Raw genomic sequence first — 55,280 nt, 5'->3', positions numbered from 1 at the left:
ACCCGGTCCCCTGCCCGAGGCTCGGCAGCGGGATGTTCGGCATCGGCAACGGCGTGCCCTGCGACGGGATCAGCGAGTCGATCGGCGACTGCCGCGACCGCCCGAGGTTGTCGAGCACCGTGCCGAGGTTCAGGTCGAGGTCGATGAACGCGTTGGTGTAGTCGCCCTTGATGCCGTCGACCGCCTCGTCCGGGAACGGGTAGGTCAGCAGCAGCTCCAGCGACTTCGGCAGGTTCTGCCCCGACTCGACCAGCTTGGTCAGCGTCGGCTGCAACGCCTTCAGGTCCGCCACGATGTCGTCACGGCTCCGGTTGATCGTGTCCGTCGCGACGCCGGAGAGCTTGGTCAACGAGTTCAGCAACGTCACGAGCTGCGTGCGCTGCTCGGCCAGCACCTGCAGGCCGGGCTGCAGGTCCGTCAGCGCGACCGCGATCTTGTCCCGCTGCTGCGCCAAGGTCCCGGACAACCGGTTGAGGGAGTCGAGCGCGCGGACGATCTCCGCCTTGTGCTTGTCGAGCTCCCCGACGAACGTGTTGAGGTTGCCCAGCAACGAGCGGATCTCCGCCTCGTTGCCCTCCATCGCCGCGTTGAGCTCCTTGGTGATGTTCTGCAGCTGCGCCACGCCACCGCCGTTGAGCAGCATCGACAACGCGCCGAAGACCTCTTCGACCTCGGGGTTGCGGTTGGTGCGGTCCACCGGGATCACGGCGTTGTCGGCCAACGAGCCGACCGCGTCCTTGGGCTTCCCGAGCTCCACGAACTTCTCGCCCAGCAACGCGGACTGGCGCAGCTTCGCGAACGCGTTGGCCGGCAGCCGGACGTCCCCGTTGACCAGCAACGTCACCTCGGCGGTCCAGCCGTCGGCACCCAGGTCGATCTTCTCGACCCGCCCGACCGGCACGTCGTTGACCTTCACGCCGGCCTGCGGCACGAGGTCGAGCACGTCCTTGAACTGCGCCTTGACCCGGTACGGGTGATCACCGACGTCGGCACCACCCGGCAACGGCAGGTTGTAGACGCCGTCGAAGCCACCGGAACCGCAACCGGCCAGCAGCAACGCGGAAAGGACGACAGCCAGCTTCCTCACTGGGGCACCCCCGCGAGCGGCAGGGGCAACGGCAGCTTGCCCGCGTTGAGGTCGCTGAGGATCTCGGCCGGCGGCTTCAGCGGCACCACACCGGTCAGGATCGGCTCCAGCTGCTTGCACGTCTGCGCCAGCACCGGCGGCACGTTGTTCGGCGTCGCCTGCTGGATCAGCTTGCAGATCAGCACGATCGGCGGCTGGTTCAGCTCGTTGATGTTCGCGCGGGTGTCGAGCGTGCCGGACGCCGCGTTGTAGGAGTTCTGCAGGTTGCCCAGCGCCAGCGGCGCCACGTCCAGCGTCTCCGCCAGCGCTGCCCGCTGGTTCACCAGCACCTGCGTGATTGAGGCGAGCTTGTCCACATTGGACTTGAGCACCTCGCGGTTGTCCTTGATGAACCCCTGCACCATGCCCAGCGCGGTCGCCAGCTCGTTCAACGCCGCCCCCAGGTCACCGCGTTCGTCGGCGAGCATCTTCGACACGTCCGCGAGCTGCTTGTTGAAGTCGCGCACCTGGCTGTCGTTCGCCGCCAGCATCGCGGTGAACTTCTGCAGGTTGTCGACGGTCGCGAACAGGTCCTCCTTGGACCCCGACAACGTCCGGGTGGCCTGGCCGAGGTTCTTCAACGTGTCGTTGAGCGCCTGGCCGTTGCCTTCCAGATTCCGAGCCGCCGAGTTCAGCAGGTCCGCCAACGCCCCGTCCGCGTTCGCACCGTTGGGCCCCAACGCGGTCGTGAGCTTGTCGAGCGACGAGTATAGCTCGTCCAGTTCCACCGGCGTCGCGGTGCGTTCCCGCGGGATCACGGCATCGTCACCCAGCACGGGTCCGCCGGTGTAGGCGGGCGCGAGCTGCACGTACCGGTCGGAGACGACGCTCGGCGAGACCACGACGGCCTGCGCGTTCTCCGGCACCCGCACGTCGCGGTCGACGGTGAACACGACCTTCACGGTCTTGCCCTCGGGCGTCACCTCGTCGATCGTGCCGACCTTCACGCCGAGAACCCGCACGTCACCGCCGGGGTAGACGCCGACGGCCGCCGCGAAGTGCGCGGTGACCCTGCGCCCGTTCATCCCGGCGAAGACCCACCACAACGCCGCCGTCACGACCAGCGCCAGCACGCACGCGATCGCGATGAACCGGCCGACCTTGCTCTGTGCCACGTCAGTCATCGCTGCACCCCCGGCGGCAGGCAGCCTTCCTCGTTGAACCCGACGACGCCGAGGTTCACCGCGGGCGGCAGCAGACCGCAGATGTAGGTGTCGAACCACCGGCCGTTGCCCAGGGTGTTCGCGAACACTCGGTAGAACGGCGCCATCAACGCCAGGCTGCGGTCGAGGTTGTCCTGGTTGCGCTGCAGGATCGTGGTGACCCGGCCGAGCTGCTCCAGCGCGGGCCTGAGCTGGTTCTGGTTGTCCGTCACCAGTCCGCTGAGCTCGCGGGACAGCGAGCGCGTGCCGTCCAGCAAGGCGCTGATCGCCTCACGGCGCTTGCGCAGCTCGCCCAGCAGCAGGTTGCCGTCCGACAGCAGCTTCTCGAACTCGGCGTTGCGGTCGGCCAGCGTCTTGGTCAGCTGCCTGGTGTTGTCCAGGAGCTTCGCCAGCTGCTGGTCGCGCGAGGAGATCGTCTTCGACAACGCGGACAGGCCGTCGAGCGCGCCCCGGACGTGCTCCGGCGAGTTCTTGAAGGTGTCGGACAGGACCGTGAAGCTGTCCGCGAGCTGCTTGGTGTCGATCTGCCCGACGGTCGTCGCGAGCCCGTTGAACGCCTCGTTCACGTCGTACGGCGCGAGCGTGCGCTCCTTCGGGATCGGGTCGCCGGGCGAGAGCGGCTGGGTGCCCTGCGGGTCCAGCGCCACGAACTTCTGCCCCAGCAACGTCTTGATGCGGATCATCGCGGTCGTCCGATCGCCCACCCAGGCGTCCTTGACCTTGAACGTCACCCGCACCCGGTCGCCGTTGAGCTCGACCTTGGTGACCTTGCCGACCTTCACGCCGGCGACGCGGACCTCGTTGCCCGCCACCAGTCCCGCGGCCTCGCTGAAGTCGGCGGCGTACGAGGTGCCGCCGCCGACGATCGGCAGGTCGTCGGAGTAGAAGGCGGCCAGCAGCAGCAGGGCGATCAACGTCAGGCTGATCGCACCCGTCCTGATCGGGTTCGAGGTCTTCATCGGCGGCACCTCTGCTGTGTCACCGGCAACGCCGTGATCGGAATCGGGTTGTTGATGACCGGCGGCACGGCGATCTGGCCGCTGGCCTCGCACAGGTAGAAGTTGAACCACGAGCCGTAGGTCGCGGTCCGGGTGATCGTCTCCAGCTTGTTGGGCAGGCGCTGCAGCATGCGGTCGACGAGCACCTCGTTGTCGCCCAACGTCTTCGAGACGATGCCGAGCTGCGCGATGTCGTTCTTCAACGGCTCGCGGCCCTGCTCCAGCAGCCCGGAGGTGGCCTGCGTCAGGTCGCCGAGCGCGGTGATGGCGTCACCGATCGGCTGACGGTCCTGCGCGAGCCCGGAGACCAGCGTCTGCAACGTGATCACGAGGTTGTTGAAGTCCTCGTCGCGCGAGTTCACGGTCTCCAGCGCGGTGTTGAGGTTGTCGACGACCTCGCCGATCACCTTGTCCTTGCTCGCCAGCGTGCTGGTCAGCGAGGCCGTGTGCTGCAGCAGGCTGTCGATCGTGCTGCCTTCTCCCTGCAGCACCTGGATGATCTCGAACGACAGCTTGTTCACGTCGTCGGGCGACAGCGCCTGGAAGAGCGGCTTGAAGCCGTTGAACAGCACGGTCAGGTCCAGCGCGGCTTTGGTCCGCTCCAACGGGATAGTGCCGCCCTCGGCCAGCACGGCCTTGGTGTCACCGGTACCGGACTCCAGCGCGATGTACCGCTGCCCCACCAGGTTGCGGTACTTGATCGTCGCGGTGACGGCCTCGGGCAGCTTCCGGTCACCGTCGATCGAGAACTCGACCTCGGCGGTCTTGCGGTCGACGACCTTGATCCCGTCCACCTGCCCGACGCGGACGCCGGCGATGCGGATGTCGTCACCCTCGTTGAGCGCGGTGACGTCGGTGAACTGCGCCTTGTACCCGGTGGCGCTGGCCAGGTTCACGTTGGCGATCGTGACCGCGAGCAGCGATGTGGCGAGGATCGTGACCACCGCGAAGGCGATCAGCTTGAGCAGCGGGGCGAGCAGTCCCTTCACTTGACGGTCACCTCCGTCCCGCGGACGAGCGGGCCGAGCAGCAGGCTCGACCAGCCGGGCATGTCCTGCGGGTCGACGCCGATGCGCGGCCCGAAGAGCGCGGCGATCAACCGGGCCTCCTCCGGGGAGTTGGCGAGCCGCAGCACGTCAGCGGACTGCGGCATGGTCGCGCCGGGAGGGATGACGCCGTCGTTCGCGACGCGGGCGGGCGGCGGCGAGCTGGAACCGTCCTGCACCGGCCCCTCCGGCGGGTACTGCGGGAACGGGTCCGGCCGCGGGATCAGGTCGTAGCAGCGGGGTCCGCGCTTGTCCCGGTACTCGGGCTCGTCGAGGTTCGGCTTGTACTTGCCGCGGTTCTGCGTGATCTCCAGCGTGATGTGCAGACCGGGCTCGTTGGTGCCCTCACCGAACGCCTTGCTGATCACCGGCTCGAACTCCGCGAGCCCCTTGAGCAGGCAGGGGTACTCGGGCGCGTACTTCGCGAGCAGTTCCAGCGTCGGACGGCTGGTGTCGGCGAGCGCGATGATGTTGTTCTTGTTGACCGTGACGAAGCTCGTGACGTCCTGCGACGTCGTGGTCAGCGAGCCGTACAGGGACAACAGGTTCTCGCGCTGGTCGACGACGGTCTTGGTCGTCGTGGTCATGTCGTTGAGCGCCTGCAACAGGTCCGGCGCGGCGTCCGAGTAGACGTTCGCGACGTCCGCGAGCTTGGAGATGTTCTCCTTCAGCGCGGGCAGCTGCGGGTTGAGCTCACCGAGGTAGGAGTCGAGCGACACCAGCGTCTCGCCGAGCGGCTTGCCCCGGCCGTCGAGCGCCTGCGACAACGCCGTCAACGTGGTGGCGAGCTTCTCCGGCTGGATCGCCTGCAGCACCGGCATCAGGTTGTCGAGCACGCGTTCGAGCTCGATCGCACTGCTGGTCCGGTCCTGCGAGATGACCGCACCTTGGGTGATGGCCGCGCTCTTCTGCTGCGGCAGCACGAGGTTGACGTACCGCTCACCGAACAACGTCTTGGGCAGCAGCCGCGCGCTGACGTTGGACGGGATCTGCTCGACCTTGTCCGGCAACAGCGCCAGCTCCAGCTCGGCCCCGTCCCCGCTGGTGCGGATGGCCTTCACCGAACCGACGATCAGCCCGCGCACCTTGACGTCACTCGCGGTCTGCAGCTGGTTGCCGATGTGGTCGGTCTTGAGCGTGACCTCCACGTAGTCGCCGAACGCGTCCTTGTAGAGCGCCACGGTGAGCGACAGGAACATGGCGATCGCAAGAAGAAAGGCGATGCCCAGCACGCGTTTCTTCATCCGGCGATCCTCACCGTCGTCGTCGCGCCCCAGATCGCGAGGCTCAGGAAGAAGTCGAGCAGCGCCGTCGTGACGATCGCGGTCCGCACCGCACGCCCGACCGCCACACCAACGCCGGCCGGACCGCCGGACGCGCGGTAGCCGTAGTAGCAGTGGGTCATGATGATCACGACCGCGAAGACCAGCACCTTGCCGAACGACCAGAGCACGTCGATCGGCGGTAGGAACAGGTTGAAGTAGTGGTCGTACGTACCGGCCGACTGCCCGTAGAACTCCACGGTGATCGTGCGAGCGGCCAGATAGCTCGTCAACAACCCGATCACGTACAGCGGGATGATCGCGACGAACCCGGCGATGATCCGCGTCGTCACCAGGAACGGCAGGCTGGGAATCCCCATGACCTCGAGAGCATCGATCTCCTCGGAGATCCGCATGGCCCCGAGCTGAGCCGTGAACCCAGACCCGACGGTCGCCGACAACGCCAGCCCAGCGACCAGCGGCGCGATCTCACGAGTGTTGAAGTAGGCGGAAACGAACCCGGCAAACGCAGACGTGCCGATCTGGTTCAAAGCCGTGAAGCCCTGCAACCCGACCACCGTGCCCGTGAACACGGACAGTCCGACCATCACACCGATCGTGCCGCCGATGACCGCAAGCGCCCCGCTGCCGAAACTGACCTCGGCCAGCAACCGCAGCGTCTCCTTGGAGTACCGCTTGAGCGCACGGGGCGTCCACGCCAGCGCCTTGATGTAGAACGACAGCTGGTCGCCGAACCCGTCGAGGGTGGAGAGCACCTTGTTCGCCATCAGCTCCCCTTCGCTGGCACGACCTGCAGGTAGATCGTGGTGAGGACGAAGTTGACGAAGAACAGCAGCAGGAACGTGATGACCACGGCCTGGTTCACCGCGTCCCCCACACCCTTGGGCCCACCAGCGGGGTTCAACCCCCGATAGGCCGCCACGATCCCGGCGATGAACCCGAAGATCAGCGCCTTCAACTCACTGATCCACAGATCAGGCAACTGCGCCAACGCAGAAAAACTCGCCAGGTACGCACCAGGCGTGCCGTCCTGCATGACCACGTTGAAGAAGTAACCGCCCATCACACCAACGACACTCACCATGCCGTTGAGCAGCACGGACACGAGCATCGCCGCAAGCACCCGAGGCACCACGAGCCGATGGATCGGCGACACCCCGAGCACTTCCATCGCGTCGATCTCTTCGCGGATCTTCCGAGAACCGAGATCCGCACAAATGGCAGACCCGCCTGCTCCAGCGATCAACAACGCCGTCACGATCGGACTGGCCTGCTGGATGATCGCGAGCACACTGGCCGCACCCGTGAACGACTGAGCACCGATCTGCCTGGTGAGGCTCCCGAGCTGCAACGCGATGACAGCACCGAACGGAATCGACACCAGCGCCGTCGGCAACACCGTCACGCTGACGATGAACCAACTCTGCTGGATGAACTCCCGCAGCTGGAACGGCCGCCGAAAAGTGGTGCGCACGACGTCGATCCCGAGCTGACAGAGCTTCCCGGTCTCCCGCAGCGCCCCAGCACCGGGGAACGAGGCCTGAGTGGTCACAGAACACCACCCTGCCGAGGCCAGGGACTGGGCGAAGGCGCCACAGCAGGCACCCCGGCGTGCACGCCGTACCGAACCTGCTCCTCAGCCGAAAGACTCTCGATGATCCCCTGCTGAGCCTGGTGAGGCAGCTGGTGAATGATCGACATGACCCGATCCTTGCGCCGCCGCACAGCGTCCCGGAACGGCAACCCGGGCGTCGGCTCGATCTGCGGAATGATCCCCCGCACATCCTCAGAGGTGGACCCGTCCGAGTGCCCGGCGTCAGCATGAGCCTGCTCAGCGGCCATAGTGGCCGTGTCCTTCTCCTCGGACATCCCGATGGGCCCAAGCCGCCGCCCGTTCAGGAACTGCTCCACAACGGGCTCGTCGCTGGTCAGCAACACCTCACGAGGCCCGAACATGACAAGCTCCCGCCGGAACAACATCCCCAGGTTGTCCGGCACGGTACGAGCAATGTTGATGTTGTGCGTGACGATCAGAATCGTCGCGTCGATCTGAGCGTTGAGATCGATCAACAACTGACTCAGATAGGCAGTGCGAACAGGGTCCAACCCGGAGTCCGGCTCATCGCACAAAATGATCTCGGGATCCAGCACCAGCGCACGAGCAAGACCAGCCCGCTTGCGCATACCACCGGAGATCTCACCGGGCAGCTTCTTCTCAGCCCCGACAAGACCGACCATCTCCATCTTCTCGAGAACGATCCGCCGAACCTCGGCCTCGGTCTTGCGAGTGTGCTCCCGCAACGGAAACGCGATGTTGTCGTACAGGTCCATCGACCCGAACAACGCACCGTCCTGGAACAGCACGCCGAACATCTTCCGAATCTCGTACAACCGGTGCTCAGAACACCGGACGAGATCAGTCCCGTTGATCACGATCTTGCCCTGCTCAGGCTTGAGCAACCCGACCAACGACTTCAGGAACACGCTCTTGCCAGTACCAGAAGGCCCGAGCATCACGCTGACCTCACCCGGCGGCAACGTGAGCGTGACGTCCTGCCAGATGGTCTGTTTGCCGAAGGACTTGGTCAGACCCTCGACGACCACCTCGACGCCCATCCGCACCTCCGCACACGCCCGAGGACGCCGCAGCGATCGGCGTCACACCTGGGCAACGAGTTCGTTCGCGGCAGGTTACTCACCAGTTGGCCTAACGGCGGTTTCGTTCAGATAACGCCACAGAGCGTGACCTCGCAAAACGGTCACCAAGCCCTAGACCACTGCCTGACAACCGGAACTAACGAGACCAATGTGACTCGAAACACACCGGCAACAGCAGCTCTGCGATGCCGCAGGCGAGCCGTCTGGCCATGCGATGCCGCAGGCGAGCCGTCTTTACCAAGCCCGAGGGGCGGTGGGGTCCCATCACGAGTCGCGCCATAGCTCTTGCTGCACCTGAGGGGTGAGGTCAAGTCGACACGCTTTTCGTCGACTTGACCTCACCCCTCAGGTGTGGCCCGCTCTTGGCTCGGCTCGTGATGGGACCCCACCGCCAACGCACACAACTACGCAACCGGCAGCCGCTCAACGCAACAGGCGTGCCATCTACCCGCAGGCAGCGCGGGCCCCCTGATCAGATTGCCGGGGGTCTGGGGGCAGAGCCCCCAGGGGAAGCACGCAACAGCAACCCCGCCAACGCAGCCGGGGAACCCAACCAAACCGAGCGCGCACAAAAAACGGGCGCACACCCCCACAAAGGGATGCACGCCCGTCCAAAGCGCAAAACACCAAGCCCCACCAGGGGGCAAAGATCACTTGACGGTGATCTTGGCGCCCGCAGCCTCGAGCTTCTCCTTGGCGGCGTCGGCAACATCCTTCGCCACGCCCTCGAGGATCGCCTTCGGAGCCGACTCGACGAGCTCCTTGGCCTCCTTCAGACCCAGACCAGAGACGACCTCACGGACGACCTTGATGACCTGGATCTTCTTGTCGCCGGCGGACTCGAGAACGACGTTGAACTCGCTCTGCTCCTCGGCCTCGTCAGCGCCACCCGCGGCGGGGCCGGCAGCGGCGGCAACGGCGACGGGCGCCGCGGCGGTGACCTCGAAGGTCGTCTCGAACTGCTTCACGAACTCGGACAGCTCGAGGAGGGTCATCTCCTTGAACGCGTCGAGCAGCTCTTCGGTGCTGAGCTTCGCCATGATCGGCGGTCCTTTCTAATTTCCCGCGCGAAAGCGTCGGGCGTGTCTTTGGGTGATCAGCTTTCGGCGGGAGCGTCGGCTTCGGCGGCGGGAGCCGCGGCGGCCTTCTTCTCCTGCAGGGCAGCAGCCAGGCGAGCGACCTGGGAAGCCGGGGCGTTGAACAGACCCGCGGCCTTGGCCAGGTTGCCCTTCATCGCGCCCGCGAGCTTCGCGAGCAGCACCTCACGGGTTTCGAGGTCCGCAATGGCGGTGACCTCGTCGACCGAGAGCGGGCGGCCATCCATGTAGCCGCCCTTGATGATCAGGGCCTTGTTGTCCTTCGCGAAGTCGCGGATCGCCTTGGCGGCGTCCACGGGCTCGCCCTCGACGAACGCGATGGCGGTCGGACCGGACAGAAGAGCCTCGAGGCCCTCCACACCGGCGTCCGCAGCAGCGAGCTTGACGAGCGTGTTCTTCGCGACGGTGTACTTGGTGCCCGCGCCGAGAGCGCGACGCAGCGTCGTGAGCTGCGCCATGGAGAGGCCACGGTACTCAGTGACAACCGCTGCCGAGCTGGTGCGGAAGGAATCCGCAAGCTCAGCGACCGCCGTAACCTTCGTGGGCTTCGCCATGATCGCCTCCTCTCTGGGCTGGGTTAGACCGCCGGCCTGGAGAAGGTCCCGAAACAACAAAAACGCCCTCGCGCACAAGCAGCACGGGGCGTCACAAGAACTTGAGCCTCGTCCTCCCTGCGCGGGCCGCCCGTGTTGCAACGGGGCCTTCGATCTCCTCGCGGAGACAACCTGCGGTCTTCGGTAGAACCACGAAAAGACTAGCCGACTGGGTACCGGCCATCCAAATCGGCACAATGTGACGTGTGACCGACGAGCCAGGCAAGGACCTCGCGCCCCGCCAGCCGCAGCCGCCTGTCCAGCCGCCTGCCCCACAGCCGGACCCGGAGCAGCTGCGGCAGTTCCAGGAGTTCCAGCGCTTCCAGGAGTTCCAGCGCTACCAGCAGGCGACGGGCCAGGCGCCGCAGGCTCCGCAGCAGCCTGGCGGCAAGCGCCGGTGGCTCGTCGTGCTCGGCAGCCGCATCTTCTGGCGCGCGCTCTTCTTCCTGCTGGTCGTCTTCAGCACCGTGTGGGCCTACAACCACTTCTTCGGCGTCGACGACCCCGGCGACATCGCGCAGGACAGCGGCGGCGTGACCGGCGCGGCGCAGGGTCTCACCGCACCGGCCGGCCTGCAGGGCACCGTCGGCATGTTCTACAAGCACGTGTCGTTCGCCGACACGACCCGCGCCTGCACGCTCTTCCTGCGCGACGACACGCGTCAGAAGTTCGCGAACGCCTATGGCGCAAGCGATTGCGCCGCTGCGGTCAAGGACCTGAAGACCAAGGTCACCAGCGTCGACAGGTACCAGCAGGTCTTGTTCCCGCCGGACATGCTCAAGACCCCGACCACCACCAAGGTCACCATCGACTCGTGCGCCCTGACCGTCGAGGGCGGCCCGCGGCTGGGCACGTTCGTCGTGGAGAAGGTCGGCGCCGGCTGGGTCATCACCGACTGGTCCGAGAGCACCTGCGGCTAGAACGACTCGACGGCGCGGGCGAAGCTCTCCTCCCCGCGCCCACCCTCGACCTGCCGGTCCACCAACGCCTTCAGCGAGTCCAAAGCCGCGAACGGCACGCCCTGCGCCTGCGCCGCCCGGATCAGGGTGGCCAACCCGGACTGGTTCATGGCGAGGCTCGACTCACCACCGGCGTAGTCGGCCGCGTCGATCTCCCCGGCGAACGTCTCCAACGCCGGCTGGAGATCCGTCAGCCACGACAACAACATCGGCGTGAGCTCACCGGCCTTGATCCCGTTGACCCGAGCCAGCGCCGCCGCGTGCAGGAACCCGCCGAGCAGCCCGTACATCCCGGACAGGATCGCCACGTCGTACCCGGACGCCCTCCCGGCATCGGCACCGAGGAACGTGACCTTCCCCAGCAGCGCCAACGTCTCCCGCCAACGCTCGTGCACGACCGACGACCCGCTGTAGATGATCGACGACGCGTCGGTGCCGATCGTCTGAGGCACCGCGTACACCGCACCGTGCAGGTACTCGGCCCCGCTCTCCGCAGCCCACCCGGCCAGTTCCCGAGCCTCGTCAGGAGTGCCGGAGGTCAGGTTCACCAGCGCCTTCCCGCGCACGTCCACACCACTCAAAACCCGTTGCGCCGCCTGATGATCGAGCAGAGCGACGACCACGAGCCCACCAGCCGCCACCGCCTCCGCCGGGCTGCTCGCGACGGTCGCCGCCAGCCCTGCGGCCTTCGCCTCGGATCGGTTCCAGACCACGACGGACCGGCCGTCCCGCACGAACGCCTCCGCCAGCGCGCGTCCGAGATTTCCCAGCCCCAGCACGGTGATCGCTTCAGATGTCATGCCTCCAGCTTCGCCACGGATGATCATCCCAGCCAGTGACCGGAATGACCCCTTTCGCCAAATTCCTGCCATAGGCTGGCTCGCATGAGCGCTGGATCCGTCGCCCTGGTCGTCCCCGGTGACTTCGGGGTCGCGGACCTCTACGAACTGGGCATCCCGGCGGCAGTCTTCGGCACCCCGCAGCCGGACCTCGCAGACCCCTGGTACGAGTTGTGGTTGTGCAGCACCGGAAACCGCACGCACGACACCACCCCGGGCTTCACCCTGCACAGCACCCACAAGCTCGATGACATCGTGCGCGCGGACACCGTCATCGTGTCGTGGGTGCCAGACGAGGTCATCGAGGACAACGCGCCCGTTCCACCAGAGCTCGTCACGGCCCTACGCGACGCCCACGACAACGGCGCACGAATCGTGTCGGCGTGCGTCGGCGCGTACGCACTCGCCGAAGCCGGCCTGCTGGACGGCAAGCGAGCCACCGCGCACTGGATGCACACCGCCCTGCTGGCCGAGCGCTACCCGAAGGTCCAGGTCGACGACTCACAGCTCTACGTCGACGAGGGTGACGTGCTGACCAGCGCGGGCATGTCCGCGGGTCTCGACGTCTGCCTGCACCTGGTGCGCCGCGACCTGGGCGCTCACGTCGCGAACCAGCTCGCCCGCCGGATGGTGGTGCCGGGACACCGGCCGGGGCACCTCGGGCAGTACGTCGACCTGTCGGTCCCCGCGAGCGACGAGCAGGGCCTGGCCTCGGTGCTCGACTGGGCCCGTGCCCGCCTGGACGAGCCGCTGACGATCGAGGACCTGGCCCGCAAGGCCGCGATGAGCCCGCGAACGTTCTACCGCCGGCTCCACGCCACCACCGGCACGACACCGTTGCAGTGGCTGCTCACCGAACGCATCACCAGGGCGCAGGTGCTGCTGGAGTCCACCGACCTGCCGATGGAGAAGATCGCGGCGCTGAGCGGCATCGGCACGGCCAACAACCTCCGCCACCACTTCCTGAAGCAGGTCGGCAAGTCCCCCACCGACTACCGCAGAGACCGGTCCTGAACAGCAGAAAGGCCCCCGGCGAACCGGGGGCCTTTCTCAGCTTGCGACTAGCCGGGGGAGGCTCAGGCCTCGTCCACCAGCAGGTTGCGGGTGCGGTTCGGGTCGACCGGGATGCCAGGGCCCATCGTCGTGGAGACGGTGACCTTCTTGACGTACCGGCCCTTGGCCGCGGACGGCTTCGCGCGGAGGATCTCGTCCAGCGCGGCGCCGTAGTTCTCGACCAGCTTCTCGGAGTCGAACGAGACCTTGCCGATGACGAAGTGCAGGTTGGCCTGCTTGTCAACGCGGAAGTTGATCTTTCCGCCCTTGATCTCGTTGACGGCCTTGGCGACCTCGGGGGTCACGGTGCCGGTCTTCGGGTTCGGCATCAGGCCACGCGGGCCCAGGATGCGAGCGATGCGACCGACCTTCGCCATCTGGTCGGGGGTCGCGATCGCGGCGTCGAAGTCGAGCCAGCCACCCTGGATGCGCTCGATCAGGTCCTCGGAGCCAACGGCGTCCGCACCGGCGGCCTCGGCCTCAGCGGCCTTGTCGCCGACTGCGAAGACGATCACGCGGGCGGTCTTGCCCGTACCGTGCGGCAGATTCACGGTGCCGCGGACCATCTGGTCGGCCTTGCGGGGGTCGACACCCAGGCAGATCGCGACCTCGACGGTGGCGTCCAGCTTGACCTTCGACGTTTCCTTGGCGAGCTTGGCAGCCTCGAGCGGCGAGTACAGCCGCTCCCGGTCAACCAGCTCTGCGGCGGCCTTGTAGGCCTTGCTGCGCTTCATAACACTGTCCTTCGTGGATCAGGTCGTGGTGAATGAGCCGCGCTCGGCTCTCCCACGCTTGCTAAAAAGAGGGTGTGGTCAGCCTTCGACCGTGATGCCCATGGAACGGGCGGTGCCGGCGATGATCTTCGCGGCCTGGTCGATGTCGTTCGCGTTCAGGTCGACCATCTTGACCTGAGCGATGCTGCGGACCTGCTCCATGGTCACCTTGGCGACCTTGACGCGGTGCGGCTCGCCGCTGCCCTTGTCGACACCAGCGGCGGCGAGGATGAGTCGCGCGGCCGGCGGGGTCTTCAGCTTGAAGTCGAACGAGCGGTCTTCGTACACGGAGATCTCAACCGGCACGACCTGACCGCGCTGCGACTCGGTCGCGGCGTTGTAGGCCTTGCAGAACTCCATGATGTTGACGCCGTGCTGACCCAGCGCGGGACCAACGGGCGGCGCCGGGTTGGCGGCACCAGCCTTGATCTGCAGCTTGATGATCGCTGACAGCTTCTTCTTCTTGGGAGGCATTGTCCGTACTTCCTGTTATTGCGGTGTCCGCGCGTGGCTCTGCCAGCCGCCGCGTGGCCGATCGGTCTCCCTCGCGGGAAACCGCTCAGATCTTGGAGACCTGGCTGAACGACAGCTCGACCGGCGTCTCCCGGCCGAAGATCGACACCAGGACCTTCAGCTTCTGGCCGTCCGCGTTGACCTCGCTGATCGTGGCGGGCAACGTCGCGAACGGGCCGTCCATGACGGTGACCGACTCGCCGACCTCGAAGTCGACCTCGATCGTCGGCTTCGACACGGTGGTGGAAGCGGTCTTCTTGCCCTCGGCCGGCTTCTGCTCTTGCTGCGGGAGCAGGAACTTCAGCACCTCGTCGATCGTGAGGGGCGAGGGCTTCGAGGTGGCTCCGACGAATCCGGTGACGCCCGGCGTGTTGCGGACGGCGCTCCAGGACGCGTCGGTGAGCTCCATGCGGACCAGGATGTAGCCGGGCAGCACCTTGCGCTGCACCAGCTTGCGCTGGCCGTTCTTGATCTCGGTGACCTCTTCGGTCGGCACCTCGACCTGGAAGATGTAGTCCTCCATGTCGAGCGTGTGAATACGAGTCTCGAGGTTCGCCTTGACCTTGTTCTCGTAACCGGCGTACGAGTGCACGACGTACCAGTCGCCGGGCGCGCGGCGCAGGGCCTGGCGCAGCTCCTCGGCGGGGTCCTCGGGCTCTTCGTCGATCGGCGTCTCGTCGATCGCGAGAACGTCGGAGTCCTCTTCGGACTCCTCATCGGTCTCGTCCGCGACGTCGGCGTCGGCCTCGGAGTCCACAGCCTCCGACTCGACCGTCTCGTCCGTCGCGGTGTCCTCGGACACCTCGTCGTCGATGAGGTCGGTCTTCTCCTGGGCGTCAACGCCGTTGTCGGAGCTCACTGTGGATCTCGCTTCCTGGTTGCAGCGGCAGCTGTCCGGCTCAGCCGAACAACTCGAAAACAGCCGCGCCGAAGCCGAGGTCGAGAGCCCACACCAGCGCCACCATGAAGACCACGAACACCAGCACGACGCCGGTGTAGGTGACCAACTGCTTGCGCGTCGGCCAGATCACCTTGCGGAGTTCGCTGACGACCTCGCGGATGTAGCGGAAACCCCGCCCGATCAGCGAAGGCCGCTTCTCCTGCCCGTCACGGGACTTGGTCGGGCGACTCTTCTTCGCGTCCTCGTCCGACTCGTCGGACTTGGCGACGCTCTTCTTCGACTCAGCGCTGCTGCCGTCCTTGCGGGCGGCCGGGCGAGAGGAGGCACGACGTTCACGTCGCGCCGCAGCAGTGGACGGCCGGACAGCGCCTTCGCGCTCCTCCGGCTGGTCCTGCTCGCGGCCCTCGCTCATGCCGTGCCTCCACTCCACCCATGACGCGCTTCGACAGCAGGGGCGACAGGACTTGAACCTGCAACCTGCGGTTTTGGAGACCGCTGCTCTGCCAGTTGAGCTACACCCCTTTGAGATCCCATGAGAGATCCCCTGGCCAAGCAGGAAGTGTACGGGAGCCTGCCCCGTCCATTCCAACCAGACCGCTCAAGCACTTGCCGAGCGGCCTGTCGCACAGCCTACCCACACGCAGGCCGAGAACACGAATCAGGGTCGTGCAACCGAGGCACGGACCTGGCCCGAATCTCGCGTGAGCACCGCAAACACCACCGGACCGCGGTGCCCGGTGGTGTTCTTGATCACAAGATCAGCTCACGCGGACGCGGGCGAAGGCACCCGTCAACACCGACTTGCCGTCAAAAGCCGCGTTGATGTTGACCTTCACAGTTCCATCTTCGAAGTCCTTGGTGACCTTCGCGGTGACCTCGACCAGCGCGCCCTCGTCGTCGTTGGGCACCACGACGGGCCGCCCGAACCGGCAGCCGTACTCGACGATGGCGCCGGGGTCGCCGATCCACTCCGCGACGATCCGCGAGGCCACGGCCATGGTCAGCATGCCGTGCGCGATCACGTCCGGGAGGCCGACCTCCTTGGCCGTCTTCTCGTTCCAGTGGATGGGGTTGAAGTCCAGCGAGGCCCCCGCGTAGCGGACCAGGTCGTCGCGCTTGAGGCGCACGGACAGCGCCGGCAGCTCGGTCCCGACCTCGGTGCTGACTGCTGCGGTCACGCGTCTTCTCCCCTCACGACGAGCATGGACTTGGCGGTGGTGACGGGCTCGCCGCCGACCGTGCTGATCTCGGTCCGCACGACCACCATGTCGTTGCCCATGCGGGACGTGATGGAGTCGATGTGCGCCACGCACACGAGCTGGTCGCCCGCGGTGATGGGGCGGTGGTGGGTGAAGTTCTGGTCGCCGTGCACGACGCGGCTGTAGTCGAGCTCGATCTCCGGGTCGAACATGACCGTCTCGTTGGTCTTCATCGACACGACGATCGCGAACGTCGGCGGCGCGATGACGTCCCTGTGCCCCAACGCCTTCGCGGCTTCGGCGTCGCGGTAGGCCGGGCTGGTCGCGCCGATGGCCTCGGCGAACTCGCGGATCTTCTCGCGGCTCACGTCGTAGGGCTGCGACGGCGGATAACTACGTCCGATGAAAGCGGGGTCGAGAGGCACTTGAGGAGCCTATATGCGACGAGGCCCGCCCCACGTGTGGGACGGGCCTCGGTCGAAAGCTGCTACGCGCTCAGCGGGTTTCCTTGTGCGCGCGGTGCGTCTTGCAGTTCGGGCAGAACTTCTTGATCTCCAGGCGGTCCGGGTCGTTGCGACGGTTCTTCCTGGTGATGTAGTTCCGGTGCTTGCACTCCTCGCACGCGAGGGTGATCTTCGGGCGTACGTCGGTTGCAGCCACGGTCCTTGCCTTCCTGAGAGCACACGTACCCCGACCTCGAAAGAGGCGGCCGGTGCGGGCTTACCGCCCGGCGGGGATGGGCAACAGCTGCCCGGGGGTGTGGGGGCTTGGCCCCCAAAATCATGGCGGAGTGAGGACGGCTGGCGCTTTCCGCCAGCACACCCCACCCACTCACGTAGCGGTGGCCGGACTTGAACCGGCGACACAGCGATTATGAGCCGCTTGCTCTACCAACTGAGCTACACCGCTTTACACAACTCAAGCCGCAGCGCACTGCACTGCGGCCGAGTAGTGGAGCCCCTTTACGGAATCGAACCGTAGACCTTCTCCTTACCATGGAGACGCTCTGCCGACTGAGCTAAAGGGGCTTGCTCTTTCGTTCTTGCCGAGCGAGGACAACTCTACAACACGCCTCAACCAAGAACGAAATCCGGGGGTGCCTCTAGTGCACCAGCGTGAGCACCGTCTCATCGCGAGCACCCCTGACCTGCACGGTTCGTGCCCGCAGCCACGCCTCGAAGCGATCTTCGGAGAGCGGCCGGGAGATCAGGTAGCCCTGGGCCACGTCGCAGCCCATCCCGACGAGCTGGTCGCGAGCGGCGTCGTCCTCCACGCCTTCCGCGACAACGACGAGACCGAGCGAGTGCCCGAGCTCCACGATCGACCGGACCACGGCCATGTCGCCGAGGTCCGTGCCCATCCCGAGCACGAACGACTTGTCGATCTTCACCTCGTCCACCGGCAGCTGGCGCAGGTACGCGAGCGACGAGTAGCCGGTGCCGAAGTCGTCGACCGCCAGCACGACGCCGATCGCGTGCAGGCGCCTGAGCACCGGCAGAGCGCGTTCGGGATCGGCCATGACGCCCGACTCGGTGAGCTCGAAGGTGAGCAGACCCGACGGCACGTCGTGGCGGTGCAGCGCGGCCTCGACGCGGTTCGGGAAGTCCTCGTCGCCGAGTGTCCGCACCGACAGGTTGACCGCGATGGACATCCGCAGCCCGCGGTCGAGCCAGCGGCGGACGCGTTCCAGGGCCCGGTCCATCACGAAGTCCGTCAGCACGTCCACGAGACCGGTGGCCTCGACGGCCGGCACGAACTCGTCCGGGTCGACGCGGCCGAACTCCGGGTGGGTCCAGCGCACCAACGCTTCCGCGCCCACGACCTGACGTGACGGCAGGGCGACCTTCGGCTGGTAGTGCACCGAGATCTGCCCGGTCTCGACGGCCTGGCGGAACTGCGTCACGAGCTGGAAGCGGCGCAGGAACAGGTGGCCCATCGACGGCGCGTAGGCCTTCACCGGCGTGCCCTCGGACGTGGCGCGCACGGCGACGTCCGCCCGCTGCAGCAACACGTCGGGGTCCGGGTCCTCGGTCTCGGAGTCCGCCTTGGAGGCGTAACCGACGACCGCGGAGGCCTCGACGGTCAGCCGGTCGACGGGGTACGGCACGGAAAGCCCGGCTCGCAACCGTTCCGCGGTCTCGCGGGCGGCCTCGGCACGCTCGTCGTCGAGATACGCGGCGAACGCGCCACCCTCCAGGCGTGCGAGCGGCACGTCGGCACCGAGTGCGTCACGCAGCCGGCGTCCGGCGGCGACGACCATCCGGTTTCCCCAGGCCTGGCCCAGCGCGTCGGAGACCGTCGACAGGATGTCGAGGTCGATGCGCAGCACCACTCCCCTCTGGGATTCCCGCAACGACTCCGCGCACGCCTCGCGCAGGCCCGCGCGGTTCAGCAGCCCGGTCAGCGGGTCGTGGTAGGCGTCGTGCCTCAGGCGAGCCAGCAGGCGGCGGTTGTCGACCGCGGTCGCGAGGTGCGAGGCCAAGGTCCTGAGCAGCTGGATGTCGGCCTTGCCGAACCCGCGCCAGCGAGACAGCCGGTCGTGCGCCTCGACTGCACCGAGGAGCTGGGTCGCGCCGCGCAACGGGACGACGAGCGCTTCCTGCGCGTCGCGGCGCAGCAGGGCCTCGGTGACGTCCTCGGTCGCGTCGGCCACGCGGTAGTAGCGGACGTGCGTGCCGGGCAGCTGGAGCACGGGGTCCTCGCGCACGGCACGGGGGTCCGTCGCGGTCATCTCGTCGGGCAGCGGTTCGCCGGCGACGAGGGTGATCATGGCTTCCTGCGGGTCGGTGCGCAGGCGCAGCACGACCCTGTTCGCGTTGAGCTGCTCGCGGATGCGTTCCGCGATGAGCTGCCACTCGTCCTCTTCGACGCCCGCCGTGAGGTCGTCGTCGGGTTGGCGAGGGCCGGTGCCGTGCTGGCCCGACCTCGCGACGCGGAGGCTGACCTCGCTCAACGCCTCCAGGTCGCGTTGTTCGCGCAGCAGCCCGGAGTAGGCGAAGTAGGTGGCCACGATGCCCGCGAGGACCAGGAGGATCAGGGCGGCGCCCCACGGGGTGGTGGCGACGATCTGGTAGCCGACGAGGCCGGCCGAGGTGTTCAGCAGGGCTACGACCAGCGTCTGCAGCACAAGACGGACGCTGTTGCCCACGCGCATCGACTTGCCCATGAGGCGCAACGCGCAGAGGCCCAGCACGCTCGCGAGGAGCGGCACGGTGATGGTGCCGACGAACGCGCCCGCCCAGAACGGACCGCCCGCGCCGATCATCCGGTTCACGGCCTCGGCGGCGGCGAACGCCACGGAGATCTCCATGAACATGAGGCCCGCGTTGTAGACGGCCCTGTCGAGGATCCGCCTGCCGAGCAACGTGCCCACGCCGGCGACCACGTGCGCGGCCAGCACGATCTCGAACGGGGCGACGAGCAGGCCCAGGACCAGCGGGATCTCGGTGAAGGAGATCGTCCACGCGACGCCGCTGCGGACGTCGACGTTGATCGCGAGCTGTTCCGCCAGCAGGAAACCGACGACGAGGAGGGGGCCGATCCAGAAGAGGGAGGTGGTCTCCTTCTCCGGGAGCCAGGCCGCGACCATGCCCGCGCAGACGACGCCTGCCACCAGGAGGGTGACGGCGAACGCGCTGAACGCGCGGTTGGTCGACTTGGCCGACCAGGCGGCCGAGTCCGACACGGGGGCCGACGCTCGGTCGGACATCCAGCCTCCTCGCCGGCCTGGGGTGGGGGGACCTCTAGGCGTGACTGAGGGGTCCCGCACTTGGCGATCAGGACCCCTCCAGGGGCACCAATGTACCCCGCTCGGGGGACGAAATGGCAGGTCGAGCACGTTTGGTGACGTCGATTCACCCAGACGTGATTAGACGTTGAGGTGTCCCCGAAGCACCCTCACGGCCTGCCCCGAGAGCAGCACACGATCTTGGTCGAGGGTCGCCCTGACGAATCCCCCGCGCGGTGACGCCCGCTCCGCCAGCAGGTCAGCGCGCTGGAGCCGAAGCACCCAACAGGACGCAAGGGTGCGGTGGGCCGAACCGGTGACGGGGTCTCCGAGATGCCGGCGGCCGGGTGGGAGCAGCGGCTGACGACGTCCGCATCGCCGTCGTCGATCGCCGTTTCGACTACTCTGCGTGACGAGATTTGTGCCAGTCCTTGGACGTCGGGTCGCAGTCAACGGACTTCCGCGGCACTCTCCAACTCGATCAGGAAGTCGAGGCGCCCGCGTGGCACCGACTTGATCGTCGCATGTGGCAGCGCCTCCGCTAGACCGATTGGCGGGTCAGTCAACTCTGGCGTGCCCGCGGGGAAGTCCATCCGGACCCACCCATCGTCATTTGCGCATGTGAGCACACCACTACGCGTGGTGAACGCCTGCTCTCCACCCAGCCTGCTGATGGACGAATCCACGACCAAGATCTCCACACCACCGACCCCGCGTGCTCAGATGGGGCGTGACCGAACCTTTCTCCTACCGCGAGAACGATCCGGACTCCCTGCTGCCGACCTGGGGACCCCTGCGCACGCACGGCCTGACCTGGCAGCCCGGCTGGGACCTGCCGGCGTTGCTCGAGGAGTGGCACGGCCACCTCACCGGCCTGGACGACCCGGACACCGCGGCGATCGTGCAACTGCCCAGCCAGGAGACCGGCGACGCGCGGACGTTGATCGAGCGGGGCTTCGCGCCCCTCACCGTGGTCGCGGAACGCCTGGCCGGCCGGGCACCCGCGCACCGGCCGTCCGATGTGGACGTCCGTGCCGCCACTCGTGCCGACCTGGACGTCGCCGTCGAGCTGAACCTGCACACGGTCCGGTACGACGCCCAGTTCGGCCTGGTGACCGAGCGCGCGAACACCGTCGAGCACCTGCGCACGGCGTTGGCCGAGGTGCTCGACCGCGACCACGAGGCGATGTGGCTGGCCCTGAGCGGCGACACGCCCGTCGGCATGATCTACGTCGACATGCCGCAGGACGCGGGGTGGATGGAGAAGTACGCGTCGGCGCGACCGTTCGCGTACCTCGGCCATCTCGGCGTGCGGCCGGATGTGCGCGGCACGGGTGCGGGCACCGCTCTCGCCGCGCACGCGCACTCGGTCCTCGACGGCGCAGGGGTGGCATCGACGCTGCTCCACCACGCCTTGCCGAACCCGCGCTCGACGCCGTTCTGGTACTCGCAGGGCTATCGGCCGCGCTGGACGCTGTGGGTCCGCCGCCCCGCGTTGCGCTCGTACTCCGGCGTGTCGGCACGACCCGAACGGCCTAGTGAGACATGATCTACCCGTTCACACAAGCGAAGAACCCAAACGAACCCGTACTTGTGGAACGAATCCAGCCTCTATTTCGACAAAGGGGTATCGGATTCAGCACCACACCTGGGGGGTCGAGATGGAACTCAGCGGAAGAGCGAGGGCGATGCTGCGGGCTGTCGCCGCAGGGCGTGCCGAGGTGACCGGCGGCACGGAGCCCGACCTGTACGTCGACGGACTGCCCTGCTGCGACCGGATGGCGACGCACGACCTCGTCCACGCCGGACTGCTGCGTCCCGCCCGGCCGACGAGCTTCGGCCTCCGCGTCTGCGCGGAACTGACCGAGGACGGCCGCGCCGCGCTCGCCGCGAGTTGACCGGCGTGTTGATCGACCAATGATCGAACATTTGTTCGACATGGGGTAGGCTTCGCGCTGAAGCCGGCACGCAAGAGAGAGGAAGCTCTTGCGCGCCGGCTTCATCTTCTTCAGGCCACCTTCTGGCCCGTGGCAACGTTCATGCGGTTCCACAGGTTGATCGCGCCGATGGCGATGACGAGCCCGGCGAGCTGCTCCTCGGTGTAGTGCTTCGCCGCCTCTGCCCACACGTCGTCAGTGACGTGCACGCGCGTGATCTGCTCGGCGAGAGCGAACCCGGCCTTCTCGGCGTCGCTGTAGTACGGGACGTCCCGCCAGCCGGCGACGGCGAAGATCTTCTCGTCCGCCACGTTCGCCTTGCGCAGCAGCTTGGTGTGGTAGTCGATGCACGTGCCGCAGCCGTTCATGATGCTGACGCGCAGGCAGATCAGCTCCACGTAGTCCCCGTCGATCCCCGTCCTCCCCGCTGCCTCGGACAGGTCCAGCAGAGCCTTCATGGCGCCGGGCACGGACACGATCGGGTTGGCGATCCTCATCTTCGTTCTCCTTCGTCGTCTTCTGTCCGGTCGACCCGGCGGACGGCGAAGGTGTGACAGGTTGTCCGAAGATTTTTTCTCAGGCGCTGATCCCCTGGCCGAGTCCGCCGTCGACGGACAGGTCCGCACCGGTCGTGAAGGTCGCGTCGAACGCCAGGAACAGCACGGCGTCCGCGACCTCGTCCGCGGTGCCGTGGCGTTTCAACGGCGTGATGCGGTCGCCCTCCTCCTTGAACTGCTGGAGGGACTCCGCCGGCACGCCCGTGACGCCCATCGACGGTGTGTCGATGAAACCGGGGCTCACGACGTTGACCCTGATGTTCCGCGGTGCCAGCTCCGCCGCGAACGACCTGCCGAACGACCGCACCGCCGCCTTCGCCCCCGAGTAGACGCTCATGCCGACAGCGCCACCCGTCTGCGCGATGGACGTCGTGAAGACGATCGAGCCGCCCTCCTTGACGAGCGGAGCCAGCACCTGGGCGGTGAAGAACGCACCCTTGGTGTTCACGGCGAACGTGCGGTCGTAGTCGTCCTGCGTGACGTCCGGGATCTCGACCAGCGTGGCGTACCCGACGTTGATGAACAGCAGGTCGATCTCGTGAAGCCGTTCCCGCACCTCGGTTGCGAGCCGTTCGATGTCTTGGAGGTTCGACGCGTCCGACGCGATGGCGTGCGCCTTGATGCCCGCGGCCTTCTCCGTGCTGCGCCCCGTGAGCAGCACCTCGGCGCCCTGTGCGATCAGCTTGTCGACCGTCGCGCGCCCCATGCCGTGCGTGCCGCCCGTGACGACGGCCTTCTTCCCCAGGTACTTCACTTCCGGATCTCCTCGATGACGCTGGCGATGCTGTGCGCGCCGTGACCGTTGCGCTGGGCGCGTTCGAACAGGCTGTGCAGGGCCTGCGGGATGGTGGCGTCGAGGCCTTGTTGTTCGCTGGCCTCGGCGAGCAGGTGGAGCCCCGACACGTTGATGTCCAGCGCGGACACGTCGGTCTCGTAGTCCTTGGTCTGCGTCTCTTCGCCCATCTCGGGCAGGAGAGCGCCCATCTCGTTCAGGAAGCCCACGGCCATCGGCGTGAACTGCTGCGGCGTGATGCCCTCGCTGCCCATCAACGCGACCGCCTGCAGGTAGCCGCCGAAGGCCGACCACATGATGCCGAGCAGGGCCAGGTCGTAGAGCGCGGCCAGTCCCGCGTCCTCCCCCACGTGCACGGGCTCGCCGAACGCGTCCAGGACGTGGTGGTTCTCGTTGCCGCTGAACAGGATCTTCGCCTGCGGCGTGCCGATCTGCTGCGGCACAGCCATGATCACCCCGTCGACGTACTCGACGCCGTTGGCCTTCGCCCACTCCGCCGTCGCGCGGGCCTGCTCCGGCGTGCCGGACGTGAGGTTGACGAGCACCTTGATGTCGTTGGTGAGCAACGGTTGTTGTGCTTCGTACGTCGACAGGCAGGTGACGACGACGTCGCTCTTGAACGCTTCTTCCGGCGTGTTCGCCCGTGTGGTGCCGGGCAGCGTTTTGGGCGTGCGGTTCCACACGGTCACTTCGTAGCCCTCTTCGACGAGGGCGTTCGCGAGCGCAGTGCCCATCCGGCCGAGGCCGAGCACACTCACGGTCTTCTTGATCCCCATGCCGTGAATGCTCGTTCTGCCACTGCCTCGCCGACAAGTACCTACTATTTTGTCAGGTACCCACTTTTCGGTAAGGATCCTGGATGAAGCCACGGCAGTACGCGTGCGGCCTCGACGCGGCGATCGACGTGATCGGCGGCCGCTGGAAAGCACTGATCCTCTGGGCGCTCCACCACGGCCCGGTGCGCACGGGCGAACTGCGCAGGTCCGTGTCCGGCATCAGCGAGAAGATGCTGATCCAGGTGCTGCGCGAGATGGAAGCCGACGAGATCGTGCACCGCGAGGTGTTCCACGAGGTACCACCACGCGTCGAGTACTCGTTGACACCACTGGGAGTCCGGCTGAACGACGCCCTGTCACCGTTGGGCGACTGGGGCGAGGACAACATGAAGGCGATCGCACGCCGCCGAGGCGTCGAACCCGCGCCCAGGCATTGAGCAGCAGGCGTTCCGCGGCACCCCCGTGACCGCTTTCGCGGGCTTCCCTGATGTGGCCAGTTCCCCGACATCTCCGCCGGCGAAGGCGGCATCGCGGCGACCCAAGCCAGCCACTCGGGTTGCTGTCCCACTTCCGGGCCAGCCGTCAGCGGTCGAGGTAAACGACAGTCGCGTCGTCAGAAATCTTCTCGCGCGGCCATTCAACGGCCTTCGCGTCTTCCTTTTCGACCGCGCGCATTCTGCGGATGAGGTCGTCCGGCCCGTTCGCCGCCATCAGCTCGAGCGCCTGCCGCCAATCGAAGAGATTGAACAGGTCAACAGCCCGCGCCGCACCATCGGACAGGACCGCAACGCGCCGCACGTCCTGAAGCGCAACCTCGCCCTGGAGCGCATGCTCGACATCAGACGCCTTCGCACCAGCCGTGCGCTTCGTCTGCGTGTCGCTGACAACCAGCAACTCCTGCTTGGTGTCGACAACCACCGTCGCGTCCCCGAGCACCAGGTACCGCAACACGTCGCCCTTGACCTGCACCACCGCGATGGCCACGCTGGGCGAGTCGGGATGATCGAGATCGCAACTGCCGGAGTGCAGCCCAGCAGCCTTCTCGACGGCCTCCTTGAGCGCCTCACCAGGCTCGAGGTGCGCAGCCCGCAAAATCTCCGCGGACAACTGGTCGGCGAACCACCCGACCCCGTGCTCGCACCCGGTCTCGGGCTTGGCCGTCACACCGTCGAGCACGGCGAGCAGGTTCGGTCCGACGAGCGCCCGGTCCTCACTCGGCGCCGTCGTCCTGCCGGCCTCTGTTGCCATCTGCGTACGCACTGAGATCCCCCTCGGTCCGAACGACGATACGACGATGGGCCTCTGACCTGTCCGGTCAGAGGCCCATCAGTCCTGCGTGGCGGGTAGAGGATTCGAACCTCTGCAGCTTTCGCGACAAATTTTGGGGTGCCGCGACCACCACGCTTGACCTGGTGCTACGGAGCCTACAGGCGTCAGCATCGCTTCGGCAATAATTTGGACACCCCACAAAATAGGAGGAAGGTGGCGCGAAGCTCCCGCGCTTGACCACAAACTTTGCATCATCATTCATCAATTGATCACGCTGCCGATTGATGCCGCGCCACATCCACAATTGACGCTCTTTCACCAATACCGCCCGGACTATCGCCGAGTGCATGCGCAGACGGGTTGTCCACGCGAAAACCATTGGTGCTCGGCTTGCTCCGCTGATGGACTGACGTCCCGCCGAAAGTCTGCTGCGTGACGGAGGTAGTGGTCGTGACGGATTATGACGTGCTCGCCGAGGTGTACGAATGGCTCATCTCGGATGCAAAGGTGGCTCCAGCCGAGTTCGCTGCGTCGTTCGATGACGTCCTCAGCCTCCTGCCGGCAAACGCTCACGTCCTCGACTGTTCGTGCGGAACCGGACAGTTGGCGATTGGCCTCGCCGGTCGTGGCATACAGGTTGTCGCAACCGACGCCAGCGAAGCGATGGTTCGACGGACCGCGGAGTTGTCCGAGGAGTTCGGGGTATCCGTCCGGGCCGTGCGGGCGAGCTGGGAAGAGTTGCCCGACCATTTCGAGGACGGCACGTTCGACATGCTGTTCTGCGTTGGCAACTCGCTTCACCATGCCGCGGGCGCGACAGGCAGGGGTGCTGCTCTGGAGTCGATGTCACGGCTTTTGCGCCCCGGCGGGCGCTTGGTGCTCACATCCCGCACGTGGGAACTCGTGAGGGCCAGAGGCTCCCGGCTGGACATCGGTGACCGACTCGTCCGCCGGAACGGTCGCGATGCCGTTGTGGTCTACCGCTGGGAGATCGCGCCGCATTGGGAGGAGGAGCACCACATCGAGATTGCGATCGCCCAGGTTGATGCGACTGGGTTGGTTCTTGTCCACTCGGAACTGCTGTCCTGCTGGCCCTATCGGTACGAGGAACTCGAAGTCGAGCTGCACCGGGTCGGACTCCGGCCGGAAGTGAGCACGTTCGATCTTGAGGCCGAGAACTACATGGTGGTCGCGAGCAAGGTGTAGACCGGGCTCTCGGTCCCCTGACCGGACCGCGCGGTTGCTCGCAGGACGCTTGCGCCCTGTCGAGAACGCCGTGGAGGGCATGGGTCGCTCTTGCCGAGGGCTTCTCATAGTCCGGCAAAGAGGCGCTTCCGTACTGTGCGCCTTCACATCAACAGCGTGATGTCTTCACCCATCAGAGGGTCCACGCCGGACAGAGCCGTACAGCACGAGAAAGGCCCTGTGACCAGAACTTCCTGGTCACAGGGCCTTAGCTCCTGCTGTGGCGGGTAGAGGATTCGAACCTCTGTAGCTTTCGCGACGGATTTACAGTGTGCCGCGACCACCACGTTTGACCTGGTTAGATGCATGCTACAGGCCGAGATTCGGCACCAGTTCGGCAAGGTCAATCGGGATACCGGGTCAGAGCGAGCCCGCAACTGGCAGCGCTCGACGCAGTCCATCACGACCATGACGTTGACGTTCCGGTGCCACCGGTGTTCGAGGTTCAAGGACATGATCGCCTCATCGTCACGTGTAGGCACAGCCTCGTAGCTGCTGCGATAGCGGCACGGCTGCACTACCGGAACGGTTGCACCGCTAACAGCGTTCTGGCACCTAAGCTCGCCACCGTGGTGGCTGACAGCGCGCACAACCCGACGCCCGATGAACTTCGCCGTGACCTCGGAGGGCTTGCCTCATGGCGAGCATCGCACCTAAGGGGAGACGAGAAGAGCGAAGCCCAGACGTTTCTGGACCGGCTGTTCCGGGCGTATGGTCACGGCGGTATCCAAGAGGCTGGCGCAACTCTGGAGTACCGTATCAAAAAGCGGGATGTAGGCCAGGGTGCTGCCAGGGGCACAGCCTTTGCTGATCTCATGTGGAAGCCACGATGCCTCATTGAGATGAAGAAGGCTGGCAGCGATCTGGGTCGCCACTATCGCCAAGCATTCGAGTACTGGATGCGAGCGGTACCAGATCGACCACGATACGTCATTCTCTGCAACTTTGACGAATTTTGGGTGTACGATTTCGACGCCCAACTAGAAGAGCCCGTTGATCGCGTCTCACTCAAAGACCTGCCCGTCCGTTGGGACACGCTTTCTTTCCTCCTTCCTCACGAGGGAAAGCCGATCTTCGCCAATGACCTAGTGGAGGTCACACGCGAAGCAGCAGCGAAAGTTGCACGCGTGTTCTCTGAACTAAGGGCACGCGGAATTACACGCAATGATGCACAGCGTTTTACTCTCCAGACAGTCATGGCGATGTTCGCTGAAGACATTGGACTTCTTCCGGGACACGTCTTCACCAGCGCCCTAGACGACTCTCTAGCTTCACCTAGACCAGCCGAGGCAGCCTACGAAAACATCTTCGGCTTGTTTCGGGAGATGAACACCCCCGGCTCGACACCTGGTGGTCGATACAAGCACACGCCTTATTTCAATGGCGGCCTCTTCGCAGACGTAGCTCCATTCGAGGTGTCAAAGCTCGAACTGGTCGCACTGCGAGAAGCCGCAAATACAGACTGGTCGGCGGTGCGCCCTGAGATCTTCGGAACCCTATTTGAGCAATCCATGGCCTCTGGTGAGCGCCACGCTTACGGCGCTCACTTTACCAGCCAAGCTGATATAGCTCGGATTGTAATTCCGACGATTGTTGCACCCTGGCGGGAACGCATCGCCGAGTCACGTACGCGCGGCCGCGGCGGTGTGCCTGCCATGAATAAGCTCCTGGTCGAACTTTCTCAATATCGGGTACTCGACCCCGCATGCGGCTCAGGAAATTTTCTTTACGTCGCATATCGGGAACTTCGCCGAATTGAACACGAGATCCTTCAGACCATCGCGGAGCTAGCACCAAAGTCCGTAGTTCCTGGCCAGGGTGGAATTTCATACGTTCACGCAGGACAGTTCTTTGGCATCGATCGGAATCCATTTGCGGTTGAAGTGGCCAAAGTGACGATGATGCTCGGAAAGAAGCTTGCAGCTGACGAACTAGGAGACTATGAAGAAATTTTACCGCTAGAGAACCTCGATGCGAACTTCATTGCAGCAGACGCACTATTTACACCATGGCCCAAAGCTGATGCGATCGTAGGAAATCCCCCCTATCTCGGCCGAAGGAAGATGGCGGAGGAGCTTGGAACTGACTACACCCAGCGCTTGGCGGCCGAATTCCCGACAGTAGGCGGAGTCTCAGACTTCGTTTGCTACTGGTTTCCCCTAACACATGACAACTTGCCTCCAGGAGGCCGGGCCGGACTGGTTGCGACCAATAGCATTAGGCAAAACGAGTCGCGAGCCGTCTCGCTAGACTATGTCGTCGATCATGGCGGGATTATCTACGACGCAGTTTCGTCGAAACCTTGGTCTGGCGACGCAGTTGTACACGTCTCGATTGTTAACTGGATCAAGCCTGACGACAGTAATCCGGCGCCAACACCGAAGACACTTTGGCTCAACGAAGGAGAACTGCTCCTAGAGCTCGACCACATCCCTCCTGCACTTACCGCTTCGATTGATGTCCGCAAAGCAGCAGCCCTTGAGTCGAACCAAAATCCTGCAGTTTGCTTCCAAGGCCAGACGCCGGGCGTGACCAAGGGCTATGTGATTGACTCGGAGGCAAAGGCTCGTTTGATCGCTTCAAAAGGTGGCAGCGAGGTCATCCACCCATACCTCGGCGGAAAGCCGATGCTTCAGCAGGTTGAAGTAGATAGGTGGATTATCGACATCGCTGACTCTGACCTGCTTGAGGCACAGACGAAGTACCCCGCCGTTATGAAGCACCTTGCTGATATTGTTCTTCCAGAACGCGAGCGCTTGCTGGCACGCGAGGAAGAAAGGAACGCTAAGGGGTCGATCAGCTCAAAGTTTAAACCCGAGGCGCAGCACCGCCTATTTATGAACCGATGGTGGCAGCAGTGGCGTCGCCGCCCCGAACTGATCAACTCGCTGTCGAAGATAGATCGCTATATCGCTACTTCACGAGTCGCAACCTTTAATCGCGCTTCAGTTTTTCAGTTTGTAGATTCGTCAATTCATCCAGGCGATGCCCTCACCGTTTTCACACTGGACGACGACTACTCACTGGGGATTCTATCGAGTGCAGTGCATCGCGTCTGGCTTGAGGCACGCTGCTCAACCTTCAAGGGCGATCCTCGATACACGACCTCGACCGTCTGGGACAGCTTCCCATGGCCGCAAGCTCCATCTACAGATGATGTAGCAGACGTTACATCGGTGGTCAGTTCACTACTCGAAATACGAGCCGGGTATCTAAGTCAGGGAATTACCCTGGCGAAGCAATATGACGCACTCCGGCAGCCCGGGAAGAGTAAATTGCGGGAAATTCACTCTGAACTCGACCAAGCGGTCCTGAAAACGTATGGGTTCTCGGAAAAAGAAGACCTACTATCCCAGCTTTTCGCTCTAAATCAGGACCTTGCGATGGAACCGCGCAATGTTCGCGGCCCAGGAGGGCACAACCTGATGGGAGCACGAACCACGAACTATCGACTCAAAATGAACGAGCTCTAGAATCGCGAACGACTCCATTCTTGCGAGCCTCAAATGAAGCCGTATCTGCAGCAAAGGTGTTAACCGCATTGGGTGTTCAGTTCCTCGTCGGGCATCGTGCGCCGGTGGAGCATGCTCCACATCGTCCATCGCCGCTACGATGAACATGACGTCCGTGTTAGATGCGTGCCCTCGGTCAGCCACCGGGGGCATCGGCGGGGACATATCCGGCGATGAGGTGGATCTATGGCGACCTCGGGTTTTCCCGATCCTGCGCACACCACGATCGGGCAACGCATTAAGTGGGCGCGGGATCGCGCTGGCATGTCTCGCCCCGTTCTTGCCGGGCTGGTCGACAGGAGCGCCGAGTGGGTGAAGGCAGTCGAGAACGGCCGCCTGCAAGCACCTCGCCTGCCGATGCTGCTCCGCATCGCCCACGCACTCGGCGTCCAGGACCTCGCTGACCTCACCGGCAACGGCCACGCCGTACCGGTCTCCGTGTTCGCCGGCGAGAAGCACGTAGCCCTAGCCGCAGTACAGGCCGCGCTGACCGACTACCACCTGACCAGCGACGCCCGCCCACCGAACGTCGCGCATCTCGCGGTCCGCCTGGACCAGGCATGGCAGGTGCGGCACGCAAGCCCCGACCACCGCACCCAACTCGGCCTGCTCCTCCCCGACCTGATCCGCGACGCTCAGCGCGCCGTACGGGTCATCCGCGGTGAGGAACGCCGCGACGCACGCCGCGTGCTCGCAGGCGTCTACCGACTCGCCGACTTCTTCTGCGCGTACCAGCCAGCCGCGGAGTTGGTGTGGCTCGTCGCAGACCGGGCGATGAACGAGGCGCTCGAAGCTGACGACCCGCTCGCGATCGCCGGAGGCGTGTGGGCGAAGGTCCAGGCGCTGCGCGACGTCGGCCGTTGGGATGAAGCGCTGGACGTGGCAGCGTTCGGCACCCGCGAACTTGAGCCCTACCTCGACAGCGGCGACGACTGGCGCGGCATGTGGGGCGCGCTGAAGGTCGAGGTCGCCTACGTTCACGCTCGTCGCGGCCGGCATGGCGAAGCCTGGGAAGCGTGGGAGCTCGCGGACCGCATTGCGCAGGAGCTCCCGACCGGCTACCGGCACACGCAGTCCTCGTTCAGCCGTCCCGTGATGGCCGCGCACGCCACAACTCTTGGCGTGGAACTGCGGCGCCCCGCCGAGGCACTGCGCGCGGCCGACCAGATCGAGCCGGAGACCATCGTCTCGGTGCCACGTCGGGCTCGGCACCTGATCGAAGTTGCCCGTGCTCATGACCAGCGCGGGGAGCAGCACGCGGTGTGGGCGCTGCTCAACCACTCGGAGCGAACGGCGTCCGAGACGATCAAGTACAACGGCTTCGCACGGGAGATGCTGATCAACCTGCGCAGCAAGCCGCCGGCAGGACTGCGCCAAGACGTCCTCGACCTGTGCGAGCGGGTCGGTATCGCGGCTTGACCTGATCAGGTGGGGGTACAGCTCGTACCCCTTGGCCTGTTGGAACGGTTCTACGTTCCAGGCATGTGGTTGATCATCAGTGCTCGCGGTGCATCGGTGGGCGGGGCATGAGTCCGCTCACCGACGCCGAGGCGGTGACGCTCTTTCCCAGCCTCCAGTACCTGGTCCTCATTCGTGAGGCGGGCTGGATCTTCCTGCCTGTCGACGACCCCGGTGATCCCGATGCGGTCCTCGACGGGGCCAGGGTCTGGCTGGCCGGGTGGCGGGACTGCCTCCGGGTTCGCGACGAGACCGATGCACTCGGGCTGCGTATCCGCCTCAGCACCGGACAGCCCTCCGAGATCGTGTGGGAGCGAAGCGGCACTCTCGCCGATGTCGTCTTCCGCCTCCTGGAGCTCCCAGAGCCCGACACCCGGCACGCACCAACGCTGGTCGTCGGCAAAGCACCGAAGCTCCGGACGCCATGACCGGGACAAATCTCGCTCAGTCCAGCCGCATCGTCGCGCCCTACGTCACCGCGACCACCGCGGAGCAGGACCTCAAATGCGGCCTGGTCGTTCGCCCTGGAGGCCTGGGAATCGGGTACGCGCAGGAACTTCCTGGAGATCGTGACCACCTTGGCGTCCTGTGGCAGAAGGTCGCCGAGCGCCCAAAGGAAGGCAAGCCGGAGTTCGCCAGGGTGCATCCGGCGCGGCAGCGGCGTGCGATGAACGAACTGCTGTGCCAGGTGTGCGCGGGACCGGCTGACCAGACGCCGGAGGGTGTCTTGTGGCTGTTGCGCGACCACCGCGGAGACTGGCCGCGCTGGCCTGAAGGCATGGCCTCGGTGGAGCCGCCCATCTGTGCGCGGTGCGTCGCGATTTCCCTGAAGCGGTGCCCAGCCCTTCAGCGCGGTGCCGTCGCCGTCCGGGTTAGGAGCTTCGCGCTTGTGGGTGTGCGGGGGACGCTCTACGGACCAGGCATGTTCGCTCCAACTCCGATCGCGGCCTCCGAACTCGACTACGGAAATCCCAAGATTCGCTGGCTGGTCGCCGTGGCGTTGATCCGAGAACTACGCGGGTGCAGCTTCGTCCCGTTCGACGAGCTGCGCGACGCGATGGACGTGAAGTAAGCGGAGATGCCGAAGGACTTCCGAGCCACAACGCTCGAGCGCTCCATCGGCCGGCGGTTGGCGTTGTGGCGAGACGAGCGTGGACTGAGTCTTGCCGAAGCCGGCCAACGTGTCGGCTTCAGCAGCGCCAAGCTGTCGACGATGGAGAACGCGGTACAGCCCTCGACGCCGTTGGACATCATGGCGCTCGGCTACGTCTACAACGTGCCCACGCCGGAATGGCAGGCCGTGGTGCTGCGGGCGGAGTACGCGAAGACCGCACGGATGGGCGGAGGCAGCGCCGAACCGCACTTCGATCCGACAGCTGACTTCGCGAATCTCGTGTTCGAGGCGACGGAGTTGCGCGCGTTCACCACTGACCTCGTTCCCACCGGACTACAGCTCCCCAGCTACGCACATGCCGCAGGCAGCCCGGAACGGATCGTGCAGCTCGCGATGGTTCGAGAAGCGTGGGCGACGCGATTGGGCGACAAGGACCCGCCGATGGTCGAGGCGGTCTTTCCGGAAGGCGTGCTGCGGCCAGTGGTTGGTGGGCCTCGGGTTATGAAGGCGCAATTGCTGCACCTCATGGAGATCAGCGAACACTCAACGGTGACCGTGCAGGTCATACCGGTGGTTGCCGGGGCTTATCCGGCGATGGGGTGCCCGTTCACCTTGCTCGGTTTCCCCCATCGCCAACACAACGACGTGGCTTACCTGGAGACCGTCATCAAGGGCGAGTACGTCGAGGACCAGGCGCTCGTGGAGCAACTCGCACAACGATTCGCGGAACTCCAGAAGATCGCACTCAGCCCCGGCGAGTCGCTGGAACTCATCGCCGAGGCTGCTGCGGACCTATGATCAGCGGCCGCGAAGAAGCTCTTCCATCGCGTCCGCGGCGACGACGCACCTGAAGCCCGTGTCGTCATCCTTCATCGTTGCGTTCGCGTCGTTGAACGATGACGGAGTTGCTCGAAGGAACGGGCTCGTCCAGGCACCGCCCTTGAGCTCGTGGCGGCCGGGCTTCGTCTCGGTGGAGCACCACTCCCAGACGTTCCCGCACATGTCGTAGACACCGTACGGGCTTACGCCGCTCTGGTAGCAGTCGCGCGGCGTGGTCAGACCGACGCCGTTTTCACGCACGTTGCACTTGGCCGGCGTCGGCTGATCGCCCCACGGGTAGACCGTGCCGCGCGTTCCTCGGGCTGCCTTCTCCCACTGCTGACCGGTCGGCAGGGCCTTCCCCGCCCAGGCCGCGTAGGCGCTCGCGTCGTTCCACGTCACGAAGACCACCGGGTGGTCACGGATCTCGGGAGGGCACTGACCATCCGGCCAGTGATACGGCGGCTCATGTCCAGTCGCTGCAACGAACCGCGCGTAGTCCTCATTGGACACCGGGAACACGTCGATGTAGTAGCTGGCAATCCACGCGGGGGTGTTGCTCGGGCCGCCGAGGAAGACGCTCCCCTCGACCAGGATCATCGCGCTGCCGTCGGTCGGGTGGTGGACCTGGCCGCTACCGATCGGCTCGACCTGGACGTCCTTCTCCCCTGCGCCAACGACGGAGTCGCCCACCAGGAAGGTGAAGCGCGCGTGCGTGTCCGGGTCGCTGCGGCTCAGACAGGTGTCCAACGCTGCCTGGTTCACAGGCCGCGGCTGGATGTTCTCGCGGCCGGCCTCCCACTTCGAGACCATCCGCTCGCTCACACCGAGGTGAGCTGCGAACTCTCGAAGGCTCATGCGCATTGCATCGCGTAGGGCGCGCACTTCCACGCCGGTCCAGCGCTGCACGGTCGGCATTGCACACTCCCCCTTGGAGACCCTCCAAGGGAGCCTAGCGGGCCGAAAGCGCTGCCTATACCGGTTCCGCCGGAATGTCGGCATACAGCTCCCTCAACTCCTTCAGAACGGCATGCGCGTCTGACGCCCACTCCGTTGAGTCCACCGATGACACGGCTCGAACGCCGGTCGCGGCGTTGGTCGCGAAGGCCGCGTCCATGCTCGGGAGGTCGGACAGCGTCAGCGGTTCCGTCACAATCTGCTCGTCCAACTCCTGGTTGATCAAAGTCATCGTGACGCCCGCAAGCCACGGTGATCGCGGCCAAATGATGCGGCCATCACGAACGAAACCGATGTTCGACGTAGCGATTTCGGAAATTGTGCCGTCCGGGTTGAGGAAGAGGGCGTCGTCATAGCCCTCTTTTTGGGCAGCTCGGCGGCGCTGCATCGTGCCCCAAAGGCCTATGTGCTTCACCGACGGCATGTCCCGCTGGTAGGCGGTGGCCTGAAGCCGCCACGGTGCTGGAGATCCACTCGCTGCCTGGCGGTGTGTGATGAGGACCTGAGGCTGCGCGTCGCGGCCGATGGTGCCCAGGTCCAAGGCCGGATCGAAGACCGTGACTCGCACGACCGCGCGATCACTTGCGTGTTCGCCGAGCGCCTTACGCACGTAGCCGCGGACCTGTTCGGCGTCGAGGTCCTGGTCGAAGAGCTGTCGACAGTCGCGGGCCAGACGGTCCATGTGCAACGACAGTCCCCGCACCGCGCCGTTTTCCACCAGCATTGAGGTGAAGTGCCCGTAGTTCGTGAGGGCAAGCGCCTTCATCTGATCGAGGGTGGCGGGGACGCCATTCAGGTCCATGTCCCCAGGCTGCCACCCCGTTGGCGGGATCAAAAGGTGAGCGCGCCGAAGTTCGGTGAAAGTTCAGTGCAGGAAGTTCAGTGGAAGTTCGGTGTTGGGGTACTACTCGGGCAGTTCTCGTGTGGCGCAGATCGCATCAAGCTTGGAGCACAACAGAAACGCCACTGAGAACGGAGCACCGAGATGGCCAGGAAACAGACGATGATGCCGCTTCCCACCAACGGCGGGACCGGCCGGCGCGTAGCACTCACCTTGGCGGCTCTGGTCGTGCTGGCCCTGGTGATTCGGGACCCGGCCGGCGCAGCGGTCATCGCTCGCCAGTTGGCAACGTGGGGCGGAGCGATCCTGGACGGCGTGGTCGCCTTCTTCCGCGAACTGTCCTGATGCCTCGGGCCGGCGACTCAGCTCTTCGACAAGCGAGCGACCTTCGCGGTCAAGCCTTCGAGGCCGGCGCGCAACTCCGCGACCTCACCCCGGAGCGCCTGAACCTCTTCGCGTAGGTCCTGCTCCGCGTCGTCGCCCGAGGCCGGTCGGCCGGCTGCAACGTCGCCAAGGTGATCAGCTTTCCAACCGAGCGCCGTGGACACAGCGGCAAGCGTTGTCGCTGATCGCGACGCGTTCGCGCCCTGCTGCATGAGACGGAGCGTCGCCGGACTCACCTTCGAGCGCTCTGACAGCTCCTTCTGAGACAGCCCGAGTTGCTCCATTCGGGTGTTAATCGCGTCGGCTACGGCCTGCCAGTCCTTCGACACACGAACCCCCATCTAGCGCCAGTACCAGCGCAAATTCTAGCGCAGGACACCTCAAAGCCGCATGTCCCTGACTCATCTCGTCTTTGTGATCGCTTGTTCTAGCGCTTGTTCTAGCGCTAGCGTCGGCGCATCACCTCCGAGAGGAACCCCATGAACGTCTTCAGTAACTACCCCGACGGCATCACCGCTGAGGCTCTCACCAGCATCGTTGCGAGCTTGTCCGCTGAAATCGCTTCGCCGTTCGCGCCGACCGAGGCGCTAACGGACGGCTCTGCGGTCGCGCGACGGAACGCCCGGATGTTGGCGCGTGCCGCAGCGGGGATCTCGCCGAAGTACGGCGTTTCCCTGTCGCAGGCCGCGCAGGAGGTGACGACGCCGATTCGCGCCGTTCCCGTGGCCACAACGCCGATGCCCGATCACGCCAAGAAGCCGAAGAGCCGTCGCGCTCGGCGCAAGGAGCTGCGGAGCCAGGCCGTCCACCGCAGCCGCGGAACCGAAGCCGCCTGATCGCCCCGGACCGGCGGACTCCCGCCAAGAAGTCACCGCCGGTCCGGGTTCTCACACCCACTGTCCGATCTTGCAACCGGAAGAGGCACATCCAGTGTCCACCATGATCAACGCCCGGATCTCGGGCTCCGAGAACGGCCCCCTACCGGCTGGCCCTGCGCGAGTCCGCCCGCTCGAAGGGTGCGGTGCTCTGATGGACGAGCCGATGTTGTTGCTGTTGCTGGGTTCCAGCGTCGCGTTCGTGTGCGCGGTGCTGCTGTGGAAACTGCTGATCACCACGCTCGGCATCGCGTCCGCGCAGTGGGCCGTGATCACCGGCCTGCCGGACGAGCCCGTGGCACAAGTCCTGGCGTTCGGGATTCCAGCGCTGCTGGCTGCGTTCGCACTCATCTACGTCCCTCGCATCGCCGTCCGAGGCGCTGCGTTCTCGACCGCTCGCGTTCGCTTGAAGGGAGTCAGCCGATGACCAGCGCCTACCCCACCCGCTTGGAGGACCTGATCCCGCGCGTTCGGACGTTGGCGGAGGAGTCTGGAGAGAAGCCGTCCATCCGCGGCGTGGCCGGCACGTTCAACGTCGGTGCGAAGAAGGCTCGTGCTGCGCTCGTCGCGCTCGGCTACATCAGCGAGAACGAGCGCACCGAGATGAGCCAACACCGGTTGCAACCCGTTCCCGCGCTGGCCGACGAACCCGAACCGGTGGCACCGCCCGAGGACGCGATCGCACCTCACCTCCCCGTGCAGGGCCAGGCTTCCGACGAAGCGGAGCCCGTGGAACCGCAGGTTACCGATGCCGTGGACGCACCAGCGACGGCCCCGGAGCCAGGCTCGTCGCGGACCCGCTCGCAGGTGCGACGGTGGCCGATCGTCCTGATCGCGCTCGGTGCGTTCGTCGCGATCTGGGGCGGCTGGGTCGAGTTGGGCAAGCTCACCGGTTTCGGCGAGATCACCCCGCTTCCCGGCATCGCGGACGGCTGGACGATCAATTCCGCGATCACGCTCCCGCTCGGCATGGAGGCCTACGCCGCGCTCGCGTTGCAGGTGTGGCTGTCCGGTCGCACCCGGTCCGACAAGGCGCGCTCGTTCGCCAAGTGGTCCGCGCTCGGCGCGCTTGTGCTCGGCGCTGGCGGCCAGGTCGCCTACCACCTGATGAAGGCCGCTGGCATGACCGTTGCTCCGTGGCAGATCACCACCGTCGTGTCCTGCCTACCCGTGATCGTCCTCGGGTTCGGCGCGGCACTGGTCCACCTGATGACCGACACCCCGGAACCGGAGGAGGTGCGATGAGCAGCACGCAGCCCGACCGCACCGACAACGACGCGGGCGCGACCGTCTACGACCTGAGCGCCCGTCGTGCGGCAGCCGCCACCAGTACGGAACTCGAACCACAGCACGTGGTGGAAGGCGTTCTTCTCACCGACGAGGAGAACGCAGCCCTCGACCGCCGCATCGAGCGGAACGGCGGCATCGCACGGGTCCGGCACGCTCGCGCGACGGTCGCGCGCACTGTGCAGGTGGTTCGTCAGCACGAGCCCACCGTCAAGGCCACCCGGACCGTGCTCAGCAACTCCCTGTACGTCGTCCAGGGCTTCGAGTCCTGGGCACGGCGGCTCTGGGACGCGGGCACGTTAGGCGTGTACCGCCGTCAGATCAAGGCCGCCGAAGCGATGGGTGACCAGGAAGCGTTGCAGGACTGGACCGAGCGCAAGGAGCTGGCACAGGAACGTCGGCATCGTCGGCTGATGGACCTGCCTGGCATGGCCGCTGGACTCGCCAGGGTCACCGCGGGATCTATCGCGGTTCTCCTGATGGTGCTGCTGGTGATCTCGACGCTCGTCCAGGTCACCGACACCGGCAGGTTCCTCGCGGTGTGGGAAGGAGTCCTCGACGCGATCGGCTGGATCATCACCGCCGTCACGGTCGTGTGGACGCCGTTCGTGCTGTCCCTGCCTGCTCTGATCCTGCTCGGAGCGTGGCGCGAGGGCCGTCGTCTGGGCAGGGCTCCGGGGTGGCTGGCCACTGCAGCGGATGCTGACGCGGACGTCACGATCGACGAGACGACGATCGCACGTGCGTTGGAGGCGCTGCGGATTCCGCAGATCACCGCGTACATCAAGCAGGGCTTGCCGTTGCAGTACATCACCACCGCGCGAAAGGACGGACGCGGTACCCACGCGGTGCTCCGGCTCCCGGCCGGCGTCACCGCCGAGAAGATCGCTCGCCGACGCGGCGACCTGGCCACCGGTCTGCACCGGCTGTCCAAAGAGGTGTGGCCGACCACCGGCAGCGAAGCCGGAATCCTCGACCTGTGGGTGGCGGACAAGGGCGCGCTTGCGGAAGGAGCGGGCGCGTATCCGTTGCTGCACGAGGGAAGCGTGGACATCTTCAAGGGTGTCCCGTTCGGACGGACGCTGCGCGGTGAGCCGATCACGTGCCCGGTGCTGGAACGCAACACCATCGGCGGCGGCATGCCCGGCCAGGGCAAGTCATCGGCGGCCCGGTGCGTCATGGCGGGCGCTGCCCTAGACCCGACCGCCGAACTCCGGATCTGGGTTCCGGACGCGAACTTTGACTTCGAGGCGTTCAAGCCGCGGTGCTCGCGCTACGTCATGGGCGCCGAGGACGAGAAGATCGCGGAGATCCTGGAGCACCTGCGAGAACTGCACGAAGAGGTGCAGAGCCGCGGTGAACTGCTCATCAAGCACGAAGAGCCTGCGGTGACTCGCAAACTGGCCAGTGCCGGAGTTGGCCTGCACCCGATCGTTGCGCTGCTGGAGGAGGCGCACGTAGCGATCCAGCACGCCACCTACGGAGCGGAAATCTCGCAACTGCTGGTGGACATCGTCAGGCTCGGCCGCAAGCGAGCCATCCATCTGTTCCTGTCGACGCAGGCACCGACAAAGGACAGCATGCCTCGCGACGTCACCCGCAACTGCTCCAACGGCATCGCTTTCGCCGTCGGTGATCACGTCGCCAACGACGCCCTACTTGGTCAGGGTGCGTACGCGGCCGGCCACCGGGCAACGGAGCTGATTCCTGGCACTGACAAGGGAACCGCTGTGGTCAAGGGCTTCAGCGGCGAACGCTCGGAAATCGTTCAGGTGTACTTCCTGGACGTCTCCCGCAACAACGACCAGGTCACGCCGATCATCACGCGATCGCTGGCTGCGATCGAGGCTGCTGGACGAGGTCTCCCCGGTACCGCCATGGCGGCCCCGGTGGTCGAAGTCAGCCGCAACCTGCTCGAAGACCTCGACGCGGTGATGGGAGAGGAGCCCATCAGGGTCGCCGACCTGCCTGCGCTCCTGGCTCAACACGCGCCACGGTGGACGCCCTACCGGTCGCTCACCGGCAAGGCGCTGCGCGACCAGCTCGCCGAACTCGGCGTGAAGGTGCCGTCCACGAAGAACACCTACCCCGTCGATCCTGTCACCGTCCGTGATGCGCTTGCGCGTCAGGCGACGGCCGACCTGGACGACGAGAGCTAGCCCGAGGTACGCCGGGTTAGGTCGCGGGCTGCGGCGCAGACCCGCTCCGAACGCTGCTGGCCAGGCTTCGCAGCGCCCGACCTAACCCGGCTAACCAGCTAACTCACCCCAGCTCAGCGACGGTTCCATCCCATCTAACCCAGTCAGTTAGAAACCTAACCCAGGCTCGGTGACCTAACCCGGCCTGTCGATCGCTCCTCAGCCTCCAGCGCGGGCTTGTTCGTGGTGCCCGCGCTGTCTTCGCACGCCCACTCACTGTTACTCAGAGCAACTTGGAGATGCGACGACATGACCAGCCGCCGCACGTTCCTCACCGATCCCAGCGACGTCCAGGCGTTCGATCGCCGACCGCTGCGAGACCCGTCCATCGTCCGCGCGTGGTGTGAGCCGATGCTCCGGCCGGCATGGGCCGCCATGCGTCCCGGTGACTCCATGCCGCTGGCAGGCAGCCCGAGGTGGCAAGCGCTCAACGACGACGATCCGCGCAAGCTCGCGGCTGTCCTTCACGCAGCACTCGCGCACCTCGATGAATCCACACCGCACGCAATCGCGGCCCGCTTCGCTCGTGAGCTCGCGGCGCAGCACCAAGAGGAACAGGCGCTGCTGAAGGAGACAGCCGCTGCGGTGTCGGCCGCGATGTCCAGCGCAGGCGCGCTGAACCAGCACCTGCCGTTCTGCACCCTCACGGCTCGACGCATGACCTATGCGACGCCACCACTCACCGCCGACGAGATCCGCCGCCGCGCCTTCCGGTCGTGGGGACTCGCCGACCACCCCGCCACACGCAAGCGGGCCGCATGAACGCACCGCACAACCACGAGATCAAGAGGAGGGACATCGCGTGAGCGCCTTCATCGACACCCTGGCGGACATCGACAACGTGATCGGCGACGCCGCGACCAGTGCCCCGGCCGCCGTGATGACCTGCCACACGTGCGGCAAGCCGCTCACCGGGTCCGTGTCCGACGACTTCTGCGACGAGCCCTGCCAGACCAGGTGGTTGGCATCCCTCGCGGAGTCGAGCCCGTACGACGGTGGCCAGTCGCCCGACGAGGACCAGCCCGAGGCCGCGCCGGTGACCCCGGTCGCGTCGTGGCTCGGTGCTCCACCCGGCGTGGTGTCGCGGGCAGGCCACGAGCTGCTGGACGCGGTGACGACGTTCCTGAACCGCTTCCTGCGGTTCCCCAATGAGCACTGTGCCCCGGTCGTGGCGCTCTGGTACGCCCACACCCACCTGGCGGACCGGCTGTACGTCACGCCGCGGCTGATCCTGTCGTCCGCCGAACCCGGCAGCGGCAAGACCCGCGTGCTGGAGATCGGGCAGTACCTCGTTCACAAGCCGGAGATGACCATCTCCATGACTACGGCGGCCATCTTCCGTCTGCTGCTGGACGGCCCGGTCACGCTGATGTTCGACGAGATCGACGCGGTCTTCAGTACCCGAGGAGGCAACAACGAAGACCTACGCGGCCTGCTCAACGCTGGATACAAGCGGTCCGCGACGATCGCTCGCTGCGTCGGCGACGCGAAGTCCATGAACGTTCAGCGCTTCCCCGTGTACGCACCTGTGGCACTTGCGGGGATCGCCGGACACATGCCCGCCACGATCACGAGCCGTGCCGTCACCATCCACATGAGGAAGGCCGCCTACGGCGACGACCCCGAGGAGTTCTTGGAAGAGGACGTCGAACTCGAAGCCGCGCCGTTGCGGGCCGAACTCGCGGCATGGGCTGGTGTGGTTGCCGATCAGGTGGCGACGGCCCGGCCTGAACGTCCTGAGGGAGTCCGCAACCGCGCGGCTGAGATCTGGCGTCCGTTGCTCGCGCTCGCCGAGGCTGCGGGCGGTGACTGGCCGGCCAGGACTCGCGCGGCCTGCACGCACTTCGTCATCGACACCGCCACGAGTCAGGAGGAGTCCACCGGGGTGCAGCTCCTGGCCGCTCTGCGCGACCTCTTCACGGCGCAGGGCACCGACCGGATGCGCACGGCCGACATCCTGAGCGCGCTGCACGCTCTCGAAGAGGCCCAGTGGTCCGACATGGGTGACGGGAAAGCCCTGAACCCGCAGGGGCTTGCGCGCGAACTCAAGCGCTACGACGTCAAGCCGGTCGTGTTCGAGCCGCTCAACCCCGGCGAGAAGGCGGGTCGCGGCTACGTCACCTTCACCACCAACGGAGCCCAGGCCCAAACCGGGCTCGCCGACGCGTGGCGGCGCTACCTGCCGCCTCTGCCTTCCGCTCAGGCGTAAGGCCAGTAAGTGCCGTAAGTCGCCTGGTCACAGCAACGTCAGGGTGTAAGCGGCTTACGTCTCGCAACGTAAGCCGAGGCGACCAATACAGCAGCGGCTTACGCATCGGAATGTAAGCCGCTTACACCCCTGGACGCCTGCGACCAGGCTACTTACGGCTCTTGCGGCAGTTACGCCGCTCCGGACATCACCAGATCCGAGGCGCTGCCGCGCGCTCGGACATTCGGCGGGCTCGTTGTCTGCCGTTGCTCAACGTTCCAACCAACACGCGGAGGTGGCGTGGTCATGCGCCGACGTGAACTGCTCACGGTTGCTGAGTTCTGCAAGGAGTTCAAGATTTCCCGCTCGACGCTCTACGAGTGGATTGCCAAGCAAACGGCACCGAAGTTCTCGCGGTTGCCGAACGGACAACTGCGTTTCGACCGGAGCGACGTGGACGACTGGTTCAACGGCTGTGGGGTGGCGGCATGAAGACGAGCTTTAACGTTCGGATCTACGCCACTGATGTCTACAAGGGCACGCGAACCACGACGTATTGGGTTCGGTGGGCCGTCGAGAAGAAGCAGTTCAAGGAGAAATTCAAGACTGCTGCACTGGCGGACAGCTACCGTTCGGAACTCGTCATCGCCTCGCGCAAGGGTGAGGCGTTCTGCGTCGAGACAGGTAGCCCACTGTCGAAGCTCCGCGAGGAGACCGCGGACCTATCCACGATGTCTTGGTTCGACCTCGTCGCCAAGTTCGTCGACATGAAGTGGGACGAAGCCGCACCGACTCATCGGAAGTCCATTGCGGACGCGCTCGCGCCGATCACCGAGGCAATGATCTCTACTGATCGCGCGCGTCCTCCTCACAAGGTTCTGCGCCGCGCGATTCGCATTCACTGCAACAAGGAGCGCCGTGACCAGGAGCACCCGAGCGACGTGGCGGCGGCACTCGGGTGGCTAGCGCACAACACACGCCAAGTGTCGGAACTCTTGGATGCAGATTTTCTGCGGAAGGTGGTCGGTGCGTTCGAGCGGAAGCTCGATGGGCAGCGGGCGGCGTACGACACCATCCGGCTACGGCGCACGACGTTCGGCAGCATCTTGGCCTACGCCAACGAGATCGGCGTGTTGTCCGAGAATCCTTGGAAAGAGGTGAAGGTTAAGAAGCACAAGGTAGTCGCCAAGGAGGTTGATCGTCGCTGCGTGGCGAACCCGATCCAGTTCCGCACGGTGCTGCGTGAGGTGGCCGGCATCGGCCGTACGGGCCGCAAGTTGGTGGCGTTCTTCGCGCTGATGTTCTTCGCGGCGCTCCGGCCCGAGGAGGCTTCCAACGTCAGGCTCTACAACCTGCGGCTCCCGCCGAAAGTGTGGAACGAGGAGGCGCAGCGTTGGGAGGTTCACGAGTGGGGCGTGATCGACCTAGAGGGGGCGGCCCCTGAGGTAGGTAGCGAGTGGACGGATAGCGGCAAGCGGCATGAGGAGCGGGAACTCAAGCACCGTCACAAGGGCTTCGGCCGACCGGTCCCGATGTGCCCTGAGTTGGCTCTCTATCTCTACGAGCACATCGAGATGTTCGGCATTGGACCGCGCGGGCTGCTGTTCGTCGCCGAGCGCGGCGGGCGCATTGGCAGCTCGACCTACGGGCGGGCCTGGGATCTCGCCCGCAAGATCGCGTTCACGGCGGAGGTGGCGGCCGGTCCACTGGCGAAAAGGCCGTACGACCTACGTCATGCCTGCGTGACATTCTGGCTCAACCTGGTCAAGGAGCCCAAGCGGGTCGCAGAGTGGGCAGGGCACAGCCTAGCGGTACTGCTGCGCGAGTATGCGAAGTGCATCGACGGTGGCGAGCAAGAAGCCCTCAGAAGAATTCAGGACGGACTCAGCGGATCGACCTCAAAATCCAGGTAGTGAGATCACTCTCAAATAGCCACTCTCACAACTCCTCCATAAGTTTTCAATTGAAATTGACTACTCAGGCGCATCGAGATACATCTTTACTTCATCGGGGATGTTTCTACCGAAGTGCACCTGATCGAATCGAGTCGTTCCACCGAACCACGAATCAGTGAAATTTACGCCACCATCGAAGCGTGCCGCATCAAACCGAGTGACTCCATCAAAGCGCGCTTGCTCAAAGTAAGCAGAACTACCAAAGTTGGCGTTAGAAAACGCCGCCAGGTTCTTGAACTCGGCTTTTGCAAAGCTTGCATACCCGTCAAACCGCACATCGAGAAAGCCAGCAAAATCCTCAAAACACACTCTCGCAAACAACGCAGACCCACCGAAGTGCGCGCCGTTAAAGTCGGCAAGATAACTAAAGTTTGCGTCACTGAAGTAGGAGTCTCCGACAAACTGCGCGTTACTAAACTTCGCAGCCCGAACATCGACGCTGCTGAAGACCAGATCCACGAGCACAGCGTTAGTCAAATCGATAGTTATTCCAGGCCAGAACGTCGTCATCGACTTAATATCACCTTTGCCGAGACGTAGATGGTCAGCCAGAATTCGCTGGGCAGCTTGGCGAACTTCGCGTTCTTCGACTCGCTCACGATATAAACGGAGGATCGTTTCCTCCGCATCATCAGCAGGTCGATGACCTGGCAAAGAGTAGGGCATGCGCAAGTAAGCACACAGCACATTAACGATGGTCTGCCGCTGAGGCGGATTATCTTGAGCGAGACGCTCAAGAGCGTACAGACCACCTAGGCGGACGGGAGCCTTGTCCGAGCCAAGCTGTTCAACGGCCTTGGTGTAGAGGTCGGTGATTCGACGTTCGCGAGCGTCAGCCTCGACATGCTCATGGTCGCGGTCCTTCTGAGTCAGCGCGGTCGCCGCTTGGGCAAGCGTAATCTCTGCGGCTCGTTGCCGTCGCCAGGAAAGGTAGAGGGCAAGGGCTCCTCCTCCGCCGATACCGATACCGAGTCCAGTACGAAGGGCATCTAGTCGGGCAGTAACCAGTTTGTCCCCGTTAAGTCCCGCAGTCCCTGCCCACCACAAGGCCACCACTACAGCGATGGTCACCAGGACGATGCCACCGACAACCACGATGACCGCCCGTCTAGATAGAGGCGTCATCGGCTGCACGGTCGCGATTGCTGGCCTGGGCGTCTCAGGCTCCGACGAGCCGGGTGTCTGGGCAGATGCGCTCACACCAGTTCATCACCACGGAGAGCTCCAGCGCTACAGCTAGACGCTCGATACGTACCGCTAGACGCTTGACCGATGACGGTGGGCATCTCTGGTCGCTCGATCATTGAGCATCTCCAATGTCTCGACCGAACACCCGCAATCCAGGCAGAGGGATGCCGCTAGGCCGAGCCGTGCCCAACTTCGGCACGTATTCGGCACAGACACCAGCAACCGGCCGGATCGAGCCGTACGCAGCCGGACAGCACGACGAAGGCCCTGTGACCAGAGCTTCCTGGTCACAGGGCCTTCAGTACTGCTGTGGCGGGTAGAGGATTCGAACCTCTGTAGCTTTCGCGACGGATTTACAGTCCGCTCCCATTGGCCGCTCGGGCAACCCGCCCCACACCGCCGTAACGGTGCAGGCGGAACAATACATAACCCCTTCGGGAGGACCCAAATCGGGGTCCCCCAGTAGCATCGACGCTGGCTGTGACCCCGAGATCGTTGGAGAGTGAAGTCGTGGCGGACCCGTCGTTCGACGTGGTGAGCAAGGTGGACCGGCAGGAGGTCGACAACGCGCTCAACCAGGCCTCGAAGGAGCTGAGCACGCGCTTCGACTTCCGCGGGACCAACACCACAGTGGCCTGGGCCGGCGAGGAGGCGATCACCTTCACCTCCGAGACCGAGGAGCGTTGCAAGGCGGCGATCGACGTCTTCCAGGAGAAGCTGGTCAAGCGCAACATCTCTATGAAGGCGTTCGAGGTGGGCGAGCCCGCCATCTCCGGCAAGGTGTTCAAGGTCACGGGAAATCTCGTGCAGGGCATCACGTCCGAGAAGGCCAAGGAGATCGCCAAGAAGATCCGCGACGAGGCGCCCAAGGGTGTCCAGGCGCAGATCCAGGGTGACCAGTTGCGGGTGTCCGGCAAGAAGAAGGACCACCTGCAGGACGTCATCTCGTTGCTGAAGGGTTCTGACTTCGGCATCGCCCTCCAGTTCACCAACTACCGATGAAGGGCATCGTCCTCGCCGGTGGCAGCGGGTCGCGGCTGCACCCGATCACGCAGGCCGTCTCCAAGCAGCTCCTGCCGGTGTACGACAAGCCGATGATCTACTACCCGCTGTCGGTGCTCATGCTGGCGGGCATCCGGGAGGTGCTGATCATCAGCACGCCCACCGACTTGCCGCTGTTCCGGCGGTTGCTCGGCGACGGGTCGCAGTGGGGCATGTCGTTCGAGTACGCGGAGCAGGCCGCGCCGAACGGGCTCGCTGAGGCGTTCGTCATCGGTGCTGACTTCGTCGGTGGTGACGACGTGGCGCTGGTGCTGGGCGACAACATCTTCTACGGCCAGGGTTTCTCCACCACGCTGCAGCAGAACGCGTCCTCTTTGGACGGCTGTGTGCTCTTCGGCTACCAGGTGAAGGATCCCGAGCGGTACGGCGTGGGTGAGGTCGACGCGACGGGCAAGCTGTTGTCCATCGAGGAGAAGCCCGCGAAGCCGAAGTCGAACCGGGCGATCACCGGGCTCTACTTCTACGACAACGGTGTGGTGGACATCTCGCGGAACCTCAAGCCGTCGCCGCGGGGCGAGCTGGAGATCACCGACGTCAACCTCGCCTACCTGCGCGAGGGGCGTGCGCGGCTGGTGGACCTGAGTCGCGGGTTCGCGTGGCTCGACACCGGCACGCACGACTCGCTGCTCGAGGCCGGGCAGTTCGTGCAGGTGCTGGAGCACCGGACGGGCGTGCGCATCGCGTGTCCCGAGGAGATCGCGCTGCGCATGGGCTTCATCTCAGCGCAGGAGTGCTACGCGCTCGGCGAGAAGCTCGGCAAGTCCGGGTACGGCGAGTACCTCATGGCCGTGGCGAAGGCAGGGCGTTAACGCCTCGCCATCTCCTCGAGCCTGCGGATGCGGTCGGCGATCGGCGGGTGGGTCGAGAACCACTTCGCGAACTGCTCCCCCGAACGGAACGGGTTCGCGATCATCAGGTGGCTCTGCGACACCACCCCCGGCTCCGGCGCGAGCGGCGCCGCCCGCGTCCCCAGCTCGATCTTGCGCAGGGCCGAGGCCAGCGCCAGCGGGTCGCCCGTCAGTTCGGAACCGGACTGGTCCGCCTGGAACTCGCGCGAGCGGCTCACGGCCAGGCGCACGACGGTGGCCGCGATCGGGCCCAGCAGCGCGATCATCAGCAGGCCCAGGGGGCCTGGGCCGTCGTCGTCGGAGTCGCCTCCGCCGAAGATGCCGGCGAACAGGGCCAGGTTCGCGAGCATCGTGATCACGCCGGCCAGCGCGCCGGCCACGCAGCTGATCAGGATGTCGCGGTTGTAGACGTGCGCGAGCTCGTGGCCGACCACGGCCCGCAGTTCGCGTTCGTCGAGCAGGTCCAGGATGCCGGTGGTGCAGCACACGGCCGCGTTGCGCGGGTTGCGGCCCGTCGCGAACGCGTTCGGTGCGACCGTCGGGCTCAGGAAGAGCCTGGGCATGGGCTGGCGCGCCTTCTGCGACAGCTCCCGCACGATCGCGTAGAGCACTGGTTGCTCCACCTGCGACACGGGCACCGCCCGCATCGCGCGCAGCGCGAGCTTGTCCGAGTTGAAGTACGCGTAGGCGTTCACGCCCAAGGCCAACACCAGGCCGATGACCAGTGCAGTCCGGCCGAACAGGCTGCTGACCAGCACGATCAGCGCGCTCATCCCGCCGAGCAGCACGGCCGTCTTCAACCCGTTGAAGTGCTTGTGCACGGTTTCGCCTCCGGGTTTTACGTCCTACCCCTCAACGAACCAGGCCTGCGTCCGGTTCCTGCGGCTGTTTCGGGCGCCGGCTCCGCGGCCGGGTCGAGCGCGGGTGGCGGCGGCACCTTCTCGACCCAGGTGGACAGCACGTCCCGTTCGTGGACGAGCTCCGCCACGGCACCCTCGCCGTCGATCGAGCCCGTGCCCGGATAACCGAACTCCGGCGCCCAGTGCAGGGCGTCGAACGGGCAGACCTCGACGCAGATGCCGCAGTAGAGACACTGGCCGTAGTCGATCGCGAACCGGTCGAGCACGTTGCGGCTGCGCGCGCGGGCGCTGCCGGGCTGCTCCTCGACCTCGGTGTGCGACGTGATGTGGATGCACCAGTCAGGACATTCGCGCGCGCAGATCATGCAGACCGTGCAGTTGGCCTCCAACAGCGCGATGACGCCTCTCGTGCGCGGTGGCAGGTTCGTCACGACTGCGGCTCCTCTTCACGGCGCGGGCCCCACGACGGGTCCGGCACTCCGGGTGGTGCGGTGCGGCGGCGGCTCGGCGCGCTCGTGTTGTCCTCGCCCGGTTCGAGGGCGCCCGGCCACGGACGCACGACGCGTGAGGCGAGCACGAAGTCCTTGCGCAGCGGATGGCCCTGGAAGCTGTCGGGCAGCAGCAGGTGCTCGGACTTGCTGTCGACGGTGACGCCGAGCACCACTCCGAACATTTCGGCAGCCTCGCGCTCGTGCCACCCGGCGCCCTTCCAGAGGTGCGCGACGCTCGGCAGCGCGTCCTCAGGGCTCAGCTCGGTGCGCAGCATGACGCCCTCGCGCGTCTGCGGGTTGATCACGTGCAGGAACACCGCGTGGCGCTGACCCACAGCACCCGGCCGGCCCGCGTCCTCGACGCCGAGCCAGTCGAACATCACGAAGCCCTCCGCGTGGTGGGCCGTGGCCGTGGTGAGCCAGTCGGCGAGCTCCACGTGGTGGATCGTCTGGCCGAACGCGGTCTTCGCCGTCGCCGTCATGCGTTCACCAGCCCGTGCAGCGCCTTCAGGCCCTCGAGCAGCGCTTCGGGCCGCGGCGGGCAACCGGGAACGGCGACGTGGACCGGCAGGGCCTGGTCGATCCCCTTGGTGACGCTGTAGGAATCCCAGTACGGGCCGCCGGTGTTGCTGCAGGCGCCCACGGAGATCACGTAGCGGGGTTCGGGCATGGCCTCGTAACTGCGGAGCACAGCGGGCAACATGACGTCCGTGACGGTGCCGGAGACAACGAGAACGTGCGCCTCGCCCGCGCCGTCGACCGGCGTGACGCTGAGGTCGGGAAGGCGGTCCAGAGCTGCCATCACCTCGACCCCGCAGCAGGCGAGTCCGAGTTCGAGCACGGTGACCTGGTAGGTGGTGCCCCATTCCAGGCGAGCGGAAGCCGTCACAACGGCTGAGGGTAATACTTGGGGGCCCGCCGGCTTGCGCCTGGCGGACCCCCACCCCCCAATGATTCCCCCCGGAATCGGCTCCCACGCGTGGTCGCCGCAGATAGTTTTGTACACCGCGGGATAAGTGTCCAGGGATTTGCCGACAGGATCTGCAGATCATTTGTCGGCGAAATGCGGTCAAGTTCAGTTCAACTGATCGACAGAACATCAGAGAGGGTCCCGATGTCCGGCTCGTCCCAGTTGGTGCTTCCCACCAGCACCTCGTTGCACCGTTTGCTGAACATGCCCGGTGCACTACTGGATACCACGATGGACCAGCTCAGGACCCTTCTCACCGTGCATGAGACCCGTTCGGCCCTACGAGCGGCGCGGGCGTTGGGGCGTGAGCAGTCGAGCGTGCAGAAGCAGCTCGACACGTTGAACAGGAACTTTGTGGAACTGTGCGGCGAAGCGCTCGTGGTGAAGCAGGGACGCGGAAAGGACGTGTTGTTCACGCCCACTGGTGAGTCGATCGTCGAATTGGCGCGGGAGACGCTCGCGGAGTGGCTCGACGGAATTCACGAGTGCCGCCGCAAGCTCGGCACGACCGTCACCGTCGGCACGACGCGATACATGCTCGACACGCTCGCGAAGGCATGGCACCACGTGGCCGACGAGTTCCAGGAGCGCGACGTCGACCTCAAGGTCGTGCACATCCGCACCAAGGACATCTGGACGAAGCTGGAGACGCAGGAGGTCGACGTCGTGTGCGGCAGCGTCGTCACGCGGGCCGGCCAGGGCTGGGAGCGTCCTGAGTTCGAGGTGATCCAGTGGCGCAGGGGCGGGCTCGCCCTGCTGACGAACCTGCCGGAGACCGTCGTCGGGGACCGGGTCCGCGTGCCGGCGTTGCGGTCGGTGCCGCTGGTCGTGCCGGGGGCGGGGCTGATCGCGGAGTTCCTGCGCGGCTGGTTCGGCCCGGACTACCGCCAGGGCCTCGACATCGCCGCGGAGATCGACGAGATCCAGTACGGCATCTCCCTGCTGCGCTCCAACCTCGTGAAGGGCGCCATGATCGTCACGTCCGGCCTGGGGGTGGTGGCGGCGAACAACGAGCTGCGCGAGGGAAGCGGTCTGCGCGTGGTTCAGCTCGCCGACGATTCGCTGGAACGGCTCGTGGGCGTCTTCGCGAGGACGGACGCGCTCGAGAAGCACCCGGCGGACCATCCGCTGAAGCTCCTGTGGGCCGCGTTCGAGCGGGAGGCTCCGCCCCTGTGAGCCGTCTCCCCGTGCGCACGCAGAAGCGCCCCGGCCGCAGTCGGGGCGCTTCTGTCGTTCCTGCCTATTTCTTCGCGGGTGTCATGGCGTCGTGCTCAGGCCTGCGTTGCTCGACTTTGGGACAATGTTGGGCTTTGGCCATCTTGGCCAGCCAACTCGTCGCCTCCGAGCGGATCTTCTCCAGCTCGTCGTCGCGTGCCTGTTGCTCGTTCATCGGCCACTCCCTGCGTTCGGGGATCGCGTTCGATGGGAGCACTACCGGGCGTGTGCCCGCTAGGGCCGCCATGCTTGTGGGTGAACCTGATTGACAGCATCGTCCGCCGATGGGTTTCCCGCACCCCGACACGGCGATTTCGGCCCTTTTAGTACCCCAGGTAGCCGCCACCCAGGTTCATGTTGACCAGACCCGGGTGGTTGTGGAAGCCGCCGTAGCGCGCGTAGGTGTAGCGAACGCCCGCGATGATGTTGTCGACCGGCGCGAGGATATTGTCGTACCCCGCCAGCTTGTAGGCCCGGAACGTCGGGTCGATGCACTGCATCAGGCCCTTGGACGGCGTGCCCCGCATCGCGTTGGAGTCCCAGTTGTTGACGGCGTTGGGGTTGCCGTTCGACTCCTTCATGATGATCGTGTAGATCTCGTCGATCGAGCCGTTGTCGATGTTGGTGCCGTTGGCCTGCAGGATCTTGATGGCGTCCTTGATCCAGGCCTCGACCTCGCGCTGCTTGGCGGGCTTGCGCATCTCGATCTGACGCTCGGCCTCGGCCTTGGCAGCGGCCTCGCGCTGGGCGTGGGCGTCCGCGGCGACCTTCGTGGCCTGCTGGAACGTCTGCTGCGCGTACATCTGCTGGAACTGCAGGAGACGGCCGACCTGGCTGCCGGGGTTCACGTCGTGGACCGTCGTGATGGTCTTGGCCTGCTGGTCGGGGAGAGCGCCCAGCTCGGCCGCACCCGCGGCGAGTTCGGTCGAGGAACCGCTGGTCGCGGCGTTGGCGATGGCGGCGGTGCCGGCGGCGACACCTGCTGCGACGACGATCGCGCTCACACGGTGGGCAAGCGGAACCTTGTCGTCCTCGACGCGGTGAGCGCCGGGCTTGACTTCTTGTCGGGGCACGACCGTGTACACGGTTCGGCCATCGGCCTTGCTGTGCCGGGCCAAGGGGGAGCCTCCTGCGTCGGGGAGCTTGGCCACTGGACTGTCCCGGCGGGGGATTCCGGGCCGGACTTCGGACCCCAGTGGTACAGGGCCCGTGTCCTGCCAGTGACCAAACCGTTATCGGCGGGCGAGAACGTAACCTCGCGTCACGAGCGCAGGCAAGCCCCAGCGCCCGTTGGGTGACTCTCGTCACGTTTCCGATGAGATGGGCTATCCGTTGCTGACAGACAGTCAACGAGCCTTGTGAGTCCTGCGTAAGTTCATCGTTGCCTCCTGACGAACTGACGGAGCTGTCTGTTGGTTCGCTGCTAGCCCGGCTCTCGTTATGGGTTACGTCCACGATCACGCGATCGAGTGGTGCCGTCACGCTTGGTAGTAGTTGTGAGGTGCGGAGGTGCTGAACTGCGAGGACTTGATCGCTGGACAGCGTTTTTCTCGGTCTGACGAGGGGTACGGAGTGGCCGCGTGTCCGGTTCACCCAATGTTGTGGGTTAACTCTTGCGGTTCTGTTCCAAGGCCTTGAGAGCCTCACGTGCGCCGGGAACTGGAGCGACAGCCCGCAGCGGCCTGATTACGTTCGCCGCATGCCTTCAGGTCTCACGTGGCGCCCGCTCACGCGCGAGGACGCCCAAACGTCGGCCGACCTCCTCAACGCGATCGAGGTCGTCGACAAGATCGGCGAGAACTACACGGCGGAGGACTGCCTCACCGAGCTCGACGATCCGTACGCGGACCTGGAACGCGCCAGCCTCGCGGCGTTCGACGGCGACGTGATGGTCGGCTACATGAAGATCCAGTACCGGCCGACCGCCGTCGAGGTCCACAACGTCTCGCTGGACGGCGGCGTTCATCCGTCGTACCGCCGCCAGGGCATCGGCACGCGGCTAGTGCAGGCCGGCATCTCGTCGGCTCGCGTCCTGCACGCGCTGCACCACCCGGCGTTGCGGCTGGCGATCAACGTCCACAAGGCCGAGCACATCTCGGGCCTGGCCCCGTTGCTCAGCGCTGCGGACTTCACGCCCGTTCGCTACTTCCAGCGCATGGAGCACTCGCTGGTCGACGTTCCGGCGGCCGGTGACGCTCGGATCGAGCCGTGGTCCGCGGCGATCGACGAGGAGTTCCGGCACGTGCGGAACGAGGCGTACCGGTTGAACTGGGGCTCGACGCCGATGCCGGTGGAGCTCTGGAAGAACAAGATCACCAACCAGACGTTCCGGCCTTCCGCCAGCTTCCTGCTGCGCGACGCCGGTGCCGCGGTGGGCATGTTGGTGACGATGAACTGGGAGGCGGACACGGAGGCCACCGGCGTGCGTGACGCGCACTTCATGGTCATCGGGACGTTGCCCGGTCATCGGAACCGCGGCATCGCGAGCGCGCTGCTCGGCCACGCGCTGCGGGCTGCCGCCGACCAGGGGTACGACCGCGCGCTGCTGAGCGTGGACTCGGAGAACTCCACCGGAGCGTTCGGGATCTTCGAGCGGGCCGGGTTCGTGCCGACGATGCGTTATGTGCGGTGGGCGCTGGAGGTCTGAGCTTCGATCGCCTGCACCAGTTGGGCGGGGGTCAGCCAGTCCTCGCTACTCGCCACCCTCTGTCGTTCGTGACCCCAAGCTCGGTATCGAGCGCCGGGCGATCTGCCCAGGTGGAAGCAGCTGGGTCACCCGAATGAGGAAATCTATGGTGGCTGGGGTAGACATTGCCTTCCCGATGGAGTTAGTCTTCTCCTCGTTGAACGAGAGATAACATGGCACGGGAGATGATGAACTGCCCGTGAGGTGAACGCAGGACGGTCAGGCGTGTCAGAACGCAAGAACCAGAGCCGACCGCCGCTTCACCAGCAGGTGCAAGACGCAGTTGAAGTGCAGTGCGAAGTGCAAGACGGTCAGATGTGCCGGAGCCGATCAGTGGAAGGGGTTCTGGCAGGTGACCGAGGGCAGTCGGTGAACGAGAGTCCGGCACGTGCATGAGGTCCGGTGCCGACAGCCACGTGAGAACACGAAAGTCAGTGATCAGAGGAGAAGGGAAGGGTTGCACACCATCGGATCGCCCGCCTTCGGCTGAACTCGGCCGGACGGGTACCGCGGTTCCATCAGATTGGAAGGTGGTCTTCGGTTACGCACACGCGATCCCCGCAACGCCCGCTCGCAGTACGGGGCATGCGGACAGAGGAAGCCGGTCTCACGGCCGGCTAGGTGGAAGTGAAACCCAACAACCCTGGGGCCCCGGTGCTACGGCATCGGGGCCCCTCGTGATGCGGAGGCGCGATGACCCCAGAATCCGACAAATCTGCGATCGAACCGCAGACCACAGCGGAGAAGTTCGACGACGAGCACTACCCCGCCTACTCGATGGGCCGGGCCGCGGAACTGCTCGACACCTCGGCGAACTTCCTGCGCAGCCTGGACGAGGCGAAGCTCATCGAGCCGCAGCGCTCAGCCGGCGGACACCGCCGGTACAGCCGCTACCAACTGCGTCTGGCCGCCCGCGTCCGCGCCTTGGTCGACCAGGGCACGGCACTGGACGCCGCCTGCCGCATCGTCACTCTGGAAGACCAGCTCCAGGAAGCCCGGGCGCTCAACGCCAGGCTCACGCCGCCGCCGGCGACCGATGAGCCGCGCCCGCCGTTGCACAGCGTGTAGCCGGATGCCACGACTGATCTGCGCTGGCGGAGGCCTGACCGGCTTTCACCGAGCGCAGATCATGCGCGTGGCCTTCGCATCACTGCGACAGCGGTCCGACCTCGAGCGCGGCGGACTCGGCGTCCACGACGACCACCCGCACGGTCTTGAGCTTGCCGTTGTGCAGGACCGAGCACCCGAACGCGGCCCCTTGCCTGATCTCGACGTTCTCCGCGCAGGTCATGTCACTGCTGGTGTCGGGCAGGTCGTGCCTGTCGAGCAGAACCTCGTGAACCCGCTTGGCCAGCTTGTCGCTGTCGAAGGTCATCTGTTGGTGCACCACGATCGGCACGCCGGAAATCATGACTCGTCCAGTCAGCAGCACGGCGCACACTGCGACCAGCACCGCGGACACGCTCACCACCACTTGCGCGATCCGGCTCATCGCGACTTCATATCCGACCAGTTGCGGGGGCGAGGGTCGATTGAACGAACTCGCGGACGCCGAAGGCCCCCGGCATCGTCGACGGGGGCCTTCGGCGGAGAAGCTGCGTGGGCGAGGTCTAGCCGCGCAGTTCCATCGTGCGGAGCTTCCACGCTCACAGAGGCACGACCATGACCTGCGATGGAGGTGTTGAACGCCACTGACCAGCCTTGGGCGTTCCACACATGTTCCATAACCCGTGGATCAGCCCTCGGCCAGCGGCTCAACCGTTCGAACACGTTGAGAGGCTTGGCTGGCGCTCGCTGGGAGTTCAGTACACCCAGCGCCACACAGACAGCCAGATTGCCCACCGCCAACTCCAAAGGTTGGACCAAC

General features: G+C 65.6%; 58 protein-coding genes, 4 tRNA genes and 1 pseudogene (1 of these 63 running past the window's edge). 25 read left to right on the top strand and 38 right to left on the bottom strand.

What is annotated here, in order from left to right; translation table 11 throughout:
- The 10 genes from IEY88_RS40035 to rplJ all read right to left on the bottom strand — a co-directional run.
- Positions 1-1,087: the 5' portion of an MCE family protein gene (locus IEY88_RS40035; RefSeq protein ID WP_189160140.1), read on the bottom strand. 50 nt of this gene lie to the left of the window's left edge; only the first 1,087 of its 1,137 coding nucleotides appear in the window; its start codon is at positions 1,085-1,087; its stop codon lies off the left edge, out of view.
- Entirely contained in the window at positions 1,084-2,250 is a 1,167-nt protein-coding gene (locus tag IEY88_RS40030; RefSeq protein ID WP_189160139.1) for an MCE family protein, read from the bottom strand. The genes IEY88_RS40035 and IEY88_RS40030 overlap by 4 nt, the downstream gene beginning before the upstream one ends.
- Positions 2,247-3,248 carry an MCE family protein gene (locus tag IEY88_RS40025; RefSeq protein ID WP_189160138.1) on the bottom strand — a complete coding sequence of 334 codons (1,002 nt, stop codon included), beginning with the start codon at positions 3,246-3,248 and terminating at the stop codon, positions 2,247-2,249. Before IEY88_RS40025 ends, IEY88_RS40030 begins: the two co-directional genes overlap by 4 nt.
- Positions 3,245-4,276, bottom strand: a complete 1,032-nt coding sequence (locus IEY88_RS40020) for an MCE family protein (RefSeq protein ID WP_189160137.1) — start codon at positions 4,274-4,276, stop codon at positions 3,245-3,247. The genes IEY88_RS40025 and IEY88_RS40020 overlap by 4 nt, the downstream gene beginning before the upstream one ends.
- Positions 4,273-5,577 carry an MCE family protein gene (locus IEY88_RS40015; protein WP_189160136.1) on the bottom strand — a complete coding sequence of 435 codons (1,305 nt, stop codon included), beginning with the start codon at positions 5,575-5,577 and terminating at the stop codon, positions 4,273-4,275. The genes IEY88_RS40020 and IEY88_RS40015 overlap by 4 nt, the downstream gene beginning before the upstream one ends.
- Positions 5,574-6,383, bottom strand: coding sequence for an MlaE family ABC transporter permease (locus tag IEY88_RS40010; protein WP_090065886.1), 810 nt, complete (start codon positions 6,381-6,383; stop codon positions 5,574-5,576). Before IEY88_RS40010 ends, IEY88_RS40015 begins: the two co-directional genes overlap by 4 nt.
- Complete coding sequence (locus IEY88_RS40005; RefSeq protein WP_229694202.1) at positions 6,383-7,168, bottom strand: MlaE family ABC transporter permease; 786 nt, start codon at positions 7,166-7,168, stop codon at positions 6,383-6,385. Before IEY88_RS40005 ends, IEY88_RS40010 begins: the two co-directional genes overlap by 1 nt.
- Positions 7,165-8,232 (bottom strand): ABC transporter ATP-binding protein, encoded by a 1,068-nt coding sequence (locus IEY88_RS40000; RefSeq protein WP_189160135.1) that lies wholly within the window; start codon positions 8,230-8,232, stop codon positions 7,165-7,167. Before IEY88_RS40000 ends, IEY88_RS40005 begins: the two co-directional genes overlap by 4 nt.
- Before the next feature lie 692 nt (positions 8,233-8,924).
- Positions 8,925-9,314, bottom strand: coding sequence for a 50S ribosomal protein L7/L12 (gene rplL, locus IEY88_RS39995; protein WP_189160134.1), 390 nt, complete (start codon positions 9,312-9,314; stop codon positions 8,925-8,927).
- A gap of 56 nt (positions 9,315-9,370) precedes the next feature.
- Entirely contained in the window at positions 9,371-9,925 is a 555-nt protein-coding gene (gene rplJ, locus IEY88_RS39990) for a 50S ribosomal protein L10 (protein WP_093606340.1), read from the bottom strand.
- Between the two features lie 245 nt (positions 9,926-10,170).
- Here rplJ and IEY88_RS39985 point away from each other — a divergent pair, with 245 nt between their 5' ends.
- On the top strand, positions 10,171-10,884 hold the full coding sequence (locus IEY88_RS39985) for a hypothetical protein (protein ID WP_189160133.1): 714 nt from the start codon (positions 10,171-10,173) through the stop codon (positions 10,882-10,884).
- On the opposite strand, the gene IEY88_RS39980 is transcribed toward IEY88_RS39985, so the two are convergent.
- Positions 10,881-11,723, bottom strand: coding sequence for an NAD(P)-dependent oxidoreductase (locus IEY88_RS39980; protein ID WP_189160132.1), 843 nt, complete (start codon positions 11,721-11,723; stop codon positions 10,881-10,883). The genes IEY88_RS39985 and IEY88_RS39980 overlap by 4 nt on opposite strands.
- Before the next feature lie 84 nt (positions 11,724-11,807).
- Here IEY88_RS39980 and IEY88_RS39975 point away from each other — a divergent pair, with 84 nt between their 5' ends.
- Positions 11,808-12,776, top strand: coding sequence for a GlxA family transcriptional regulator (locus IEY88_RS39975; protein WP_189160131.1), 969 nt, complete (start codon positions 11,808-11,810; stop codon positions 12,774-12,776).
- Positions 12,777-12,838: 62 nt separating this feature from the next.
- Here the strand turns inward: IEY88_RS39975 and rplA are convergent, their stop codons facing one another.
- The 11 genes from rplA to IEY88_RS39920 form a co-directional block, all read right to left on the bottom strand.
- Positions 12,839-13,549, bottom strand: coding sequence for a 50S ribosomal protein L1 (gene rplA / locus IEY88_RS39970; RefSeq protein ID WP_189160130.1), 711 nt, complete (start codon positions 13,547-13,549; stop codon positions 12,839-12,841).
- 78 nt (positions 13,550-13,627) lie between these two features.
- The gene (rplK, locus tag IEY88_RS39965) at positions 13,628-14,062 is read right to left on the bottom strand and encodes a 50S ribosomal protein L11 (RefSeq protein WP_030478269.1); all 435 of its coding nucleotides are present in this window, start codon (positions 14,060-14,062) and stop codon (positions 13,628-13,630) included.
- Positions 14,063-14,147: 85 nt separating this feature from the next.
- Positions 14,148-14,960, bottom strand: a complete 813-nt coding sequence (gene nusG, locus IEY88_RS39960) for a transcription termination/antitermination protein NusG (RefSeq protein WP_189160129.1) — start codon at positions 14,958-14,960, stop codon at positions 14,148-14,150.
- 40 nt (positions 14,961-15,000) lie between these two features.
- Positions 15,001-15,414, bottom strand: a complete 414-nt coding sequence (secE, locus tag IEY88_RS39955; RefSeq protein WP_189160128.1) for a preprotein translocase subunit SecE — start codon at positions 15,412-15,414, stop codon at positions 15,001-15,003.
- Between the two features lie 37 nt (positions 15,415-15,451).
- A tRNA-Trp gene (locus IEY88_RS39950) sits at positions 15,452-15,524 on the bottom strand.
- A 236-nt stretch (positions 15,525-15,760) separates the two neighbouring features.
- On the bottom strand, positions 15,761-16,180 hold the full coding sequence (locus IEY88_RS39945; RefSeq protein ID WP_189160127.1) for a MaoC/PaaZ C-terminal domain-containing protein: 420 nt from the start codon (positions 16,178-16,180) through the stop codon (positions 15,761-15,763).
- Positions 16,177-16,626 carry a MaoC family dehydratase N-terminal domain-containing protein gene (locus tag IEY88_RS39940; RefSeq protein ID WP_189160126.1) on the bottom strand — a complete coding sequence of 150 codons (450 nt, stop codon included), beginning with the start codon at positions 16,624-16,626 and terminating at the stop codon, positions 16,177-16,179. Before IEY88_RS39940 ends, IEY88_RS39945 begins: the two co-directional genes overlap by 4 nt.
- Before the next feature lie 70 nt (positions 16,627-16,696).
- Positions 16,697-16,861 carry a 50S ribosomal protein L33 gene (gene rpmG / locus IEY88_RS39935; RefSeq protein ID WP_015105301.1) on the bottom strand — a complete coding sequence of 55 codons (165 nt, stop codon included), beginning with the start codon at positions 16,859-16,861 and terminating at the stop codon, positions 16,697-16,699.
- Positions 16,862-17,037: 176 nt separating this feature from the next.
- Positions 17,038-17,110, bottom strand: a tRNA-Met gene (locus IEY88_RS39930).
- A 43-nt stretch (positions 17,111-17,153) separates the two neighbouring features.
- A tRNA-Thr gene (locus tag IEY88_RS39925) sits at positions 17,154-17,229 on the bottom strand.
- A gap of 74 nt (positions 17,230-17,303) precedes the next feature.
- Positions 17,304-19,910 (bottom strand): putative bifunctional diguanylate cyclase/phosphodiesterase, encoded by a 2,607-nt coding sequence (locus IEY88_RS39920; RefSeq protein WP_189160125.1) that lies wholly within the window; start codon positions 19,908-19,910, stop codon positions 17,304-17,306.
- A 748-nt stretch (positions 19,911-20,658) separates the two neighbouring features.
- Here IEY88_RS39920 and IEY88_RS39910 point away from each other — a divergent pair.
- Positions 20,659-21,477 carry a GNAT family N-acetyltransferase gene (locus tag IEY88_RS39910; protein WP_189160123.1) on the top strand — a complete coding sequence of 273 codons (819 nt, stop codon included), beginning with the start codon at positions 20,659-20,661 and terminating at the stop codon, positions 21,475-21,477.
- Positions 21,478-21,616: 139 nt separating this feature from the next.
- Positions 21,617-21,826: a hypothetical protein gene (locus IEY88_RS39905; protein WP_229694201.1), complete on the top strand. Its 210-nt coding sequence runs from the start codon at positions 21,617-21,619 to the stop codon at positions 21,824-21,826.
- A gap of 110 nt (positions 21,827-21,936) precedes the next feature.
- Here IEY88_RS39905 and IEY88_RS39900 read toward each other — a convergent pair whose 3' ends face one another.
- The 3 genes from IEY88_RS39900 to IEY88_RS39890 form a co-directional block, all read right to left on the bottom strand.
- Positions 21,937-22,362 carry a carboxymuconolactone decarboxylase family protein gene (locus IEY88_RS39900; protein WP_189160121.1) on the bottom strand — a complete coding sequence of 142 codons (426 nt, stop codon included), beginning with the start codon at positions 22,360-22,362 and terminating at the stop codon, positions 21,937-21,939.
- A gap of 79 nt (positions 22,363-22,441) precedes the next feature.
- The gene (locus IEY88_RS39895) at positions 22,442-23,176 is read right to left on the bottom strand and encodes an SDR family NAD(P)-dependent oxidoreductase (protein ID WP_189160120.1); all 735 of its coding nucleotides are present in this window, start codon (positions 23,174-23,176) and stop codon (positions 22,442-22,444) included.
- Positions 23,173-23,991, bottom strand: coding sequence for an NAD(P)-dependent oxidoreductase (locus IEY88_RS39890; protein WP_229694200.1), 819 nt, complete (start codon positions 23,989-23,991; stop codon positions 23,173-23,175). Before IEY88_RS39890 ends, IEY88_RS39895 begins: the two co-directional genes overlap by 4 nt.
- Before the next feature lie 83 nt (positions 23,992-24,074).
- Here IEY88_RS39890 and IEY88_RS39885 point away from each other — a divergent pair, with 83 nt between their 5' ends.
- Positions 24,075-24,428: a winged helix-turn-helix transcriptional regulator gene (locus IEY88_RS39885; RefSeq protein WP_189160119.1), complete on the top strand. Its 354-nt coding sequence runs from the start codon at positions 24,075-24,077 to the stop codon at positions 24,426-24,428.
- Between the two features lie 145 nt (positions 24,429-24,573).
- On the opposite strand, the gene IEY88_RS39880 is transcribed toward IEY88_RS39885, so the two are convergent.
- Positions 24,574-25,251, bottom strand: a complete 678-nt coding sequence (locus IEY88_RS39880; RefSeq protein WP_189160118.1) for a protein phosphatase 2C domain-containing protein — start codon at positions 25,249-25,251, stop codon at positions 24,574-24,576.
- Positions 25,252-25,692: 441 nt separating this feature from the next.
- Between IEY88_RS39880 and IEY88_RS39875 the strand changes: the two genes are divergently transcribed.
- The 6 genes from IEY88_RS39875 (at position 25,693) to IEY88_RS39850 (ending at position 33,387) form a co-directional block, all read left to right on the top strand.
- Entirely contained in the window at positions 25,693-26,466 is a 774-nt protein-coding gene (locus IEY88_RS39875) for a class I SAM-dependent methyltransferase (protein WP_229694199.1), read from the top strand.
- Positions 26,467-27,074: 608 nt separating this feature from the next.
- A complete protein-coding gene (locus tag IEY88_RS39870; protein ID WP_229694198.1) occupies positions 27,075-29,978 on the top strand; it encodes a DNA methyltransferase in 2,904 nt (967 codons plus the stop codon).
- A gap of 225 nt (positions 29,979-30,203) precedes the next feature.
- Positions 30,204-31,436, top strand: coding sequence for a helix-turn-helix domain-containing protein (locus IEY88_RS39865; RefSeq protein WP_189160116.1), 1,233 nt, complete (start codon positions 30,204-30,206; stop codon positions 31,434-31,436).
- A 107-nt stretch (positions 31,437-31,543) separates the two neighbouring features.
- Positions 31,544-31,903, top strand: coding sequence for a hypothetical protein (locus IEY88_RS39860; protein WP_189160115.1), 360 nt, complete (start codon positions 31,544-31,546; stop codon positions 31,901-31,903).
- Positions 31,900-32,547, top strand: a complete 648-nt coding sequence (locus IEY88_RS39855; protein ID WP_189160114.1) for a hypothetical protein — start codon at positions 31,900-31,902, stop codon at positions 32,545-32,547. The genes IEY88_RS39860 and IEY88_RS39855 overlap by 4 nt, the downstream gene beginning before the upstream one ends.
- Positions 32,548-32,553: 6 nt before the next feature.
- Positions 32,554-33,387, top strand: a complete 834-nt coding sequence (locus IEY88_RS39850) for a helix-turn-helix domain-containing protein (RefSeq protein ID WP_189160113.1) — start codon at positions 32,554-32,556, stop codon at positions 33,385-33,387.
- On the opposite strand, the gene IEY88_RS39845 is transcribed toward IEY88_RS39850, so the two are convergent.
- Positions 33,388-34,326: an SUMF1/EgtB/PvdO family nonheme iron enzyme gene (locus IEY88_RS39845; RefSeq protein WP_189160112.1), complete on the bottom strand. Its 939-nt coding sequence runs from the start codon at positions 34,324-34,326 to the stop codon at positions 33,388-33,390.
- Between the two features lie 55 nt (positions 34,327-34,381).
- Positions 34,382-35,167 carry an aminotransferase class IV family protein gene (locus IEY88_RS39840; protein WP_189160111.1) on the bottom strand — a complete coding sequence of 262 codons (786 nt, stop codon included), beginning with the start codon at positions 35,165-35,167 and terminating at the stop codon, positions 34,382-34,384.
- 183 nt (positions 35,168-35,350) lie between these two features.
- Between IEY88_RS39840 and IEY88_RS39835 the strand changes: the two genes are divergently transcribed.
- A complete protein-coding gene (locus IEY88_RS39835) occupies positions 35,351-35,551 on the top strand; it encodes a hypothetical protein (RefSeq protein WP_189160110.1) in 201 nt (66 codons plus the stop codon).
- Between the two features lie 17 nt (positions 35,552-35,568).
- Here IEY88_RS39835 and IEY88_RS39830 read toward each other — a convergent pair whose 3' ends face one another.
- Positions 35,569-35,919, bottom strand: a complete 351-nt coding sequence (locus IEY88_RS39830; RefSeq protein ID WP_189160109.1) for a helix-turn-helix domain-containing protein — start codon at positions 35,917-35,919, stop codon at positions 35,569-35,571.
- Between the two features lie 150 nt (positions 35,920-36,069).
- On the opposite strand from IEY88_RS39830, the gene IEY88_RS39825 reads away from it, so the two are divergent.
- The 8 genes from IEY88_RS39825 (at position 36,070) to IEY88_RS39790 (ending at position 44,051) form a co-directional block, all read left to right on the top strand.
- A complete protein-coding gene (locus IEY88_RS39825; RefSeq protein WP_189160108.1) occupies positions 36,070-36,426 on the top strand; it encodes a hypothetical protein in 357 nt (118 codons plus the stop codon).
- A gap of 193 nt (positions 36,427-36,619) precedes the next feature.
- Positions 36,620-36,892, top strand: coding sequence for a hypothetical protein (locus tag IEY88_RS39820; RefSeq protein ID WP_189160107.1), 273 nt, complete (start codon positions 36,620-36,622; stop codon positions 36,890-36,892).
- Positions 36,889-37,710: an ABC transporter permease gene (locus IEY88_RS39815; RefSeq protein WP_189160106.1), complete on the top strand. Its 822-nt coding sequence runs from the start codon at positions 36,889-36,891 to the stop codon at positions 37,708-37,710. The genes IEY88_RS39820 and IEY88_RS39815 overlap by 4 nt, the downstream gene beginning before the upstream one ends.
- Positions 37,707-39,911 (top strand): ATP-binding protein, encoded by a 2,205-nt coding sequence (locus IEY88_RS39810; RefSeq protein WP_189160105.1) that lies wholly within the window; start codon positions 37,707-37,709, stop codon positions 39,909-39,911. Before IEY88_RS39815 ends, IEY88_RS39810 begins: the two co-directional genes overlap by 4 nt.
- A gap of 288 nt (positions 39,912-40,199) precedes the next feature.
- Positions 40,200-40,712, top strand: coding sequence for a DUF2742 domain-containing protein (locus tag IEY88_RS39805; protein ID WP_189160104.1), 513 nt, complete (start codon positions 40,200-40,202; stop codon positions 40,710-40,712).
- A gap of 40 nt (positions 40,713-40,752) precedes the next feature.
- Positions 40,753-42,159, top strand: a complete 1,407-nt coding sequence (locus tag IEY88_RS39800) for a DUF3631 domain-containing protein (protein WP_229694196.1) — start codon at positions 40,753-40,755, stop codon at positions 42,157-42,159.
- Positions 42,160-42,444: 285 nt separating this feature from the next.
- Complete coding sequence (locus IEY88_RS39795; protein ID WP_189160103.1) at positions 42,445-42,630, top strand: helix-turn-helix transcriptional regulator; 186 nt, start codon at positions 42,445-42,447, stop codon at positions 42,628-42,630.
- On the top strand, positions 42,627-44,051 hold the full coding sequence (locus IEY88_RS39790) for a site-specific integrase (protein WP_189160102.1): 1,425 nt from the start codon (positions 42,627-42,629) through the stop codon (positions 44,049-44,051). The genes IEY88_RS39795 and IEY88_RS39790 overlap by 4 nt, the downstream gene beginning before the upstream one ends.
- 60 nt (positions 44,052-44,111) lie before the next feature.
- Here the strand turns inward: IEY88_RS39790 and IEY88_RS39785 are convergent, their stop codons facing one another.
- Positions 44,112-45,164 carry a pentapeptide repeat-containing protein gene (locus tag IEY88_RS39785; RefSeq protein WP_189160101.1) on the bottom strand — a complete coding sequence of 351 codons (1,053 nt, stop codon included), beginning with the start codon at positions 45,162-45,164 and terminating at the stop codon, positions 44,112-44,114.
- A gap of 427 nt (positions 45,165-45,591) precedes the next feature.
- Positions 45,592-45,672 (bottom strand) — tRNA-Tyr (locus IEY88_RS39780).
- 119 nt (positions 45,673-45,791) lie between these two features.
- Here IEY88_RS39780 and IEY88_RS39775 point away from each other — a divergent pair.
- Together IEY88_RS39775 and rfbA are read left to right on the top strand one after the other, a co-directional pair.
- Positions 45,792-46,283, top strand: coding sequence for a YajQ family cyclic di-GMP-binding protein (locus IEY88_RS39775; protein ID WP_189160100.1), 492 nt, complete (start codon positions 45,792-45,794; stop codon positions 46,281-46,283).
- Complete coding sequence (gene rfbA, locus IEY88_RS39770) at positions 46,280-47,152, top strand: glucose-1-phosphate thymidylyltransferase RfbA (RefSeq protein WP_189160099.1); 873 nt, start codon at positions 46,280-46,282, stop codon at positions 47,150-47,152. The genes IEY88_RS39775 and rfbA overlap by 4 nt, the downstream gene beginning before the upstream one ends.
- On the opposite strand, the gene htpX is transcribed toward rfbA, so the two are convergent.
- The 4 genes from htpX to IEY88_RS39750 are packed head-to-tail and all read right to left on the bottom strand — an operon-like array spanning position 47,149 to position 49,431.
- Positions 47,149-48,012, bottom strand: a complete 864-nt coding sequence (gene htpX / locus IEY88_RS39765; RefSeq protein ID WP_189160098.1) for a zinc metalloprotease HtpX — start codon at positions 48,010-48,012, stop codon at positions 47,149-47,151. The genes rfbA and htpX overlap by 4 nt on opposite strands.
- A 17-nt stretch (positions 48,013-48,029) precedes the next feature.
- Positions 48,030-48,482: a 4Fe-4S binding protein gene (locus tag IEY88_RS39760; RefSeq protein ID WP_189160097.1), complete on the bottom strand. Its 453-nt coding sequence runs from the start codon at positions 48,480-48,482 to the stop codon at positions 48,030-48,032.
- Positions 48,479-49,024: an NADH-quinone oxidoreductase subunit C gene (locus IEY88_RS39755; protein WP_189160096.1), complete on the bottom strand. Its 546-nt coding sequence runs from the start codon at positions 49,022-49,024 to the stop codon at positions 48,479-48,481. The genes IEY88_RS39760 and IEY88_RS39755 overlap by 4 nt, the downstream gene beginning before the upstream one ends.
- The gene (locus IEY88_RS39750) at positions 49,021-49,431 is read right to left on the bottom strand and encodes an NADH-quinone oxidoreductase subunit B (RefSeq protein ID WP_189160095.1); all 411 of its coding nucleotides are present in this window, start codon (positions 49,429-49,431) and stop codon (positions 49,021-49,023) included. Before IEY88_RS39750 ends, IEY88_RS39755 begins: the two co-directional genes overlap by 4 nt.
- Positions 49,432-49,605: 174 nt before the next feature.
- On the opposite strand from IEY88_RS39750, the gene IEY88_RS39745 reads away from it, so the two are divergent.
- Complete coding sequence (locus IEY88_RS39745) at positions 49,606-50,688, top strand: LysR family transcriptional regulator (RefSeq protein ID WP_268241289.1); 1,083 nt, start codon at positions 49,606-49,608, stop codon at positions 50,686-50,688.
- Positions 50,689-50,752: 64 nt separating this feature from the next.
- Here the strand turns inward: IEY88_RS39745 and IEY88_RS39740 are convergent, their stop codons facing one another.
- Complete coding sequence (locus tag IEY88_RS39740; RefSeq protein WP_189160093.1) at positions 50,753-50,902, bottom strand: hypothetical protein; 150 nt, start codon at positions 50,900-50,902, stop codon at positions 50,753-50,755.
- 148 nt (positions 50,903-51,050) lie between these two features.
- Positions 51,051-51,401 (bottom strand): annotated as a pseudogene (locus tag IEY88_RS39735) (transglycosylase SLT domain-containing protein); the annotation flags it as partial.
- Positions 51,402-52,426: 1,025 nt separating this feature from the next.
- Here IEY88_RS39735 and IEY88_RS39730 point away from each other — a divergent pair.
- Positions 52,427-53,374 carry a GNAT family N-acetyltransferase gene (locus IEY88_RS39730; RefSeq protein WP_189160092.1) on the top strand — a complete coding sequence of 316 codons (948 nt, stop codon included), beginning with the start codon at positions 52,427-52,429 and terminating at the stop codon, positions 53,372-53,374.
- Positions 53,375-54,106: 732 nt separating this feature from the next.
- Positions 54,107-54,481 (top strand): helix-turn-helix domain-containing protein, encoded by a 375-nt coding sequence (locus tag IEY88_RS39725; protein ID WP_189160091.1) that lies wholly within the window; start codon positions 54,107-54,109, stop codon positions 54,479-54,481.
- Between the two features lie 79 nt (positions 54,482-54,560).
- Here IEY88_RS39725 and IEY88_RS39720 read toward each other — a convergent pair whose 3' ends face one another.
- Complete coding sequence (locus IEY88_RS39720) at positions 54,561-54,905, bottom strand: DUF4333 domain-containing protein (protein WP_189160090.1); 345 nt, start codon at positions 54,903-54,905, stop codon at positions 54,561-54,563.
- Between the last annotated feature and the right edge of the window lie 375 nt (positions 54,906-55,280).

It is taken from the genome of Lentzea pudingi, assembly GCF_014646255.1.
In the GTDB taxonomy this organism is placed as follows: domain Bacteria; phylum Actinomycetota; class Actinomycetes; order Mycobacteriales; family Pseudonocardiaceae; genus Lentzea; species Lentzea pudingi.
The sequence above is the reverse complement of the archived record's forward strand: the minus strand, read 5'-3'. Positions and strand labels throughout refer to the sequence as shown.

What these genes read in the sequence shown, in the direction of transcription:
- IEY88_RS40030 (WP_189160139.1), bottom strand. Translation starts at nt 2,250, where the DNA reads ATGACTGACGTGGCACAGAGCAAGGTCGGCCGGTTCATCGCGATCGCG.
- IEY88_RS40025 (WP_189160138.1), bottom strand. Translation starts at nt 3,248, where the DNA reads ATGAAGACCTCGAACCCGATCAGGACGGGTGCGATCAGCCTGACGTTG.
- IEY88_RS40015 (WP_189160136.1), bottom strand. Translation starts at nt 5,577, where the DNA reads ATGAAGAAACGCGTGCTGGGCATCGCCTTTCTTCTTGCGATCGCCATG.
- IEY88_RS40010 (WP_090065886.1), bottom strand. Translation starts at nt 6,383, where the DNA reads ATGGCGAACAAGGTGCTCTCCACCCTCGACGGGTTCGGCGACCAGCTG.
- IEY88_RS40000 (WP_189160135.1), bottom strand. Translation starts at nt 8,232, where the DNA reads ATGGGCGTCGAGGTGGTCGTCGAGGGTCTGACCAAGTCCTTCGGCAAA.
- rplL (WP_189160134.1), bottom strand. Translation starts at nt 9,314, where the DNA reads ATGGCGAAGCTCAGCACCGAAGAGCTGCTCGACGCGTTCAAGGAGATG.
- rplJ (WP_093606340.1), bottom strand. Translation starts at nt 9,925, where the DNA reads ATGGCGAAGCCCACGAAGGTTACGGCGGTCGCTGAGCTTGCGGATTCC.
- IEY88_RS39980 (WP_189160132.1), bottom strand. Translation starts at nt 11,723, where the DNA reads ATGACATCTGAAGCGATCACCGTGCTGGGGCTGGGAAATCTCGGACGC.
- IEY88_RS39975 (WP_189160131.1), top strand. Translation starts at nt 11,808, where the DNA reads ATGAGCGCTGGATCCGTCGCCCTGGTCGTCCCCGGTGACTTCGGGGTC.
- rplA (WP_189160130.1), bottom strand. Translation starts at nt 13,549, where the DNA reads ATGAAGCGCAGCAAGGCCTACAAGGCCGCCGCAGAGCTGGTTGACCGG.
- rplK (WP_030478269.1), bottom strand. Translation starts at nt 14,062, where the DNA reads ATGCCTCCCAAGAAGAAGAAGCTGTCAGCGATCATCAAGCTGCAGATC.
- secE (WP_189160128.1), bottom strand. Translation starts at nt 15,414, where the DNA reads ATGAGCGAGGGCCGCGAGCAGGACCAGCCGGAGGAGCGCGAAGGCGCT.
- IEY88_RS39920 (WP_189160125.1), bottom strand. Translation starts at nt 19,910, where the DNA reads ATGTCCGACCGAGCGTCGGCCCCCGTGTCGGACTCGGCCGCCTGGTCG.
- IEY88_RS39905 (WP_229694201.1), top strand. Translation starts at nt 21,617, where the DNA reads ATGCTGCGGGCTGTCGCCGCAGGGCGTGCCGAGGTGACCGGCGGCACG.
- IEY88_RS39900 (WP_189160121.1), bottom strand. Translation starts at nt 22,362, where the DNA reads ATGAGGATCGCCAACCCGATCGTGTCCGTGCCCGGCGCCATGAAGGCT.
- IEY88_RS39890 (WP_229694200.1), bottom strand. Translation starts at nt 23,991, where the DNA reads ATGGGGATCAAGAAGACCGTGAGTGTGCTCGGCCTCGGCCGGATGGGC.
- IEY88_RS39885 (WP_189160119.1), top strand. Translation starts at nt 24,075, where the DNA reads ATGAAGCCACGGCAGTACGCGTGCGGCCTCGACGCGGCGATCGACGTG.
- IEY88_RS39865 (WP_189160116.1), top strand. Translation starts at nt 30,204, where the DNA reads ATGGCGACCTCGGGTTTTCCCGATCCTGCGCACACCACGATCGGGCAA.
- IEY88_RS39860 (WP_189160115.1), top strand. Translation starts at nt 31,544, where the DNA reads ATGAGTCCGCTCACCGACGCCGAGGCGGTGACGCTCTTTCCCAGCCTC.
- IEY88_RS39855 (WP_189160114.1), top strand. Translation starts at nt 31,900, where the DNA reads ATGACCGGGACAAATCTCGCTCAGTCCAGCCGCATCGTCGCGCCCTAC.
- IEY88_RS39850 (WP_189160113.1), top strand. Translation starts at nt 32,554, where the DNA reads ATGCCGAAGGACTTCCGAGCCACAACGCTCGAGCGCTCCATCGGCCGG.
- IEY88_RS39845 (WP_189160112.1), bottom strand. Translation starts at nt 34,326, where the DNA reads ATGCCGACCGTGCAGCGCTGGACCGGCGTGGAAGTGCGCGCCCTACGC.
- IEY88_RS39840 (WP_189160111.1), bottom strand. Translation starts at nt 35,167, where the DNA reads ATGGACCTGAATGGCGTCCCCGCCACCCTCGATCAGATGAAGGCGCTT.
- IEY88_RS39835 (WP_189160110.1), top strand. Translation starts at nt 35,351, where the DNA reads ATGGCCAGGAAACAGACGATGATGCCGCTTCCCACCAACGGCGGGACC.
- IEY88_RS39825 (WP_189160108.1), top strand. Translation starts at nt 36,070, where the DNA reads ATGAACGTCTTCAGTAACTACCCCGACGGCATCACCGCTGAGGCTCTC.
- IEY88_RS39820 (WP_189160107.1), top strand. Translation starts at nt 36,620, where the DNA reads ATGGACGAGCCGATGTTGTTGCTGTTGCTGGGTTCCAGCGTCGCGTTC.
- IEY88_RS39815 (WP_189160106.1), top strand. Translation starts at nt 36,889, where the DNA reads ATGACCAGCGCCTACCCCACCCGCTTGGAGGACCTGATCCCGCGCGTT.
- IEY88_RS39810 (WP_189160105.1), top strand. Translation starts at nt 37,707, where the DNA reads ATGAGCAGCACGCAGCCCGACCGCACCGACAACGACGCGGGCGCGACC.
- IEY88_RS39805 (WP_189160104.1), top strand. Translation starts at nt 40,200, where the DNA reads ATGACCAGCCGCCGCACGTTCCTCACCGATCCCAGCGACGTCCAGGCG.
- IEY88_RS39795 (WP_189160103.1), top strand. Translation starts at nt 42,445, where the DNA reads ATGCGCCGACGTGAACTGCTCACGGTTGCTGAGTTCTGCAAGGAGTTC.
- IEY88_RS39790 (WP_189160102.1), top strand. Translation starts at nt 42,627, where the DNA reads ATGAAGACGAGCTTTAACGTTCGGATCTACGCCACTGATGTCTACAAG.
- rfbA (WP_189160099.1), top strand. Translation starts at nt 46,280, where the DNA reads ATGAAGGGCATCGTCCTCGCCGGTGGCAGCGGGTCGCGGCTGCACCCG.
- IEY88_RS39755 (WP_189160096.1), bottom strand. Translation starts at nt 49,024, where the DNA reads ATGACGGCGACGGCGAAGACCGCGTTCGGCCAGACGATCCACCACGTG.
- IEY88_RS39745 (WP_268241289.1), top strand. Translation starts at nt 49,606, where the DNA reads ATGCGGTCAAGTTCAGTTCAACTGATCGACAGAACATCAGAGAGGGTC.
- IEY88_RS39740 (WP_189160093.1), bottom strand. Translation starts at nt 50,902, where the DNA reads ATGAACGAGCAACAGGCACGCGACGACGAGCTGGAGAAGATCCGCTCG.
- IEY88_RS39730 (WP_189160092.1), top strand. Translation starts at nt 52,427, where the DNA reads ATGCCTTCAGGTCTCACGTGGCGCCCGCTCACGCGCGAGGACGCCCAA.
- IEY88_RS39725 (WP_189160091.1), top strand. Translation starts at nt 54,107, where the DNA reads ATGACCCCAGAATCCGACAAATCTGCGATCGAACCGCAGACCACAGCG.
- IEY88_RS39720 (WP_189160090.1), bottom strand. Translation starts at nt 54,905, where the DNA reads ATGAGCCGGATCGCGCAAGTGGTGGTGAGCGTGTCCGCGGTGCTGGTC.